This window comes from Hymenobacter jeollabukensis (genome assembly GCF_005771675.1).
Lineage (GTDB): Bacteria > Bacteroidota > Bacteroidia > Cytophagales > Hymenobacteraceae > Solirubrum > Solirubrum jeollabukense.
Genome location: NZ_VAJM01000002.1, coordinates 287215 through 343765, shown reverse-complemented (window position 1 = coordinate 343765; position 56551 = coordinate 287215). Strand labels below are relative to the sequence as shown.

The window sequence follows — 56551 nt, the reverse complement described above, 5'->3', positions numbered from 1 at the left end:
CGACCCAGCGGCGGCAGAGGCGGTAGGCGCCCACGCCCGAGAGGGTGAAGCTCAGCAATAGCGCCACGTTGACGGCCAGGATTTCGTGGCCGAGCGGCACGTTGAGCAGGCCGATGACGGGCGTGTAAGTGTGCATCACCAGCGAAGTGCCGCGCGGGTAGAGCAGCAGGTCGGTGAAGAACGGATTGTGGCCCGCCAGCACCTGCCGGTGGAAGTTGTAGGCGTTCCACACGTACTGGTTGGCGTCGTTGCCGGGACGGCCCAGGTAGGCGGTGCTGAAGTGCGCGGCCAGCGGCCAGCTGAACAGCACAAACAGAACGGCGTAGAATAGCAGACTCAGCAGCAGCTCGCGCCAGCGTAATGGCTTCATAGGTACGGTATCAGGCCCGGCCGGAGGTATTCCGACAAGTCCGGGGCTTAAAGATACTTCCGGATGCGGGCTGCCTCGGAAGCGGCCCGCGCCGATTCCGTAGTTTTGAGGTTCCGTAGGCGTTGCCGCGCCTGCGCTGGTCCCGGCCGCTCCCCCTGAAACGGCCGGATCAGACCAAGCCATTTTTCGCACCAACTACTTAGCGGGCAGCACCTGCCGGCTGATTTTGCCCCGCACGCCCCCTCCTGCCCGCCCATGCCCGCTGCGCTTGCCCTCGTTCTGCCCTGCTACAACCCGCCGGCCCAATGGGCAGAAAACGTGCTGCGCAGCCTGCAGCGTCTGCAGCAAACGCTGCCGCCGGACACTCCGGTGCATTTGTACCTGGTCAACGACGGCTCGACGCGGGGCGTGAGTGAGGCGGACCTGCAACTGCTGCGCGAGGTGCTGCCCGCCGAAGCGTTTACCTACCTCAGCTACGCCGTCAACCGTGGCAAAGGCCACGCCCTGCGCACCGGCGTGCAGCAGGTGCAGGAGGCGCTGTGCCTCTTCACCGACATCGACTTTCCCTACGAGGAAACCAGCATGGCCACGCTCTACCAGGCCCTGCACAGCCAGCGCTGCGACCTGGCCGTGGGCGTGCGCGACGATGCCTACTACGCCCAGGTGCCCGCCGCCCGCCGCCGGGTGTCGCGCCTGCTGCGCCGCCTCACCCGCACCCTGCTGCGCCTGCCCATCGACGACACCCAGTGCGGGCTGAAGGGCTTCAATGCCAAGGGCCGCGCGTTGTTTCTGCAAACCACCACCGACCGCTACCTCTTCGATCTGGAGCTGCTGCTGCTGGCCTCGCGCCAGCCCTCCGTGCGCACCGAGCCGGTGCCCGTCGCCTTGAAACCCGGTGTGGTCCTCTCCCCGCTCAACATGCGCGTGCTGCTCACCGAAAGTCGTAATCTGCTGCGCCTGCTGCGGCGCTAGGCAGCCCAGCTCGGTCCTGGTTGCCCGCCGAAAATGGGCGCTCCTCCCCTATTCCAACTCCCAGCGGTACAGCCGTAAGGTACCTGCCTGCGCCAGCAACGGCATGTGGTGCCGCGCGATGAAAGCGGCCCCGTCGCGCACGATGCGGCGCGGCTCCGGGCCGGGCTGATTGACGGCCAAGGTCGAGTCGCCGCGGTAAAAGGCGTCGTCGTAGAGCACCAGGATGGGCCGGCCCGCCAGCCGGGCCCGGAGCGCGGGCACCGGGCCGCCGGGCTGCAGCAAACTCAGCAGCTGCCGGGCGTGCTCGGGCGGGGTGCGCGACATCTTACTGGCCAGCAGCGGCAGCCCCGTGCGCAGCGACAGGTGAAACGCGTGCCGGCTCTGCGCGTCGGCGTCGTCGATGGTCAGTCCCTCGCCCTCGCTGCCCACATGGAAGTACGGAATCGGCAGGATGGCCTGGTACTCAGCGGGGTTCACCTGCCGGAGCATTTGCGTCAGTTCGGGCTGAAACTGCGGGTTGCTGATGGTGTTGGGCACGTAGGCGTGTCGGTAGTGCTTGAGTGCGTCGCGGGTATCGAGCCAGGCCAGTAGCACCAGCGCGGGCACCGCGGCCCAGCGCCAGGTACTGCGCCCGGTGCGCAGCCAGTAGTCGAGCCCGACGAGCAGCAGCAGGTGCAGGGCCCAGAAAAACGGCCAGCTGAAGCGCGCCACCGCCCGGAACTGCGTGGCCTTGGGCACCAGCCGGTCGAGGTGATAGAACACGCTCAGGTAGTTGTTCAGCACCAGCATACCGTCGGGGTTGAGGCTGATGCGGGTGCCCAGGGCCGCCAGCAGGCCCACCGTGGCGGCGGCCAGCAGCAGCAGGGCAAAGCGGGCCTCAGTGGTCAGCCGCCAGCCGCGCCACCAGGCCTGCCACTGCGGCCGACGCAGCAGGTACAGCCCCGCTACCAGCAGCAAGCCCCAGAGCGCGAACAAGCCCAGGTAGGCCGTCGATTCGTCGTAGGGCCGGGTGGATGATTCCAGCAGGAAATGCTGGCGGTTGTACTCATAGGGGTGTACCAGCGCGGCCGGCGCCAGCTTCAGCGGCGGCGCGTCGTAGCTATTCTGCTTGGGCAGGGCGGCGCGCTGGGCGTAGTAGCCATCGAGTCCGCGCAGCACCGCGAAGCTGAGGAGCAGCGGCAGCAGCGCCATGGCCGCGCCGGTCAGCACCAGCCGCGGCTGCCGCCACCGCCCGCTGCTCAGCAGCCAGAACGCCAGGAAGCTGCCCACGCACAGGCCCACGATGGGCAGGTAATACAGGTGCAGAAACGCCGCGGCTGTCTGGCCCGCCACCACCAGCGGCACCGTCGCGCCGAGCGGGCGACCTTTCTCGCCGTGCTCGTAGAGGCGCAGCAGGCCCCAGATGCCCAGCAACACCACCCAGCTCAGCGAGAGGTTCAGGTGGCCCACCGTCAGGCGCTCCAGCTGCGGGCTCAGCCAGGGCAGCAGCACGCTCAGCGTCAGCACCAGCACCCAGGAGTGCAGCAGCCGGCGCAGAATGCTCAGCAGCAGCACTGTGCTCAGCAGCAGCATGCTCACCAGCAGGCCGTTGTACACGTCGAGGCCGCGCGGGGTGAGGTCGTATACGTAGCGCGAAAACAGCTTCGTGCCGACGGCCAGCAAGGGCGAGTTGTCGGTGTAGAAGATATAGTCGCCGAAGGGGTAGTTCATCTGCCCGAACCACAGCAGGCCGCGCTCAAAGGGCTGCTGCAGGTAGGCCTGAAACGTGTAGTAGTTCTTGGCCCCGTCGTGCTGATCCGTGAACAGGTGCTGATTGGGCTCGGTGACCAGCGCGGCAAACGTGCGCCCCAGCAACAACCCCTGCCATATTACCGCCGCCACCAGCACCATCCAGGGTGCGGGCTTGCGGCGCAACCACTCGCGCATACAAACGAACTCAGGTAAGAAGCGCCAAAAATAGGCGCTGGGCAGCACTCCGGCTTAGTGCTGGATTAGCACCCGTTGCGAGCGAAGCTCCGCACCAGCCTGCAAGCGGCACAGGTACGTGCCGGTGGCCGGAAACTGGTTGACATCGAGCCATACCTCGTAGTGCCCTGCCCCCTGCTGCGCCTGCACCAGGGTTTTGATCAATCGGCCCTGCATGTCGTAGAGGCTCAGGTTGACGGTAGCATCGACCGGCAATTCGTACGACATCACGCTGGAAGCAATACAGGGGTTGGGTGCGGGCACGCCCAGAATTACCTGCGCGGGCGAAGTCAGCAGGCTGTCGGTGCGCAGCCGGGCAGCGTTAGCGGCGGAAGTATTGGGTGTGGAGCAGGAATGCACCAGCGTGCTGTACTGCCGCCCTAGCCAGCAAAGGTGGTCGGGCTGCCAGCCGCTGGGCTGCCCGCGCTCCGTCATGGCCTGGCAGTAGGCGGCAAACATGGCCGTTTGCTTGGCCTTCTGAGCTTCGTTTAGGTTAACAGCACGGTTGCGGATGTCGTAGCCGCAGTAGAGCAGCCGGCGGCAGTCCATGCCCTGGGTAGCGGTACCGGTAATCAGGCCAGCCGATATATGGTCGGCGTGGTCATTGCGGTTCGCGCGGGTATCGGGGTTGGGACTGTGCACCCACAGCGTCCATTCGGGCCGGATTTCGCGGCGAATAATGTCGCGCACGGTGGTGGTCAGGTCATTCCAGGAGTCGTACTGCGTGCTGCCATCCAGCGCTTTGAGGGGGCCGCCCTGCCCGTTGCGCAGCTTAGCCAGCGTCTGAAAGTTGCAGAAGTCAAAGCCCAGGCCGCGGCCACCGCCGTCGGGCAGACGCAGAAAATACACCACCGTGTTGCGGTAATACGAAGCCGCTATGGCGTGGCCGCGTACGGTCACGGTGGAATACACCGGCTGCGGCAACGTGGTTACGCTTGGGTCGCAGGCCGTGCGGGCCGAGTTCAGGCAGCCCTGCTCGCGGGCCTTCCAGTACGCGTCGGCGGGTTGGTCGCCCTGCCCGGCGGTGATGATGATGAACACCACTTTGCGGTGGCGCTGCACGTTATCGTAGGCGCGGCTGCCCATGAACAGCTGCCAGTCGTCTTGGTGCGCGGTAATAAACACCGAGGCGTTGTTGCCGGATGGCGCTGGAGCGCTTTGAGCCAGGGCCTTGCCTACCAGCAAGGCGCTCAATAGCCCCAGAAAGCAGAAACAGCGGAGTAACAGTTGGCCCATAGGCGCCGGAGAAGCGGATCGGAGGAACAAGAGGTGTGCGCGTTTCGGGGTGGTGGACCAAGGAAAAATATCCGGCGGAAGCTGAAGCCCGGAGGGAAGGGCCAGGCGCCCGTTCGTGGATTTTCCCGGAAGCTAGTCCATCAGCTCCAGAAGCGCCACTAATATAACTTAATTGTGGCAACTACTATCCGAATGGTTGGTTTTCCTCTCTTATCCGCCGAAAGTCAGCTGTTTGTCAGACCCTGACGCGGCTGGCAACGTTCCCGGAAAGTTGGATTTCTGGTACCGGGTTGGACGGCTGCCGCCCGGCCTAGTAGCTTTACATTCTACCACCCACCCGCCCGGGCAGCAGCTCATTGCCTGCTGACCACCTCCTGAGCCCTTTATGCTGCACCTGCAGAACTACATTGACGGCGCGCTGGCTGCCCCCATCAGCGGCCGCTACCTGCCCAACATCGAACCCGCTACCGGCCACGTATTCAGCCACATTCCCGATTCGGACGCCGCCGACGTGGCCCGGGCCGTGCAGGCCGCCGAAGCGGCCCTGCCTGCCTGGCGCCGGCTGCCGGCCGAGGAGCGGGGCCGCCTGCTGGTGCGCATCAGCGAGCTGATCGAGCGCGACCTGGAGCGGCTGGCCCAGGCCGAAAGCCAGGACAACGGCAAGCCGGTGAGCCTGGCGCGCGCGGTGGACATTCCGCGGGCAGCCAGCAACTTTTCCTTTTTCGGCACGGCCGCTCAGCACTTTGCCTCCGAAACGCACTTTCAGGAAGGGGTGGCGCTGAACTACACCGTGCGCCACCCGCTGGGCGTGGTGGGCTGCATTTCGCCCTGGAACCTGCCGCTGTACCTGTTTACCTGGAAAATCGCGCCGGCGCTGGCGGCGGGCTGCTGCGTGGTGGCCAAACCCTCGGAAATCACGCCCTACACGGCCTTTTTGCTCAGCGAGTTGTGCATCGAAGCGGGGCTGCCGGCAGGGGTGCTCAACATAGTGCACGGCACCGGGCCGGGCGCGGGCCAGCCCATCATCGAGCACCCGCTCGTCAAGGCCATCAGCTTCACGGGCGGCACCAAGACGGGCGAGCATATTGCCCGCACGGCCGCGCCGATGTTCAAGAAACTCTCGCTGGAGCTGGGCGGCAAGAACCCCAACCTCATCTTCGCCGACTGCGACCTGGCCGAGGCCGTGCGCACCAGCCTGCGCAGCTCCTTCGCCAACCAGGGCCAGATCTGCCTCTGCGGCTCGCGCATCTTCGTGGAGCGCCCGATTTACGAGCAGTTCCGGGAGCAGTTCCTGGCCGGCGTGGCCCGGCTCACCGTGGGCGACCCGCAGGAGGCGGGCAGCCGGCAGGGTGCGCTGGTGAGCGAGGCGCATTTGCAGAAAGTACTGAGCTACATCGCGCTGGCTCACGAGGAAGGCGGCCGGCTGCTGGCCGGCGGGCAGCGGGTGCAGCTACCGGGCCGCTGCGCCGAGGGCTACTTCCTGCAGCCCACGGTGTTTGAGGGCCTGGCCCCCGACTGCCGCGTGAACCGCGAGGAAATCTTCGGCCCGGTCGTCACGCTCACGCCCTTCGATACCGAAGAAGAGGTGCTGGCCTGGGCCAACGGCACCGAGTACGGCCTAGCCGCCACCATCTGGACGCGCGACCTGAACCGGGCGCACCGCGTGGCCCACGAGCTGCAATCGGGCATCGTGTGGGTGAATACCTGGCTGCACCGCGACCTGCGCACGCCCTTCGGTGGCATGAAAAGCTCGGGCGTGGGACGCGAAGGCGGCCTAGAGGCGCTGCGCTTCTTCACCGAGCCGCAGAGCATCACGGTGAAGCTGTGAGCGGGCAGTTAAGCGCCGTTAGCGCCGCAGCTCCAGCACCCGAAACTCCCCTACCTGCTTGATTTCGCGGCCCAGGTACGGCCGCACCCGTGCGTTGCCGAGGGCGGTGGAGTCGTTGGTGTAGAGGTAGCGGGCCCCGTGGCGCACGGCGCTGTCGAGTAGGGTGCTGCCGTCGGGCTTGGCGTTCCACAGGTCCTCAGGCGCGCCGAAGCCGAAGCCTTTCTTGTGCAGGAAGTAGAAGTACTTGCAGCCGGATATATCGGGGCCGACGAGGCAGAGCGCGTCGTTGGGCACGGCGGTTTCCAGGGCGGCGCGGGATTCGGGGTAGTACAGCTCGGCGGGTATTTCGCGCGGGCCGCCGCCCCAGCGGCTGGGAATCACGCGGATGGCGGCGGCTACGGGCTGCAGGCCCAGCAGCAGGGCCAGCCAGAGGGCGCCGCGCTTCTGTCGTTGCAGCCGGGCGGCGCCCAGGGTCACCGTCAGCATCAGCAGGGGCAGGTAGGGCAGCATGTAGTACTGGTGCACGTCCATCTGGCTCAACTCGATCAGGTGATAGGCCAGCAGCACCGCCGCCCAGGCCAGCAGCGGCAGAAACCAGAAGCGCCGCACGTAGCCGCCGCGCACCAGGGCCACCAGACCCAGCAGCAGCAGCACGAAGCCGGGGAAGCCGACGAGCAGCTCGGGCAAATCGGAGGTGAGGTTTTCGCGCAGGATGCGCAGGGCGGTGCTCAGGCTATCGGCCGGGCGCAGCTCCAGCCCGAAATCAGCCAGGCCCGATGCCTTGATCAGCCGCACGGCGCGGGCGTACCAGGCCAGCGGCACTCCTACGGCCACGGCGCCGAAAACGCCCAGCGCGGGCAGGCGCCCCCACGGCAGGCGGCGCAGCCACAGGTCGCGCAGGATGAGCACGGCAATGGGTGCCCCGATGGCCAGGTACTGCAGCTTGGTGAGGCCGGCCAGCGTGGTCAGCACCAGAGCCAGCGCGTAGCTACCTGGCTGAGCGTCTTCAGCCTGGTACCAGCGCAGGAAGTAGTACAGCCCGCCGATGGAAGCCGCAAGGGCCAGCACGTCGGGCAGGGCGTTGATGCTGTGGTAGAACAGCTCGGGGCTCCAGGCCAGGGCCCAGGTGCCCACGGCCGCCGCCCAGGCCGAGCCGCTCAGCAGCCGGGCCAGGGCGCAGAAGGCGGCCAGGCCGGCGGCGAAAATCAGCCAGTTGACCACCCGCGGAATGCTTTCGTGGAAGCCCAGCACCTGGTAGCCGGCGGCCACGGCCCACTCGTAGGCCGGGAATTGCATGCCCGTTACGCCGTCGGAGGCGCCGCGCCGGTCCACGCGGGGGCGCAGCGGGTTCATGCCCTCTTCGTAGAGGTTGCGGGCCACGGCCATGGTGTTGCACTGCCGCCAGGAGTGCGCGCCCTTGGGCGGCAGGCCGAAAAACGGCAGGTGCACCAGGAAATTAAGCCCCAGCAGCACGGGCCAGAACCAGCGCGGCACCGTGCGCGTGGCCAGAAAAGACAAGTTCATACCCGGAATAAGCAGGCGCCGCTGATGGCCGCGCCGCCGCAAAGGTAGCGCCGCCCCTCCCGAATCGGGCCGGCGGGTCCGTTCAGGCGGTTAGCGCAGCTCCTGCAGCCGCTGCTCGATGTCGGCGAGGCTGACTTCGCGGAATTCCAGCGGGGCGGCGGTGTCGCCGGGGGCCAGGGACTGCACGGCCAGGAAGGCGTTGCCGCCCTCGTAGCGCAGGCCCACCAGCACGGCCCGCTGCTGGGCGGGCAGCCCCTGGAAGGCGTAGCCCGCAGCCTGCGGCTGCCCGGCCAGGATGACGCCAGCCTCGGGGTACACCAGGCGCACGACGGTGTGGTCATCGGCCTCGGTGGGCACCAGCAGCTGGGCGGCGCCTTCGGGGTGCCAGCCGCGCAGGCAGCTCAGCCAGCCCAGCTCGGTACTGCGCAGCCAGTCGAGGCCGGGTTCAGCCAAGGCGGTCAGCGGCGCGGGGTTGTGGTTGGCGCTGCTTTCGGCGGGCGTATCGAGGATGCTGCTGCCGGCGGTGGAGGAAGCCTGGGCATACGCGGGGCCGCTTTCGGGGGCGGTGTCGGCGGGCAGGGCGGCCCAGTGCTGGCGGTCGGGGCTGTGGTAGAGCTGGCGGCCGGCGTGCAGCTCGGCGGGCAGGTTCAGCACGATGGCGGCGCCGGGCGCCAGGTGCAGGGCCTGGCCCTTGCTGGTCACGGCGCGCACCAGCAGCATGCCGCCGGCCTGCATGGGCGTGCCGTCGGGGCCGGTACTGACGTGGTCGGAGAGCAGCAGGTCGGCCAGGGCCAGACACTCCTTCAGCTCCAGCCACACCGGCCCTTGCGCGGGCTGCTGACGGGCGTCGAGCAGGGCCCCGGCGGGCAGGCGCACCACGGTGCCCTCACGGCCGCGCACTTCGGCGGGCTGGGTGGGGTCGATGCGAAAAAACTCGCTGGGCTTGAGCGTGAGGTCCAGCAGGCGGGCCTCGGTGGGCAGCGCGGGCGCGGGCAGGCTGGCCGGGCGGCGCACGGCGGCGTAGTGAATCAGCGGGGCGTGCGGGTTGGTGCGCCGGGCGAGGCGGTGCCAGTCGCGGCGCGTGGCCAAGGGGGCCTCAGCGGGCAGGGCAGTATCCGTAGCGGATACCTCGGTGGCCGGATTCGGCTTTTCGGTGCGGGCGGCGGTTTCGCGCTGGCAGGCGGCTGCGCCCAGCAGCAGTGCGCCCAGCAGCACAGGATTCAGTCGGGACGTGCGCATATCGACGAGGCTTTACGCAGAAACAGCGCCGCAGGAACGACGCGCCGCGCATTTTCTTACGTCACCATCCGGCCTCGCTCCCACCGGGAACAACGCTCCGCCGCCCGCCCTACTCCGCATTCGGCCCCGAGTTATTCACCCAATGACGCATTTTTTGGCTGAAAACCGCGCGTCCCGGCCCGGCAACCTGTCATTACTTAACGTCCGGCTTGCCGGCGGCGCCCTCGGCAACGGGCGCACGTAATGGCCCATACCGGCCGCCACAGGGCTGAAAAGCCCTGGCAAGCCAGCTGACGGCCCCGGGCTTTTGCGGATGACCGAAAAATACTTCCGCGGGCCGTCCGAAGTTTTCCGGTCGGCCCGCGGAAGGGTCCGTGGAGCGTCCGAAGTTTTCCGGTCGGCCCACGACAGGTTCCGCGGGCCGGCCGAAGTTTTCCGGTCGGCCCACGGAAGGTTCAGCGGGCCGACCGAAGTTTTCCGGTCGGTCCGCGGAAGGTTCAGTGGAGCGTTCGGAGTTTTCCGGTCGGTCCGCGGAAGGTTTAGCGGGCCATCTGAAGTTTTCAGGTCCTTCGGCCGGGCTGCGGCCCCCAACGGCGGCGCCCCCGGTCCGCAGCGCGCTGCGGACCGGGGGCGCCGGTAATTTTCAGCTACGGCTGAACCCTACAGGTTCTGCAGCAGGAAGTTGGTCATCTGCCGGAACAAGTGCAGGCGGGTGTTGCCCCCGTAGATGCCGTGGTTGCGGTTGGGGTAGTACAGCTGCTCGAAGTCCTTGTTGGCCTTCACCAGCGCGTCGGTAAAGGCCACCGAGTTCTGGAAGTGCACGTTGTCGTCGCCGGTGCCGTGCACCAGCAGGTACTTGCCCTTCAGCAGGTTGGCAAACTGCACCGGCGAGTTGTCGTCGTAGCCGGCGGCATTGTCCTGCGGGGTTTTCAGGTACCGCTCGCTGTAGATGGTGTCGTAGTAGCGCCAGTTCGTGACCGGGGCCACCGAAATGCCGGCTTTGTAGAGGTCGGCGTTTTTGGTCATGGCCAGGGCCGCCAGGTAGCCGCCGTAGCTCCAGCCGAAGATGCCGATGCGGCCTTTATCGGCCCAGGGCTGGGCGCCGAGGTACTTCACAGCCTCGCCCTGGTCGATGGTTTCGAGCTTGCCCATCTGCGCGTAGGTGCACTTCTTGAACTCCGCGCCGCGCCCACCGGTGCCGCGGTTGTCCACGATGGCCACCACGTAGCCCTGCTGGGCCAGCATCTGGAACCAGGTGTAGTAATCCACGCTGTTCCACTTGTCGAGCACTTTCTGCGAGCCGGGGCCGCCGTAGAGGAAGGTCAGCACCGGGTACTTCTTGCCGGCTTCCATGTTGGCCGGCTTGATGGTGCAGCCGTTGAGCGTGACGCCCTCCGAGGTCTTGAACGAGAAGGTTTCCTGGGGCACGAAGCCGTACTCCTGCATGCGCTGCTTGAGCTTGGCGTTGTCTTCGAGTACTTTCACCAGCTTGCCGTCCTGGCCGTTGCGCAGGCTCACCGTCTGCGGCTCGTTGGCGGCCGAGTGGTAGTTGAGGTAGTAGCGGAAGTCGGGGCTCATGTTCACCACGTCGGTGCCGTTGCCGGCTTCGCCCAGGCGGGTTTTGTTTTTGCCCTTCAGGTCGACGCGGTAGAGGTGGCGCTGCAGCGGCGAAGCTTCGGCCGAGAGGTAGTAGGCCTGGCCCTTGGCTTCGTCCACGCCCACAAACTCCGACACTTCCCACGCGCCCTGGGTGAGCTGCTTCACCAGCTTGCCCTTCATGTCGAAGAGGTAGATGTGGCGGTACCCGTCGCGCTCCGACGTCACCACGAACTGCTTGCCGTTCTTCAGGTAGCGCAAATCGTCGGTCACGTCCACGTAGGCCTTGTCGGTGTCGGTCCACACCACCTCGGTTTTGCCGGTGGCGGTGTTGCCGTGCAGCAGCTCCAGCTTGTTTTGCAGGCGGTTGGTGCGCTGAATGCTCAGCAGGCCGGGCGTCTTCGTCCACTCGATGCGCGGAATGTACTGGTCCGTCTCGCTACCAATGTCCATCTTGGTCGTGCGCTTGCCCTCCACGTCGTACACCGACACGGTCACGATGGAGTTCGGCTCGCCGGCCTTGGGGTACTTGTAGCGGTAGTCCTTGGGGTAGAGCGGGCCCCACTCCTGCAGGTTGTACTCGGGCACGCGGCTTTCGTCGAAGCTGATGTAAGCCAGCTGCTTGGAGTCGGGCGACCATTTGAAGGCCCGTGACACCTCGAATTCCTCTTCGTACACCCAGTCGCCGCCGCCGTGGATGAGCTTATTGATCTGCCCGTCGGTGGTGATGGGCGTTTCCTGCATGGTCTGCAGGTCCACCACGTACATGTTGTTCTGGCGCATGAATGCCACGCGGCGGCCGTCGGGCGAGAAGGTGGCGTAGCTCTGCTTGCCGCCGGTGCTCAGCGGCACCAGCTTCTGGGCGGCGCGGTCGTACACGAAGTAGTTGGCGCGCGTCGAGCGGCGGTAGATGGGCTCGGTGGCGGTGCTGAAGAGCATCTTCTGCTCGTCGGCGTTGAACTCGTAGCCATCCACGCTGATGGGCTGATCGGAGCCCACGGGCTTCAGCTGCTGGCTGGCTACCAGCGTCTGGGTGGCCTGGCCGGTCGTCACGTCGTGCTGCACCACCTCGCCTTTTTCCAGGGCGGAGTAGTAGCGGCCGTCGCGCATCCAGTTGAAGCCCTGCACCGAGCGAGCGGCGAAAGTGCCTTTCACCCACAGGTCTTCGAGGGTAATGGCCTGGCGCTGCTGGGCCACGGCGGGCGCGGCGGGCAGCAATACGGCCGCCGGGGCGGCGCTAAACAACAGGCCCGCAGCCAGGCCGAAGGTTTGAAACGTCTTGAACGGGTGGGTCATGTAAGAAAACTCAGGGACGGCGTTAAAGGTACTACACCGGCGGCAGCCGACGTTGGCTGCCCCGGGCGCGCCAACGTCGGCCGCGAGCGGGGTAGGGTTGCTTGCCCGCCGTATAGCCCGAAGCCCCGCACCGACAATCGGGCGGGGCTTCGGGGGTCAGAGGTGTAGAATCCGGGCAGCTTACTCGCGCACCAGACGGCCGCCCCAGACGCGCCCATCGGCGGCCTGCAGGCGCACTACGTACAGCCCCGCCGATAGCGCGGCCACCGGCAACACAAGCAACTGTTGCCCGGCCGGCACCGCTTGCCGCCGGGCCGTCTGCCCCCGCGCATCGATTATGACCAGGTTGGCACCCCGGCCCAGCCCGTCCGGTAACCGCACCTGCACGGCAGCGCCGCCGGCCGGATTGGGGTACACCTGTAGTACCTCGGCCAGCCGTTGGGCCGCCCGGGTGGGCAGGGGCTTGAAGCGCCGAAACTGGGCCGCAATCAGATCAGGCCCGCCGCTGGGGCCCACCGGGGTGTAGCCGCTGATGAAATAGTCCCCGTTGGGGGCCAGCAGCAGGCTTTTGGGATAGGTGTTGCCTGTGGGGCGCAAGAGCAGCGTGTCGTTGCGCACCTGCCCGCGCTGCGAATCGATGCGCAGCAGCTGAAACTGGTAGCTGTACGGTGAGCCGCCGCCCGCCTCGGCCAGCACCGCGTAGTCGCCCAGCGCGTCCGGCTGGACGGCACGGGCCACCCAGGCCCAGCCCGGCCGCGAGCGGGCAAACCTGCGCGTCCATACGGTGTCGCCCTGGGGCGTGAGCTTGGCCATTTCCTGGCTGCCGCTCACCACGATTTCGTTGTTGAGCGTGGCCACATGCGTGACCGGGTACTGAAACCGGGGCAACAGCCATTGTGCGGTTTCGGTGCCCGCCGCCCCCGTCAGCGCGTGCACCCGCGTTTCTAGGCGCTGCTGCTGGGCGTCGGGGCCGTTGGAAAACACCCAGCAGCCCCCGCCCCCCACGGCCAGCAGCGCGGTGTTGTTGCCCAGAAACGCGCTGCTGTGGTTGCTGGCCACGTTCCAGAGCACGGCCCCGGTCGGCGAAACCTTGAGCACCCGGTTCTGAAAGTTGATCCACCCGTACACGAAATAATTGCCATCCGTGCTGAGCGTGGGGCCGAGAAAGGAGTCGGTTCCGGTGGTCTGAAACGTGCGGACCCAGGCCGTATCGGCCTGGGTGTTCATTTTCAGCACGAACGCGTCGCCCATGGTGGCGCCCCAGCCCCGGCAACTACCCGATACTACCAAATTCCCAGCGCCATCTTGGATTATGCCCTGGGGTTCAAACCATTGCAGTCGTTGCGGCATTATATTTCGAGTCCAGAGCGTATCGCCTATGTCATTGAGGCGAACCACGTACAATGCGCTGCGCGTGCTGTTCGGGATGCCGTGCGTGCCCACCATCAGGTACCCCCCTTGTAGTCGCACAGCATATCCGCCACTCTCGTACTGCGCCGTGCCGTAGCCGTTCTGCCAAGCAAACGGGCTGCCCGGCCATTGCGCAAATGCAGCGGTGGCCCACCACAGCAGCGCAAATCCGGTAATCAGTGCTTTAGCTCTCATACCGATTAGCGTACGTCTATGCGTTTGTTTAGCCGCTGGCGGCCGTCGGGGGCGGTTGCCTCCAGCACGTATTGCCCGGGCGGTACGCCAGGCAGTACCATCTGCCCCTCGGGGTCATGTATCGACCCGCTCTGAATCGTTTTCCCATGCACGTTCAGCAGGCGGTACTGCCATCGGGCGCCATCGACGGCGCCGGCCACGGCAAACCGCACGGCCTGCGCCGCGGGATTGGGATACACCATCAGCTGCGGCGTGCCGCGTCCGGTAATGGTGACACCGGTACTGCGAATGATGAGCCGGCTGCCGGGCTCCATCACCAAGCTGTTGCCGCCATCGTCCAGATCGGCGCGGGTGTTCAGGCTCAACGTGGTACCAGCGCGTAAAATCAGCTTGGAATTGGCCGTGGCCCGGATGCTGGCCTGATCCTCTACGTAGAGTTGGGTGCCGGTGCCTTCCAGCACCAGCTGCGCCGTCAGCTCCAGGTTCAGGCGGGCCCCGGTGGCCACGCGCACGGTCGTAGGATTCACGAAGTCGCTTTGGGGGCCGGCCTGTGTCCGGTTAGGCGTGCCGCTACGGTCGAGGAGCAGCGTCGCGCCACCGCGCACGTTCACGTCGTGTCCATTGGCGGCACCCGGCACGTCCTGCACCACTAAGTTCCCCGTCCAGCGCGTATCCTGCCGAATGTAGGTGTCGTCGTAGCGTACCCGCAGGGTCAGGTCGGAGGTCCCCGGATCCACGCCCACGATTTCCACCGACAGCCCGTGCAACATCACGGGCCGCAGGGCATCGGCGGCGGCATCGTAGCGCTGGTGCGGCAGCAGCATGGGGTTGGTATCGAGGCCGATTTTGTAGCCCACGCGCTGTGCGCCCAGGTGCGGCCCCAGGAAGCCGTCGGTTATCTTGCCGTCGACCACAGCCAGAATAGCGCCTTCGTTGCCGCCGTTGAAACAGTCCCCGTTGGCCGAGCACGAATCGTAGCGGATGACGCGGCTGCGGTCCGCGTCGAGGCGGATCAGCGTGGCCTCGTTATGGCCCCCGGCCGGGTTGGGCCGCAGGTTTCGGTAGTCGTAGGTGTCCCGCCAGACGTGGTTATTGAATGGAAAGCGTGTTGCCGAGGGCGTATAGTCGAACTGCCCTTCCGCCGACAGCACCCGCAGCCCGTTGACGTCTTTTACGCGCGTCCAGCCCAGCGGGTAGCTCCGGCTGCCGCCCAGGTCCTCCACCACCGCCAGCAGGCCCCGCGGCGCGGGCTGAAACGGTATGCCGTCGCCGCCGTGTTGCCAACCCACGGGAATGCGTTGGTCGAATGGCCCCTCGCCAGCCCGGTTTTCCAGCCACAAATACTGGTTGGTACCCGGAATGTTCAATCGCATCACGTCGCCGGTGCTCATAAAATCCCGTAGCGTAAACAGGCCATTAGTTTCCACCAGCGAACTGGCCCCGGTGATGTTGCTATTGTCCTGATTGGGGCCGGTGCGCAGCTCCGTCCAGCCCAGGTACCACCGTTCCCAGGCGCTGGTCGAATACATCACGCGCGTCACTTCGCCCATCATGTTCCAGCCGTAAGTGGCGTACAGGTGGCGTCCGTGCGCCCCGTTGGCGCCCGAGTGGTGGGGGCTGTGGTATAGGTTGTGAGCAAACTCGTGGGTAAATACCTCATGGGTAATGCCCAGGGTGTTGTAGGATTCGGTGTGCCCGCCCCGGCCGTATCTAATTTTATATTCGCGGCGGTTGGCCGTAGCCGGAAAGACAAAATCACTGATGCTGGTAGCTCCTACCTGGCCACCGCCGCTGCTAATCTTTGTCCCGTTAGGCCCGGTACTATAAGGCGTCCCGTCGTTTCCCCGCCAGCAAATGACGACATAATCCAGCACACCGTCGGGTGCGGTCTGGCTATTGTCGAACTGGAATTTCGGGTAGTTGGTCCGCAAATCAAACCGGGACCAATCGAAGTCAGGGTAGTTGTCGCGGATATAGGCCAGTACCTTATCGTTGTAGCTTACATAGTCTATGGCTCCAGTAAACGGCACATTGACGCGCTCCGGAAATGCTTCGGCAATGACCCGGAAGGGCTGAGACGCGTTGTTGCCGCCCGAAGCCTGGTAGTAGAAGTTGGAAAGCGAGGCATCGGTGGAGGCGCCGTTGAACTGGCTGAACGAGGAATAGAACATGCCCTAAAAATTCCTGGGAAAAGCCGTGCCGGGCGTTTGGTTCGTTGCTTCATATTGCGGCCAGGGCGTGTCGGAATTCGGAGCGTAATCCATTGCACCGGCGGCAATATCATCAGAGATACCGGCGAAGATGACCAGAATGCGCAGGTCGCCGCGCGGCGTCAGGTCCCAGCCGAAGGGCGAGTATGCGGGCGGACCGCCCGGCGCGGCCGCCCGCGCTTCCACGTCTGGCTCCGTGTATTGAAAACAGTTTTGAAAGGCTGGCCGCCAATGATCGGCGCTACCATTGCCCGCAGGCTCCTGGCCCAGGGCCCGTAGCCCGGTGAGCAACCACAGCAAGATTCCCACAACACATACTCCTCCACGACGTTTGGTAAACGGTGTTTTCATTGAACAGAATGGATTATATTGATTATCAGCGGCCAATATATCAACAAGAACCTTATGCACCAGTCATTACAGCCAAAATGTTCTCCGCCAATCGGCCCGTCTTTTCCCGACCTTTGCCCCTACCTATGCGCCTGCTTCGCCTTCTTCTGCCGCTGCTGCCCCTCGCCCTGCTCACCGCCGGCTGCGGGCAGGATACCAGCGCCCCGCTGCTCGACTTTATTTCCGATGGCACCTCGCTGACGGCCGACCGCACCCTGACGGTGGCCGATACCTTCCAGGTACGGATATTCGCCGAAGCCCGCGAAGGCGGCCCCGGTCTGAAGCAGCTGACCATCACCGCCCAGGAACGATTCTACCGCAACCCCGCCCAGTCCCGGTTTGTGGACCCCGAGCCGCTGGTGTATTTCGACACGGTATTTACTCAGCCCACCCCGCCGAGCAAGTTTCTGTTTACGAACCGATTCAGCACCAGCACCAACGCCGGCCGCCAGGACTGGAAGTACACCGTCACCGACGTCGACGGCAACAAGGCCACCCGGGGCTACCGCATCACGGGGCAGCCCGCCGACTCTATCAACCCTGTCCACACGTACTCGGTGCGCCTGCAGGCCCCCCGCCGCAGTGGCAGCCGCGCCGTTCTGGCCGCGGAGCGGGGCTTCGCCCTGCCCGCCTATGCCACCAATCAGGCCGGCTACCAAGGCTGGGCCGATATTCTCTACGTGTCCTCTCCCACTGGACCGGTATTGGCGGCGCCTACCTCCCCCGCCGCCGCCACCGCGCCGGTGCTCCGCGTCAACCGCTGGCAGCAGCGCCGCGCCACTGAACTGGCCGCCAGCCCCCTCACCCTAGGCGAGTTCGACGCCATTACCACCTCTGCGGGCATTGCCAATGCCGTCGCGGGTGTCACTCTCACCGTTGGGGGCCAAGTGCCTGTCGGGCTGAACAAAGCCGTCGTCTTTCGCACGGCCGAGGGCAACGAAGGCGTACTTTTCATCACGGGCGTGGGCACTGCCGCCCCCGTCGATTTGGTGATGACGGTCAAGATCCTGCGCTGATCCAGCCGGTCCAGCCGCTCCAAACGCCACGGGCGGCCCCAAATCGGAGCCGCCCGTGGCGTTTGAATCCAGTAGATAGGGCCTAAAACTGGTAGCCCAGCGTGAACGTGGTGGTGAAGCGGCTGGCGTTCATCTGCACTTCCGGCTGGCTGCCGTCGACCAGCGTGTAGGGCGAGTAGATGCGGTTGTAAGTGGTGTACACGCCCGCCAGATCGGCCGAGATGTTGCCCTGCCGGAGCCCGAGGCCGCCGGTGTAAAATTCCTGGCTACGGTCGAAGCGGCTGTCCTGGAACGGGTCCCCGTAGTGGGCGTAGCCACCGCGCACCCGAAACGCGGCCAGCCGGGCTTCGGCGCCCACGCGCAGGTTCAGGGCCGAGCCGTAGAGCTGACTGATGCGGGCGTTTTCCGCGCTAAACGAGTAGTTGTCCCCGTTCTGTAGGTCCGGAGCGCTGCGGAAGCGGGCCTGGCTGTAGTCCACCAGCTCCGCATCGGCCGACACGAAGCCGTACTTGCCCAGGATGACCGAGGCGCCGCCGTTCAGGCGCCAGGGCGAGGTCATGCGGTAGGCGAGCTTCAACTCCTGGGTGTTGGCCTTGGCCGAGGAAATAGACTTTCCGTCGACGCTGATGGGCTGCCGGAACTGCGCGCTCAGCGACGAGTTGTAGGTATCATCGAACTGGTAGGCCGTGGGCGTCTGGGCCGACAGACCCACCCGCAGCCAATCCAGGGGCCGGTAAATCAGGCCCAGCCGGGCATTGAAGCCGGTGCCGCGGCTGCGCAGCTCGTCGCGCAAGGTCAGGCTGCCGAACGAGCTGGAGGTGTTGCTGGCGTCGTTGGTTTCGCGCAGCTCGCTGGTGGAGTTGAAGTGCGTGCCCACGATGCCAATAGCCCCCCCGATGTACAGCTGGTCGCGGTAGCTGGCCCCGTAACCGATGTCGAACTGCGTCTGCGAGCCGGTGGTCAGCACCGTTTCTTCCTGCGTGACGCGGGTGCGCTGCAGCGGCGTGGGCGTCGATACCACTTCATTGCCGCTGCCGGCCGGCACCTCGTCGTAGTTGGTGAGGTAGGTGCCGTAGGCCAGGCCATCGAGGCCCGAGTAGTTACCCGTCACAAATTCATCGTCCAGCTGCTTGCGCAGTCCCGCTACTGATTGTCCCGGCTCCAGCCGCGGCTCGCGCAGGCGCTGAAACAACGAACGGGCATCGGGCAGGGTACTGCGGTGCGAAAAGCTGTTGTTGAAGTCGCTGATGCGGGTGAAGCCGAAGGCCAGGGTACCGCTGCGCCAGTCGTCGTTGTCGCTGTCGGGGCGGCGCGAGGTGAAGGCGGCGGCCAGACTGCCGATGTGCAGGCTGTTGCGCGAGTCCTTCAGCGAGGTGGAGCCGTCCACGTTGGTCACGCGGGCGTCGGCGTTACCCAGCCCGAAGCCCGGCGAGAAGCTCACTTCCGAGCGTTGGAACAGGCCCAGCCCGGCGGGGTTGCTGCTGAGCGTGCCGAGGTCGGCGCCCAAGGAGGTGCTGGCCCCGCCGATGCCGAGCGTACGGGCCGTGCCGCCAAACTGCAGCCGCGAATAGCGCAGCGCGTCGTCTTCGTTTTGGGCAAAAAGGGGACCGGCCAAGCCCAGCAGGGCCAGCCCCAACGCATATCGTTTCATAGCCAGAGAGAAGGGGAAACGGCGAATCACCGTCAAAAATCATGAAATCAGCCGCTTAGCGCACCCGTCCCCGGCCGCTACCACCGCCACTGCTGCTGCCGCCGCTATTACTGCCGCCGCCGCCGAAGCCGCCACCGCTGCTGGAGCGCGTGGGCTGCTCGTAGGAGCGCGTCGGGGCCGATTCATAGCTCCGCTCCCGGCGGATCGGCTCGGCCTGCTGCTGGGGCTGGCTGCCGTAATCGACCTTCTCCCGACGCCGCTGCGGCTGGTACACCTGCCCAGCGTCACCCGATTGGGGCGCCGCCGGGCTCGGCTGGCTGACTTCGCCGAAGCGGCTGCGGCCACGCGGGTAGCGCGTCGGCTGTTCCGGCTGCTCACCGGTTCGCTGCGGCTTCACCCCATCAAGCTGGTTTGCTTCCGAAGCGGCATTGCCATTGGCCTCCTGAATGCGGTATAGGCGGCCACGACCGGGCTGAGCAGCCGCTTGTTCGGGCATTACCTGTCCGCCCGAAGGCTGGGCCGCGCTTTCTTCCACTCGGCCGCGGTAACGACCCGGGCTGGCCACAGCGCCATTGCCGGGCGCCATGCGGCCGCCGGTGGCCTCGGTTACCCGGGAGCGGCCGCCGCCGTTGGAGCTGGCCCCTACCACTTCCACCGCGCGGCCGTTGCGGTGCCCCACGCGGTAGTTCACCGCGCGGCTCCCGCCGCGGTACCCATCCCAGTACCCGTAATTGCCATAATACCCGCCGCCGTAAGCGCCGGAGTAGTAGCCGTCCCAGTAGCCCCGGTTGTAGCCACCCCAGCCGTAGCCGCCGTAGCCCCAGGGACGGCCGTAGTAGCCACCATATGGTCCCCAGGGCCCCCAGCCGCCCAGCCCCCAGCCAACGTTGATGCTAACACTCACGCCGCCGTAGCCCGGCCCCCAGAAGGGGTCGTACCAGGGCGAGTAGCTGTAGCCGTAGCCATAAGGGCTGTAGAAGAAGGGGTCGTTGTAAATGAAGGTGGGGCGGTACCAGTAGGGGTCGACGTAGCTCAGGCTGTAGCCCATGCCCAGGCCGTTGTAGCGGCGGTTGCGGGCGTAGTAGCTATAGTCGAAATCATCATCGTAATATTCATCCGACGCCGTGCCGCGCGACTTGCCGCCGTCCTGGTAGTCGGGGTTGGCTACGGCGTTGGGGTCGTCGGTGGCGGCGTAATCAGCTGACTGGGCGGCCGATGATACCGGCGCCACCTGGGTAGTGCGGTCCTTAGAGGAATAATAAACGCCGTCGGGCTCGGTGGTGGTGAGGCCGCCGGTGGTGGCGCAGCCGCCCAGCGCGAGCAGGGCCAGGGCGGGCAACAGGTGGGTGGGAATATGTTTCATGGCTGGGTGCGCGAAGAAGGTACGGCCGCTGCTGATAAGAACGAGTATTGGCCAGAGCTTGTTCAGCCTCACTTGGTTGGCTGCGGGCGGAATGCTCCGGTTTAATAACGTACTTTGGGGCCCGATCAGTGCCCGGGCAAGGCTACGCAAATCCTGTACCAAGCTCGGGAACTTTTTCCTTTTTCCAAGAGACCCTCCCATGAGCAAACAGTTGCCGAAGCGCAGCGAGGATTATTCCCTGTGGTACAACGAGTTAGTTAAGCGCGCCGGCCTGGCCGAAAATTCGGCCGTGCGCGGCTGCATGGTCATCAAGCCCTACGGCTACGCCATCTGGGAAAAGATGCAGCGGACGCTGGACGACATGTTCAAGCGCACCGGCCATCAGAATGCCTACTTCCCGCTCTTCGTGCCCAAAAGCCTGTTTGAAGCCGAAGAGAAAAACGCCGAAGGCTTCGCCAAGGAATGCGCCGTGGTGACGCACTACCGCCTGCAAACCGACCCCGACAAGCCGGGCAAGCTGCGCGTGGACCCCAACGCCAAGCTGGAAGAAGAGCTGGTAGTGCGCCCCACCTCGGAGGCCATCATCTGGAGCACCTATAAAGGCTGGATTCAGAGCTACCGCGACCTGCCGCTGCTCATCAACCAGTGGGCCAACGTGGTGCGCTGGGAAATGCGCACCCGCCTGTTTTTGCGCACCGCCGAGTTCCTCTGGCAGGAAGGCCACACCGCCCACGCCACCGAAACCGAAGCCCTGGCCGAAACCCGCCAGATGCTGGACGTGTACGCCGAGTTTGCCGAGGAGCACCTCGCGCTGCCGGTGGTGAAGGGCGTCAAGACCGAGAACGAGCGGTTTGCCGGCGCCGTGGAGACGTACTGCATCGAAGGCATGATGCAGGACGGCAAGGCGCTGCAGGCCGGCACCTCGCACTTCCTGGGGCAGAACTTCGCCAAGGCCTTCGACGTGCAGTTCGCCAACAAAGCCGGGCAGCTGGAGCACGTGTGGGGCACCTCCTGGGGCGTGAGCACCCGCCTGATGGGCGCCCTCGTCATGGCCCACTCCGACGACGAAGGCCTGGTGCTGCCGCCCAAGCTGGCCCCGATTCAGGTGGTCATCGTGCCGATTTACAAGACTGGCCAGCTCGACGAGCTGCTGGAGCGCATCCGTCCCATTCAGATGGGCCTGATTGCGCGCGGCATTTCGGTGAAAATCGATGACCGCGACACCGAGCGCCCCGGCTTTAAATTCGCCGAGTGGGAGCTGAAGGGCGTGCCCGTGCGCCTCGCCATCGGCGCCCGCGACCTGGACAACGGCACCATCGAAGTGGCCCGCCGCGACACCAAGGAGAAGCTGAACCTGCCGCTGGCCGACATCGTGCAGAGCATCGACGAGCTGCTGCAGGACATCCAGAAGAACATCTACCGCAAGGCCCTGAACTTCCGCGAGTCGCACACCACGCGCGTCGATTCGTTCGAGGAGTTCAAGCAGGTGCTCGACGAGAAGGGCGGCTTCGTGGTGGCCCACTGGGACGGCACCGGCGAAACGGAGGAGCGCATCAAGGAGGAAACCAAGGCCACCATCCGCTGCATGGCCCTGAACGAGCCCGACGAGGACGGCGTCTGCATCCTGACGGGTAAGCCCTCGAAGCGCCGCGTGTACTTCGCCCGGGCCTACTAAGACTACGGATTACGCCGGATTTTTCGGATTCCCCGAATTTTGGGGACGATTGTCCATCTACTGCAAACGCCCCGCTACCGTGCTGGTAGCGGGGCGTTTGTCTTGTTATCAACCCAGTTACTGAGCCGCTTGAATGGCTTGGGCCAACTCTTCGTCCGGCAGGTTGTCGAACCAGTCTTTGGGTAGCTCCAGGCGCACCGTCTGGGCGCCGCCGCTGGGCGTGCACACGACGGGCACGTTGCCTTCGTCGGTTTCGCTTTTGGCTACGGCTTCTTCGGTGGCGGCGCTTTCGATGGCGGCGTAGGCCTGGGCGCAGGTCCAGGTGGTGTTGTGCTTATCGGTTACTTCGCGTTGCTTCATCATGGCGGCTGATACGTAACCGGGGCCCGAAAGTCAGCCGCGGCGCGCCACTTATACGGCCAGTGCCGGCGCGCTGGCCTGCGCTACCCGCGCCACCCGCTGGGCCTGCTGTAGGTGCCGTTCCTCGTGGCGCACCACGAACTCCAGCGTTTCGCCCACCCGCAGCTTGAGCAGGCGAAAAAACTCGACCGGCACGGCGCGGCGGTTCAGGTCGGTGGCGCGGGCGGCGGTGAGCAGGTGCAGCAGCTCGGTTTGGTGCCCGAGGAACTCCGTGAGCACGGCGCGAGTGAGCTGGCTGCCCGCCGGGTTCATGTGTTTCACGGTCTTGTGCTGCTGGCCGTTGTCGGGGCGCACGATGTCCAGGGACTTGCGGCCCAGCCAGCTGTAGCGCACCTCGTCGGCCGAGGTGCCGGGTCGGGCCAGGGCCTTGGTCAGGGCCGGTTGGTAGTAGCGGCTGTAGCGGTTCAGGTGCTCCAGGCATTCAAACACGCTCCAGCTGTCGGGCCGGGGCTTGAAGTTCAGCACCGCGTCGGGCAGCGGGCTTAGCTCGGTTTCGACGGTGGCCAGCAGCTGACGGACGCTGGCGTGCAGGGTTTGGAGGAAGGTGGCGGGTTGCATAAGCTGTTTTCAGAAGTAGTTGACGAACAGCTCAAAGGTCGGCGCCGGCCGGCCCTGGCGCCCTTGATTCAGATCAAGATTTTACGGCGCCCAGGCGGCTGAGCGTCTCGGGCGTCATGCGTAGGTAGGCGGCAATGTGGCGCCTGGGAATCAGCTGAAACAGGTGGGGGCTGCGCTTGAGCACCCGCTCCAGGCGCTGCTGCGGCTCGGGCAGCAACAGGTCAATCTGCCGCTCGATCAAACCCAGCACCGCACGCTCCATCTCCTGGCGCCAGAACCGGCCGAAATTCGGGTTCTGCTCCACCAGCCCCAGCCAGTCGGTGCGGCTGATGGCCAGCAACTCGCACTGCTGTAGCGCCTGCACGCAGAACTCCGACGGCTTACCCGAAAGAAAAGAGGGCACGCTAGTTACCATGGTGCCGGGGTAGGCAAAGCCGGTGTAAGCATCTTCCTCGGGCAGCGGCATGTAGATGCGCATGGTGCCCTTCAGCATGAAGTACAGGTGCGTTTCCACCTGCCCGACCTGGCTGAGAAACTCACCGCGGCGCAGGCTACCCCGGCGCTTCCACAGCGGCAGCAGCTCGTCAATGTCGGCCTCGGTGAGCTGCGGAATCTTGCGCATCAGCTCGGCCAGCATCCGGATATCGGGATGCGCTGCCGGCTGGTCGATGTCTTGGAGAGTGGGCATGGCCTTCTGAATGGCTGAGGGCTGAAATGTAGCGCGAATCGTAGATCAGCGAAGCTAACTTTCAGTTCGCGTAGCCTGGAGTAACAACTGCGCCATTTTTCGCCCGACACGTTGTTCTGCGATACGCGAACTGAAAATTCGCGCTGCAACGCAAACGGCCGGCTCCTTTCGGGGCCGGCCGTTTGCGTTGTCGTGTATCTGAACGGCCAGCCATTTAGCCATTCGACCATTTAGCCCTTTACTTCTTGGTAATCACGAATTCCACCCGGCGGTTGAGCTTGCGGGTTTCTTCCTGGTCGTTCGGGGCAATGGGCTTGGTGTCGCCGAAGCCCTGGGCGCGGATGCGGGTGCCGGCAATGCCCTTGCTCACCAGGTACTTCTTCACCTCGTTCACGCGGTCGTTGCTCAGCTTCAGGTTCAGGGCCGGGTCGCCCTGGTTATCGGTGTGGCCCTGCAGCTCGATTTCCACCTGCGGGTAGTTCTTGAGGATGTTCACCAGGCGCTGCAGTTCCGGGTAGGAGTTTTCGCGCAGGAAGTACTTACTCTGGGCAAAGAAGATGTTGTTCAGCTTGATCTTCTGGCCCACTTCGAAGGGAATCAGGTACAGGTCCTGGGTTTCTTCGGAGTACTTGTTGCGGTCGGTCACGTCCAGGTTCTGGTCCTCGGAGAGGTAGCCGGTGGCGTCGGCGCGGTAGCCGTAGTGGGCGCCGGTGGGCAGCACGATGGTGTAGGTGCCGTCGGTGGCGTTGGTTTCCACCACCCCGATTTCCTCGCCGGTAATCAGGTTTTCGTAGCGCACGGTGGCGGCTACCGGCTTCTTGGTGGCCGCGTCGAGCACCCGGCCGCGCACCAGGGCCACAGCTTCGGGCTTGTTGTTGGAGGAGAGGCTGATGCGGAAAATGTCGCGCGAGCCGTCGGTGCCGTTGCGGTCCGACACCAAATAGGCATCCTCACCCGAGGCCGACAGCGAGAAGTAGGCGTCCATGGCCGGCGAGTTGATGGCGGGACCGAGGTTGCGCGGCTTGGTCCAGTTGGTCCAGGTGTCGTCGAGGCGCTTGGCGTAGAAAATGTCGCCCTTGCCGTAGCCGGCCAGCCCCTCGGAGGCGAAGTACAGGGTCTTGCCGTCGGGCGCCAGGAAGGGGGCAAACTCGGCGGCCTTGGTGTTGATGTTGGCCCCGAGGTTGACGGGCCGCGAGAACGAGCCGTCGGTCTGGCGGAAGCTCACGTAGAGGTCCTGCTGGCCTTTACTGTCGCGGCGGTCCACGGCCATCAGCAGCTGCTTGCCCGAGGTGCTCAGGAAGAAGTCGACGTTGTCCGGGTCGTCGTTGTAGAAGTCCTGGATGTTAATTTTTTCCGGCTGCGTCCAGCCCGTAGCCTTGCGCCGGGTGATGCTGGCGCCCTTGGGGTCGAGCGAGCCGTCGGGGTTATACACGTTGATGAGCACCGCCGACGATCCGTCGGCCGATACCGAGGCCAGGCCGTTGGGGCCGGGCGAGTTAATGGGCGAGCCGGCGTTTTTGGCCTGCCCCCAGGTTTTGGCCTTGGGGTTGGTCAGCGTCGAGTACCACACGTCCTGGCCGTCCTTGGCGCCGCCCACGTTCTGCGGCGAGCCTTGCCGGGCAAAGAACAGCGTGCGGCCGTCGGGCGCCACGATGGGGCGCACCTCCGTGAACTTGGTATTCACGTTCGGCCCCAGGTTCACCATGGCCGAGTCGAAGGAAATGGCGTTTTCCGTCGGCATGGCCTTGAAATCCTTTTTCACCATCACGTCAGTCACGTCGGCCACGCCGATGGCGTCGATCTGGTTGACGCCGTTGACCTTGGCCGTGTTCATCGTCACCACCACCCCGATGGTGCGGTAGGTGGCGGCTCCGAAGGTGACCTGCAGGGTACGAAACAGCTCGGGCAGCGGGCCGGGGCTGGGGTTTTCGTACACCTGGTGCCGCTCGCCGCGGGTGTCCACCAGCTCGATACGGATGATGGAGCCGGGGTTGAAGTTTTCGACCACCGTCACCTGCCGGGCTACCACCGACTTGGTAAACTTCACTTCGATGAATTCCTTGGGGCCTTCCTTTTTCGGAATCCAGGCCTCGTTGCTGATCTGGCCCAGGGGCAGGGCGTTGGGCTCACCCAACACCTTTTCGGGCGAAAATGCCTCCTTGCCCTCGGCTTTCTGCGAGGATACTTCCACGACCTTGGCCGCCCACACCGCGTGCTGGGCCCGGGCCGCCACGCTATATCCCACAACCAACCCCAATGACAAAACGAGAGAACGTACGCTCATACTAAAGACGGGCAAAAAACGGTGGACTGTGCCCCGGCAGTGGTAAGCCGCCCCCACGGGCGGCGGCATGGTTGAGTTCAGGAAAGACGGCTACCGACGGTGTATAGTTACGGCCAACGGCAAATGCGGCCTTAAAAGTACGCATCCGGCGCAGGGCGCGCCACCACACGATAATGTGTCGACCGCAGCCGGACCGGGTACGGCCGGTTGCGGGCCGCTGTTGAAAGTAGTAGTTTACGACGTATTTGCCACCCGCTCCGCCGCCTGCTATGCGCCGTTTTGTCTGCCGCCTCGGACTAGCCGCCGGCGTGGGCGGGGCCAGCTTGGCCGCCGCACCGGCCGCCCGCGCCCAGCTGGTACCCGACGGCGTGACCGACCCCACGCTGGTGACCATGACGCCGCCCGACACCCTGGTGGGCGTGCGCCTGCACGCGCGGCGCATCGGCGTGAGCACCTACACCCAGCAGAGCGAGGCCTACGGCCGCTGGCACCTGGGCAAGCGCCAGACCCTGCTCTACCGCGCCCGCACCGACTGGGTGCTCGACTCGCGCGGCCGCCCGCCCTTCGTGCGCGAGGACTACCGCGCCGACGCCCTGCACCTCATCGGGCTGGGCCGGCACTGGCAGGTGGGCCAGCAGGTGGTCTACGACTACAGCCACGCCAACCACATCCGCACCGTGACCTGGCTGGGCCGGGCCGGCGGGCAGTGGCGCCTGCGCCCCCGCTCCGCCCCCGATTCCCTCTCGCAGCTGCGCGTGGCCCTGCTCGGGGGCCTCACCCACGACATGCGCAACGGCCGCCAGGACCTCGGCCCCACCTACGGCGCCGAGCTGACGGCCGTGGTGCGCCCCCTGGCCGCCTGGCCCGAGCCGGTGGCCCTGCGCCTGGTGGCGCTGCAGACGCAGCTGGGGCCGCGCCGCTGGCAGCGCGCCCTGGCCGACGCGGTGTACCAGCGCGCCGTCGACGACAACAGCCTGGCCCTGCTGCGCCTGGGCTACCGCAACACCCGCACCGAGGACTACCTGCCCGCCAACGTGCAGCGCATCCAGAGCGACACCCTGACGGCCCAGGTGCAGTGGACCTACCAGCTGCCCGGCCAGGCTTCGTTTCATTCCGACAACTCCGTGCTGCTACCGGCCCGCGCCTTCCGCTACCGCCGCCTCGGCCCCCTGGCCGACACGGTGCAGAACCTGGGCTACCGCCAGCACGAGTACGACACCCGCCAGGAGCTGCTGCTCACCCGCCGCAAGCTGCAGGCCCGGGTGCAGTTTGGCTACCACGAGCGGGTGCGCGGCTACTACCTCGACAACAACCGCCTGCTGGCGGCCGGCCGGTTCTTCGCCGCCGAGCAGCGCGAGAAAATCAAGGACATCAGCGAGAAAACCACCCAGTGGCAGGCCGAGCTGACCTGGCTGCTGCGCCCGCGCCACGCCCTCACGGCCGGCGGCAACGCCCAGCTGCTGCGCGTGGACACGCCCAGCCCCGAAAACTACCAGGACCGCGACGAGGCCAGCCACCAGCTGCGCCTGCGCCTGACCTCGCGTTGGCACCCCACCTTCCGCACCTCCCTGGGCCTCTGGGGCGAGTACCGCCAGCTCATCTTCATCAAGGCCCAGCAGAGCGCCGAAAACTACTCCGACCGCCTGCTGCACTGGGAGCCGGGCTTTGCCTGGGCGCCGGGCACCTTCAGCTGGCGCGGCAGCTACCACCTCTGGGTGAGCTACCAAGTGCGCGACCGGGCCGCCGAGCAGGCCCGCAACCGCGCCAGCCGGGTGCTGGAGCTGGAGCAGCACCTGCAGTGGGAGGTGCGCCCCCAGTGGCTGCTCACGCTCGATTACCAGCGCCGCGAAAACCGCATCGGCCAGCTGAACTGGCAGACCTTCCGGGAAAGCCCGCTCGACACCACCATCCTGCACGACCTGAGCCTGGGTTTGCGCCGGGGCTGGCGCGGCGTGCGCGGCCAGAGCAGCCTGCGCGCCGGCTACCGCTTCCTGGAGCAGCGCAGCCACCAGCGCGCCGCCCTGCTGCCCGAGGGCGCCGGCGCCGCCGGCCTCATCTACCTGCGCACCCTCACCCGCCAGCACGGCCCCGAGCTGAGCTTCGAGCGCCGCTCCGGCCCGCTGGTGCTGACGACCTCGCTGTGGCTGCAGCAACTGCAGAACCTTTACCGCTACTTGCCCGGCCAGGGCACCTATATCGGCGGCAGCAGCTACACGGCCGAGGAGCTAGGCCGGCGCAGTTCCCGCCTGCTGCCCTACTTCGAGCTACTGCTGGAATACCAGCTGCGGGGCCGGGCCCGCTGGGGACGATAGCGCCGGTCCGGCCGGAAAACGACAACGCCCGCTGGTGGGCGGGCGCTGGCTTGGCCGTTTCGACCCGAAGCCTTACGGCTGCAGCGTGAACGTGCGCGTGACGGTGTTGAACGGGCCGGGCACCGGCTTGCCGTCCATGTCAATCAGCTCCAGCTTCACGGTGTTTTCGCCCATGGGCAGGCCTTCCATCATGTAGGGAGCCCACTGATCCAGCAGAAACTCGGTGCCGTTGATGGTGGCGCGCACCTTGTTGCCCTCCGGCGCCAGCGTGGTATTGACGAGGTAAAAGTCCAGCATCACGCTCTTGGCGTCGTTGCCGGTGTACACGTCCTTGGGCCGGCTGTAGAAGAGGTGCGGCGCCTTCACGTCAAACGTCATCGGCGCGGCGGCCTTGCCCACGGTCACGACGCGCAAATCGTAGGCCCCGCGGTGCTTCAGGCTCTCGTGGTAGGAGCGCGAGAGAAACGAGAGGACCACGTGCTGCCCGTCCGGTATGTCCTTGGTGAATTCGGTGGTGTAGTGCGCCGTGTAGGGCTGGTTGTCCACGATGTTGTGGATGTGCTGGCCCTTGGCCGAGTTGGCCATGTGCTCGGCGTGCATGCCCTCCGTCATCTTGGTGAGCTGGAAGTTGGTCAGGTCGTAGTCGAAGGCTACGGCGCCGCTGGGCACGGTGGCGCCGTTGGCGGGCGTATTCAGGCGCAGGCCGGCGGCGGCAAACTTGGGCGAGTCAGTAAACGGCGTGAGCTTGATGCCGTTCTTTTCCTGGGTGGCGGCCGTATTGGTTACGGTTTCGCTGGTAGCCACCGCGGCCGATGACTGTTGCTTGGAAGCGTCGCAGGCCGCCAGGCCGAGGGCGGCGAGGCCGAGCAGGTATATGGATTTGGTCATTGCGAAAAGGTGGATGTGAACAGACGTAGAACCCGCGTACGTGAACAGCGCCAAAGCGGTTGATTTCGAAAATGGCAACGATAAATTGAGTAACTTGCCGAACTGTAAAAAGACGTTCCCCAAACGAAATTCCCACTCGCTATGAGCGAAAAACTGTTGGAGGAAATCCCCTCGCTGGACCTGGCGGATTTCCGTTCCGGTGACCCGGAGCGCAAAGCTAAATTTGTGCAGCAGCTCGGCGAAGCCTACCAGAACATCGGCTTCATCGCCCTGAAAAACCACGGCCTCAACGACGAGCAGACCCAAAAGCTGTACTCGGACGTGAAAGCCTTCTTCTCGCTGCCCGACGACGTGAAGCAGCAGTACGAAAAGCCGGAGCTGGCGGGCCAGCGCGGCTACGTGAGCAAGGGCAAGGAGCACGCCAAGGGCCGCAACACCGGCGACCTGAAGGAGTTCTACCACGTGGGCCAGGAGGTCGACGACCCCAACGACCCCATCGGCAAGGAGTACCCGGACAACATCTGGCCCAAGGAGGTAGAAAGCTTCGCCAACACCTCGCTGACCACCTACAAGACCCTGGAAGCCGCTGGCAAAGACGTGCTGCGCGCCATTGCCCTGTACCTGAAGCTGCCGGAGAACTACTTCGACGACAAGGTGCGCAACGGCAACAGCATCCTGCGCCCGATCCACTACTACCCCATCGAAAACCCCGAGGAGGTGCCGGCCGACGCCGTGCGTGCCGCCGAACACGGCGACATCAACCTCATCACCCTGCTGATGGGCGCCTCGGCCGACGGCCTGCAGGTGAAGCGCCGCGACGGGAAGTGGATTCCCATCACCGCCCTGCCCGACCAGATTGTGGTGAACGTAGGCGACATGCTGCAGCGCCTGACCAACGGCGTGCTCAAGAGCACCATTCACCGCGTGGTGAACCCACCCCGCGAGAAAATGAACTCCTCGCGCTACAGCATCCCCTTCTTCATGCACCCGCGCTCCGAAATGAGCCTGGCCGCCCTGGACAGCTGCGTGACGCCCGACAACCCCAAGCAGCAGGAGGACATTACCGCCGGTGAATTCCTCAACGAGCGGCTCATCGAGCTGGGACTGAAGAAGAAGTCGACGATGTAAGGACCACGGATTCGACGGATTTTTCGGATTCCGCGGATTTTGTGGACGATTGAACGTGTGGTGCCACGACTTTGCGAGTCGTGGCACTACTGTTTTTAAGGCCCAGGCTGTAGAGACGCATACTTGCGTCTCGTCGTTGAACGACACCTCGCACGCGCCAGGCCAAGCGGATAATCCGCCGGACGACGAGACGCAAATATGCGTCTCTACACTTTTCTGTCGTCTGCAGCCGCAGGGTCGGGCGTAAAGTAAACACGGCCTTGCCCCGACTTCAGATTCGGGCCCCGCGCCTGCACAGTTGGCCGTTCGGGCCGGATTGTGCTTCTTTACCCATACGACCCACCCGCTTCCACCCGTGCAGCCCTCCGACCCGGCCGATGTAAAGCTGGCGCCGCCGCCCCGGCGTCTGCGCACCAAACGCGTGCGCGGCATCATTTTCCTGAAGGACGTGGCCCTGCTCGGCTGCACGGCCTTCGGCGGCCCGCAGGCGCACACGGCCATGATGTTTCGCCTGCTGGTCGACAAGCGGCGCTACCTCAGCTCGGCCGAGCTGCTGGAGCTGATGGCCCTGTGCCAGGTGCTGCCCGGTCCCGGCTCCACCCAGACGATTACGGCCATCGGTTTCCGCCTGGGCGGGCCCAACCTGGCCTACCTCACCCTGCTCGTCTGGATTCTGCCCTCGGTGCTGCTGATGACGGCCGCCGCCCTGAGCCTCAACTACCTCGACAAAGAACAGGTGGCCCGGCTGGTACGCTACGTGCAGCCGGTGGCTGTGGGCTTCGTGGCGTATTCGGCCTACAAGATTGCCGAGAAGGTCATCCATACCAAGACCTCGGTGGCCCTGCTGGTGGCCGCCGCGCTGGTGGCCTACTTCTTCCAGCTGCCCTGGGTGCTACCGCTGCTGCTCATCGGCGGCGGGCTGGTGACGACGTTCCGCTACCGCAAAATGCCGCAGATCAAGCAGAAGGAGCCCCTACGGGTGGAGTGGGCCAACTTTCTGCTGTGGCTGGGCGTGTTTCTGCTGGCGGCGTTGCTGGGCCACTACACCCGCGAGCTGCCGGTGCGCCTGTTCGAGAACTTCTACCGCAACGGCTCTTTGGTATTCGGCGGCGGGCAGGTGCTGGCCCCGCTGCTCTACGCCGAGTTCGTGGAGTTCAAGGAGTACCTCAGCGGCCCCGAATTCCTCTCCGGCTACGGCCTGACGCAGGCGCTGCCGGGCCCCAACTTCTCCATTGCCGCCTACATCGGGGCCCTGGCCATGCGCGACTATGGCACCAGCGGGCAGCTCATCGGGGCGCTGGTGGGCGCGGTGGGCATCTTCATGCCCGGCACGCTGCTCATCTTCTTCCTGATTCGTTTCTGGGACCAGCTCAAGCAGTACCGCGTAGTCAAAGCCTCGCTGGAAGGCATCAACGCCGTGTCGGCCGGCCTGGTGGTGGCGGCCACCTTCCTGCTTTACCACCCCCTGCCCGACGGCCCCACCTGGCACATGCCCGGCCGCTACGGCGTGGATTTGCCGCTGAATCCCATCCTGGTCGGCGTCACCTTCCTGATCCTGCTCTGGGACCGACTACCCTCCTACGTGCTGGTGCTCAGCGCCTTGCTACTGGGCGCGCTCCTGCCCTGATGGAATTGAATCATCAATGAGCAACGCCAGCTGCCTGGCTATCCGGCGCAGAAACGGCTACGCGCCACATAAAAAATGCCCGGCGCCATGCGGGCACCGGGCATTTTTAATTCTCAATTTTTAATTACCCTCCTACCCTTCCAGCAGCTGCTGTTGGGGCAGGTTCAGCAGGTAGTCGCCGTAGCCGCTCTTGCGCAGGGGCTCGGCAATCTGGCGCAGCTGATCGGCCGTGATGAAGCCCTGACGGTAAGCCACTTCCTCGATAGAACCCACCTTCAGGCCCTGGCGCTGCTCGATGACGCGCACGAACTCGCCGGCCTGCATCAGGCTCTCGAAGGTGCCGGTATCCAGCCAGGCTGTGCCGCGGCCCAGGATGCCCACTTTCAGCTTGCCGCGGCGCAGGTACTCCTGGTTCACGTCGGTAATTTCGTACTCGCCGCGGGCCGAGGGCTTCAGGTCCTTGGCAATCTGCACCACCTCGTTGTCGTAGAAGTACAGGCCGGGCACGGCGTAGTTGCTCTTGGGCTTGGCGGGCTTTTCCTCGATGCTCAGGGCCTGGCGGTTATCATCAAACTCCACCACGCCGTAGCGCTCCGGGTCGTGCACGTGGTAGGCGTACACCACGCCGCCGTCGGGGTCGTTGTTGCTCTTGAGCAGCTCCTCCATGCCGGCGCCGTAGAAGATATTGTCGCCGAGCACCAGGGCCACTTTGTCGTCGCCGATGAAGTCGGCACCGAGCACGAAGGCCTGGGCCAGGCCGTTGGGCACTTCCTGCACCACGTACTCGAAGCGGCAGCCGAGGCTTTTCCCGTCGCCGAGCAGCTTCTGAAACTGGGCCTGATCGTGGGGCGTGGTGATGATGAGAATTTCGCGGATGCCCGCCATCATCAGAATCGACAGCGGATAGTAAATCATCGGCTTGTCGTACACCGGCATGAGCTGCTTGCTGACAGCCAGCGTGAGCGGGTGCAGACGGGTGCCGGAACCGCCGGCGAGGATGATGCCTTTCATGGGGAAAGAGTTATGAATTGCTGCTACAAAAGAACGTCATGTCGAGCGAAGTCGAGACATCTCGCGTGTTAAGTCAGATAGTTATTCCCGGCTTGAGGCTACTACCTGGCGTCAGCACGCGAGATGTCTCGACAAGCTCGACATGACGGTCTGATTTTCTTACTACTAGTTCCGTTCCTCAATAAACTCCTGGTTGGCTTTAAACCACTCCAGCGTCTTCTTCAGCCCCTCGCGGATGCGCACCTGCGGGTCGTAGCCCAGCAGGTTTTTGGCCTTCGAGATGTCGGCCAGGGAGTCGCGGATGTCGCCGGCGCGGTTCGGGCCGTATTCGGGCGTGATATCGACGCCGGCTTCCTCCTTGAGGATGTTGAACAGATCGTTGAGCGAGGTGCGGTCGGCCACGGCAATGTTGTACACCTGGTTCACCGCCTCCGGATTCTGCACCAGCGCGGCGCGGATGTTGGCCTGCACGCAGTTTTCCACGAAGGTGAAGTCGCGCGTCTGGCCCCCGTCGCCGTTGATGCGCGGGGCCTTGCCCTGCAGCACCGCGTCGATAAACAGCGGGATGACGGCGGCGTAGGCGCCGTTCGGGTCCTGGCGCGGGCCGAAGATGTTGAAGTAGCGCAGCCCGATGATTTCCATGCCGTAGGTCTTGCCAAACACGTCGGCGTACAGCTCGTTGGCGTACTTGGTCACGGCGTAGGGCGACAGCGGCTTGCCGATGCGGTCCTCAACCTTGGGCAGGTGGGGCGAGTCGCCGTAGGTGCTGCTCGAAGCGGCGTACACGAAGCGCTTCACCCCGGCGTCCTTGGCGGCCACCAGCATGTTCACGAAACCGCCCACGTTCACGTCGTTGGAGGTAATCGGGTCGTTGATGGAGCGCGGCACCGAGCCCAGCGCCGCCTGGTGCAGCACCACGTCGACGCCTTCGCAGGCGCGGCGGCAGGCTTCCACGTCGCGGATGTCGCCGTCGAGGATTTCCAGGTTGGGGTGGCCTTCAAACAGCCGCAGGTTTTTGCGGAAGCCGTTAGAGTAGTTGTCGAAGGTGCGCACCTTCTTCACCCCATACTTCAGCAGGTACTCCACGATGTTGGAGCCGATGAAGCCGGCGCCGCCGGTCACGAGGAAAGTCAGGTTATCGAGCGGCTGCTCGTGAAAGGGGGAGTCGTACATCTGGTGTAATTCTGAATTATGAATTATGAATTCTGAATTATGGCTTGATCCTCACCATTGTTCAGAGCAATTCATAATTCAGAATTCATAATTCAGAATTGCCAGCAATATTCAACGCGCCTTAGCGCGCTGAATATTGCTGGCGGTAGTAGTCCTGGTAGTGGCCGCTGGTCACGTTCTGCAGCCATTCCTGGTTGTCGAAGTACCAGTCCACGGTCTGGCGCAGGCCCTGCTCGAAGGTCACGGAGGGCTTCCAGCCCAGCTCGTTCATGATTTTCGAGGAGTCGATGGCGTAGCGCAGGTCGTGGCCGGCGCGGTCCGTTACGAACTTGATGAGCTGGCGCGAGGTGCCCTGGGGCTTGCCGGTCTTCTCGTCCATCACGTCGCAGAGCAGGTGAATCAGGTCGATGTTCTTCCACTCGTTCACCCCGCCGATGTTGTATGTCTCGCCCAATTTACCGTTGTGGAACACCGCGTCGATGGCCGTGGCGTGGTCTTTCACGAACAGCCAGTCGCGCACGTTTTCGCCCTTGCCGTACACCGGAATCGGCTCCCCGTTCTGGATGCGGTGCAGGGCCAGCGGGATGAGCTTCTCGGGAAAGTGGTTGGGGCCGTAGTTGTTGGAGCAGTTCGACACCTTCACCGGCATGTGGTAGGTGTGGTACCAGGCCCGCACGAAGTGGTCCGACGACGCTTTGGAGGCCGAATAGGGCGAACGGGGGTCGTAGGGCGTGGTTTCGGTGAACATGTCGGTGCCCATGTCCAGGGAGCCGTACACCTCGTCGGTGCTCACGTGGTAGAACACGTGGCCCTCGTAGCCCTTGGGCTGCCACAGGTTGCGAGCCGCGTTCAGCAGGTGCACCGTGCCCAGCACGTTGGTCTTCACGAAAGCCAGCGGATCGGTAATCGAGCGGTCCACGTGCGACTCGGCCGCGAGGTGAATCACCGCGTCGGGCTCCTCGGTGGCGAACAGCTGGTCGACGAAAGCCTGATCGGTCAGGTCGCCCTTTATGAAGCGGTAGTTCGGGGCCGCTTCGATGTCGCGCAAGTTTTCCAGGTTGCCCGCGTAGGTCAGCGCGTCCAGGTTCAGGATCTGGTACTCGGGGTACTTGGTCACGAACAGGCGCACCACGTGCGACCCGATGAAGCCGGCACCGCCGGTGATAAGGATTTTTTTCATGAGGGTAGATGAGTAGATGGGTAGATGAGTACATGCGCGAAGGCAGGGGGAAGCTGCTCCTTCGCTCCGCTTCTCATTTACTCATTTTTCAAATTCTGCTGCCAGCGCCAGGCGGTGGCCAAGGCTTCTTCCAGGCCAACTTCGGTGCGGAAGCCCAGCACCTCGGCGGCGCGGGTAGCGTCGGCGTAGATGGCGGGCACGTCGCCGGCGCGGCGCGGACCGGTGCGGTAGCGCAGCGGCTGCCCGGTCACTTTCTCGAAGGTCTTCACCACTTCCAGCACAGTGTTGCCCTGGCCGGTGCCCACGTTGAAAGTTTCCACGTCGGCGGCTTTGCCGTCGAGCTGGCGCTGCACCGCTACCACGTGCGCGCGGGCTAGGTCGCCCACGTAGATGTAGTCGCGGACGCAGGAGCCGTCGGGGGTGTCGTAGTCGGTGCCGTACACGGTCAGCTCCTCGCGCCAGCCGGCGGCGGTCTGCGTCACGAAGGGCACCAGGTTGTTGGGTACGCCCAGCGGCAGCTCTCCGATCTTGCCCGAAGGATGGGCCCCGATGGGGTTGAAGTAGCGCAGCAGGATGCTCTTGATGTCGTTGCCCGGCGCCTGCGACAGGTCGCGCAGGATGTCTTCGCACATCTGCTTGGTGCGGCCGTAGGGCGAGCTGGCGGGCTTGGTGGGCGTTTCTTCGGTCACCGGCAGCGCATCGGGCACGCCGTACACGGTGCACGACGACGAAAACACCAGGTTTTTCACCCCGAATTCCTGCATCAGCTCCAGCAGCACCAGCAGCGAGCCGACGTTGTTCTGAAAGTAGGCCAGCGGCTTCTGCACCGATTCGCCCACCGCCTTGAAGGCCGCGAAGTGAATCACGCCGGCCACTTCGCCTTCCGCCTCAAATACGCCGCGGAACGCCGCCTTGTCGTTGCAGTCGACGCGGTGCACCGGCACGTCGAGGCCCAGGATGGCGCGCAGCCCCTCCAGCACCGACTCGCGGGAGTTGGAGAAGTCGTCGACGATAACCGGCTGAAAACCGGCCTCCTGCAGGGCCACCACCGTGTGCGAGCCGATGTAGCCCGCCCCACCCGTAACGAGAATCTTTTTCATTAATGTGCGTAATGTGATGAATGTGAGAAATATGAGAAATGAGTTGCTGCGTGACCGTCGGAACGGCCTTTACACATCATTCACACTTCCCACATTCTGCACATTAAAAAAGATTACAGGCTCCAGTAGTGCAGCGCGTCGTCGCTGATTTTCTCGCGGAACAGGCCCTTGATGTCGACCAGCACGGCCTGCTCGGCGGTGATGGACTTGAAGTAGGCCTCATCCTTTTCGGTGTAGGGCTTGTGGCTCACGGCCACGATGACCGCGTCGTAGTCCGAGCCGATGTTTTCCTGCGGGGTCAGGCGGAAGCCGTACTCGTGGTGCAGCTCGTCGCTGTCGGCGTGCGGATCCACGATGTCGATGTTGACCGAGAAGTTCTTCAGCTCGTTGATGACGTCGGCCACTTTGGAGTTGCGGATGTCCTCCACGTTTTCCTTGAACGTGGCGCCCATCACCAGCACCTTCGACTTCGACACGTCCTTGCCCTGCTTGATCATCATCTGCACGGTTTTGCGCGCGATGTAGGCGCCCATACCGTCGTTGGTGGTGCGGCCCGAGAGGATAACCTTCGCGTCGTAGCCCAGCTCTTTGGCCTTGTAGGTGAGATAGTACGGGTCCACGCCGATGCAGTGGCCGCCCACCAGGCCGGGGCTGAATTTCAGGAAGTTCCACTTGGTACCGGCGGCTTCCAGCACCTCGTAGGTGTTGATGCGCATGCGGTCGAAAATCATCGACAGCTCGTTCATCAGGGCAATGTTGACGTCGCGCTGGGTGTTTTCGATGATCTTGGCGGCCTCGGCCACTTTGATCGACGAGGCGCGGTGCACGCCGGCCGTTACCACCAGCTCGTAGGTTTTGGCAATGACGTCGAGCGACTCGGCGTCGCAGCCCGCTACCACCTTCACGATGGTGGCCAGCGTGTGCTCTTTATCACCGGGGTTGATGCGCTCGGGCGAGTAGCCTACTTTGAAGTCGGCCGGGAATTTCAGGCCCGACTCGCGCTCCAGAATCGGAATGCAGTCTTCCTCGGTGCAGCCCGGGTACACGGTCGATTCGTAGACCACGTAGTCGCCGGCCTTCAGCACCTTGCCCACCGTGGTGGAGGCGCCGATGAGCGGCTTCAGGTCGGGCATGGCGTGCTCGTCAATGGGCGTGGGCACGGCCACGATGAAGAAACGGGCCTCGCGCAGCACGTCGAGCGAGTCGGTGAACGTGATGTCGCAGCCCTCGAAGTCGGCGGCCTCCAGCTCGCCGCTGGGGTCCACGTTATTGCGCATCATCTCCACGCGCTGGGCGTTGATGTCGAAGCCAATAACGCTGATTTTGCGGGCAAACTCGAGGGCAATGGGCAGGCCTACGTAGCCGAGGCCGATGACGGCCAGCTTGGCCTCTTTGTTCAGTAACTGCTCGTACACTGGTGGTTGCGTTTGGTTACGCGTTGGAGTCAGGAGTAATACAGGTAAGGGTGCCGCTGCGCCCGAGGCTGTACACCTCGCCGCTTTCGGGGCAGCTGGCGTAGCCGTGGGCGTCGAACTGCAGGGTGTGGCCGAGGCGGCTCATCCAGCCGCGGCGCTTGGCCGGGTTGCCGAAGACGAGGGCGTAGGCCGGCACGTCCTTGGTCACCACCGCGCCGGCGCCCACGAAGGCGTACTCGCCCAGGGTCAGGCCGCAGACGATGGTGGCGTTGGCCCCGATGCTCACGCCCCGGCCCAGCCGGGTAGGCTGGTACTCGTGGCGGCGCACCACGGCGGCGCGGGGGTTGACGACGTTGGTAAACACGGCCGAGGGACCGATGAACACGTCATCGGCGCACTCGACGCCGGTGTAGAGGCTCACGTTGTTCTGCACTTTCACGTTGCGGCCCAAGCGTACGTCATCGGCCACGAATACGTTCTGGCCGAGCGTGCAGTCTTCCCCGATTTCGGCCCCGGCGCTGATGTGGCAAAAGTGCCAGATGCGCGTACCAGCACCGATGCGGCACCCCTCGTCGAGGACGGCGGTGGGATGCGCAAAGTACTCAGGGGCTTTCTTGGGCATAAGAAGGGGAAAACGGGCGAACCTTTTCGGCGGGCAAAGGTAGGCCTTTTCACTTAGACGTCATCGGCTTGCACCGCAGCACTACGCCCGGGCCAGGTGGCGCGCACCATGCGCGGCCGGCCGCTCAGGTCGGGCAGCCAGCGGGTCTGCCGGTAGCCGCGCCCGGTGAGCAGCAGCAGGGTTTCGGCGGGCAGCGCCTCGTTGATTTCGAAATAGATAGCCCCGCCGGGCGCCAGCAGCTCAGTTCCCAGCGCGGCCAGGCGGCGGTAGAAGACGAGCGGATCGGTATCGGGCACGAACAGGGCCGAGTGGGGCTCGAAGTCGAGCACGTTGGCGCGCATCTGCTCCTGCTCCGACTCGCGCACGTAGGGCGGGTTGCTCACCAGCACGTCGAGCGAAGCGGCGGCAATGCCCGGCGGCTGATCGATCAGAATATCGGCCTGCAGCCACTGCACCTGCGGGGCATACTGCTGCCCATTTTGCCGGGCCACGGCCAGGGCCTCGGCGGAGAAATCAAGCCCCCAGACCTGGCTGACGGGCAGCGCCCGGGCCAGCGCCAGCGGAATGCAGCCCGAGCCGGTGCCCACGTCGAGGATGCGCAGGTTGCGGCGGCCGCGCTGCTCCTGGGTTATCAGCTGCACCAGCTCCTCGGTTTCGGGGCGCGGAATGAGCGTGGCGGGCGTCACCAGCAGGTCCATATCCAGAAACGGCGCCGAGCCCAGCACGTACTGCAGCGGCTCGTGGCGCAGCAGCCGCGGCAGCCAGGCGGCGGCTTGCTGCTGCGCGGTTTCGGGCACGGACTCGGCGGCGCGCAGGCGGCGCTGCAGCGGATCGAGTTCGAGCAGGTGCTCCACGAGCCGGAAGGCCATGCTGGCGGCTTCGGGCGCGGGGTACGCGGCCTGCAGGTCCTGGGTGAGCTGGTCGGTGAGCTGGCGGATGGTCATGAGGGGCAAAGGTACGCGGGCATGTGCGCCCCTCTCTATATTTGGCCATGCCCGACCTCACCCCCGAACCCGAAGACTTCACCGCCCACGATGCGCTGCTGATGCGCCGCGCCCTCGACCTGGCCCTGCTCGGCGCCCACACCGCCCGGCCCAACCCCATGGTTGGCTGCGTGGTGGCCGACGCCGACGGCCGCGTGGTGGCCGAAGGCTGGCACGAGCGGTACGGCGGCCCTCATGCCGAAGTCAACGCGCTGAATAACGTGCCGCCGGGCATCGACCTGGCGCAGTGCCGGGTGTACGTGACGCTGGAGCCCTGCTCGCACTTCGGCAAAACTCCGCCCTGCGCCGACCTGCTCATTGCCCGCGGTGCCCGCGACGTGGTGGTGTGCAACGACGACCCCAACCCGCTGGTGGCCGGCCGGGGCTACGCCAAGCTGCGCGAGGCGGGCATCCGGGTACGCACCGGGCTGCTGGCCGACGAAGGCCGGCGCCTGAACCGCCGCTTTTTCACCGTGCAGGAGCGCAACCGCCCCTACCTCATCCTGAAGTGGGCCGAGTCGCGCGACGGGTTCGTGGCCGGGCCGGGCGGGCAGCCGGTGGCAATCAGCGGGCCGGCGGCCAAGATGCTGGTGCACCGCTGGCGCACCGAGGAGCAGGCCATTATGGTGGGCACCCGCACGGCCCTCAACGACAACCCCCAGCTGAACGTGCGCGAGTGGCCCGGGCCCAACCCGCTGCGCCTCGTCATCGACCGCACGCTCACGCTGCCCACCACCCACCATTTGCTCGATGGCTCGCAGCCCACGGTGGTGTATACCAACAAGGAGCAGCCCGACCGCGACAACCTGAGCTTCGTCACCGTGCCAGCCCAGCAGGACCTGCTGCCCGCCATCCTCGACGACCTCAATGCCCGCCGGGTGCAGTCGGTGCTGGTGGAGGGCGGGCCGGCGCTGCACACCATGCTGCTGGAAGCGGGCCTCTGGGACGAAATCCGGGTGCTGCGCAGCCGCACGGTGCGCATCGGGGCGGGCGGCGTGGTAGCCCCGCCCCTCAGCCTCACCGGCCTGCGCGAGCAGCACGACCTGGGCCCGGACGAGCTGTTCGTGTTTGGGTGAGCGGTGAGGTGGTGAGGTGGTGAGGTGGTGAGTTTTCGAACTGAATGCCAGTGTCGTCGCGGCGCCCTTCTTCACCTTTCGCACCATCTCGCTCTAATTTTGTTGTCCGAACGTCAACTCACCATTTCACCACCTCACCATTTCACCAAATGGCCGAAGACCTGCTCATTGACCGCTCGCTTTCCAAAGCCCAGCAATACCAAACTCTGCTCCCGCAAATCGAGGCGCTGACCACCGGCGAGCCGGACCAGGTGGCCAACCTGGCCAACGCCATGGCCGCGCTCCGGGAAGCTTTCGGGTTTTTCTGGGTGGGCGTGTACGTGGTGAAGGGCGAGGAGCTGGTGCTCGGGCCGTTTCAGGGGCCGGTGGCCTGCACCCGCATCCGGCGCGGCAAGGGCGTGTGCGGCGCGGCCTGGGCCGAGGCCCGCACCCTGCTGGTGCCCGACGTGGAGCAGTTTCCCGGCCACATTGCCTGCAGCTCGCTGTCGAAATCGGAAATCGTGGTGCCCATTCTCAAGGACGGCGCCGTGGTGGCCGTGCTCGACGTGGACAGCGACCAACTCAACGACTTCGACGAGACGGACCAGCAGTACTTGGAGCAGCTGTGCCAGCGCATGGCCGCCTGGTTTTAGGCCCGCGAAGCAGCTGTGCTGAGCAGCCGCTGCTTTAGCTGCGCGGCCCTTCGTTTCGTATTTGACGGATTTTGTGGACGTTTACGGCCACTGCCGTCTGTTTTAGCCACCCGTAGTCCGCTCCCACTGCTATGAACCGTCCTTTCTACCGTCTCGGCGAATGGCGCCGCAACCTGCTGCTGCTCACCGCCGCGGCCAGCCTGGGCCTGGCCGCGCTGCCCGCCTGCAATACCGACCGCCGCAATGATGAGGGCGACTGGAGCGGCGAAACCAGCGGGGAGTCGTACAGCCAGGGCGTCATCACCGAAATGACGGAGGTGCAGCCCGGCCAGTGGAAAATCACGGCCGAGCGCCCGGCCGGCAAGGAGCAGGTGGCCGCCATCATGCGCCACTTCGACGGCAAGGTGGACACCCTGCAGGGCCGCGCCCTGCAGCAGCAGATGCAGGACTACAGCCGCCGCTACCCCGAAAACCGCGTGGGCCACTCGGGTATGATGGACGTGCTCATGTGGAGCAGCATCGGCTACATGGCCGGGCGCTGGCTAACGCCCAACCCCGGCTACTACGCCAACCCCGGCATCTTCCAGCGCAACAACGGCTGGCGCCAGAACATCTACCGCGAGCGGGAAAACGAGGGCCGCGGCTTCTACGGCCGGGGCTTCGCGGGCAGCCGCACCGCCGCCAACGCCGGCATCCGCACCAGCCCCACGGTTACGCGCACCAGCTCGCGCACCAGCTCGCGCAGCACCTTTCGCAGCTCCGCCCCGCGCGGCAGCCGCAGCAGCGGCTTCGGCAGCCGCGGCGGCTTCCGCGGGTTTGGGGGGTAGTTTGTCGGCGGCCTCAAGAACGTCATCCTGAGCAGAGCGAAGGACCTTCCTCGCACCCCGCACCGCCGTCGCAGTCCAAGCCGCAAAAGTTTTGCTATAAGAGAGTCGGAGGCTGCGCTTTTCGGCTGCTACTTATTGGCGTCTGCACTTCGTAGGCCTCTGCGGTGCAGGGTTCGAGCAAGGTCCTTCGCTGCGCTCAGGATGACGTTCTTGAGTGTCCAGTTCAGCATCCATGTTTAATTTTTCATTCTCAATTTTTAATTGACCGAATGATCCGCTTACTCCCCCTCTCGGGTGACATCGAACCGGCTATCCGCCGCCTGGGCTGGGACTGGGCCGTGGAAGATGCCTGCGCCGCCTACCTCGCCCCCGAAGCCGTGGAGCTGACGGAGCCCGAGGCCGAGGTCCTGCTTCAGGCCGCCGACACGCTCTACGAAATGCTGGTGCAGGCCGTACCCGACGACCTGCCCGACCATTTCCTGCAGCAGCTCGGCATCCCGCCGAACCTTTGGCCGGCCGTGCGCCACAGCTGGCACGACGAGCGGCACTGGCACCTCTACGGCCGCTTCGACTTGGCCCACACCGCCGACGGCCCCAAGCTGGTGGAGTTCAACGCCGACACGGCCACCAGCATCCCCGAAACGGCCGTGGTGCAGTGGGCCAGCCTGATGGCCGCCGGCCGCCCCGAGGACCAGCAGCAGGCCAACGGCCTCTTCGAAGGCTTGGAGTTGCAGCTGCGCGAGTGGCGGGAGTTGAATCAGGACCTGGCCCCGCACCTGCTACTCGTGCACCTACCCGACAGCGCCGAAGACGAAGCCAACTGCACCGTACTGGCCGAAGCGGCCCGCGGCGCCGGCTTCAGCACCGCCCACGTCTGCCCGGTCGACGCCATGCAGGTGTCGGTGCTGGGCGAGGACCGCGGCGCCTGGGCTGAGGTGCGCCCCGGCCAGTGGCAGCGCTTCGACTTCGTGTTCAAGTTGGTGCCCTGGGAGCTATTGGCCGAGGAAGAGCCCGAGCTGACCGACGACCTGACCCAGCTGCTGCTCAGCCGCGACGTGATGATTGCCAATCCGCCCTACGCGCTGCTGTTCCAGAGCAAGGCCATGCTGGCGCGGCTGTGGGAGGTGTTTCCGCACCACCCGCTGCTGGTGGAAGCCCGCCTAGACGACCTCGTGGGCCACTACGTGCGCAAGCCGCTGTTTGGCCGCGAGGGCCAGAACCTAACCGAAATGGAGTACGGCCTGGAAAAGCACGCCGAAGCCGGCGACTTCGCCGAGCAGCCCCAGGTGCGCCAGCAGTGGATTGACTTCCCCGTCGACGCGCAGGGCCGCCGCTACCAGGCCGGCGTCTTCTGGGCCGGCGAGGCCTGCGCCATCAGTTTCCGCCGCGCCGAGGGCATCATCACCAACCTCTCGGAGTTCGTGCCGCACATTATTACGGGGTAAAAGCGGATTCGAACAGCTTTTACGGAGTGTCGGGCCGCAGGTCCGTATAACCGACGCGGTCTTCCCCGGACGGGTATGGTTCGTTGTCGAATCGGATGAGTCCGGCTGTCAGCCAGCCGATGACTTGCTCAGCTTCGTACTGAGCGGCCGGAAAGTAGGAACTTAAGTATTGCTGCTTGGCGGCCTCAGTCAAGTTCTGCCACTTACCCATTGACCCGCCCCAGCCATATTCATCATCGACCCGTAGTCCGAAGTCCAGGCCTAAAACTTCCAGGAAAAGGCAGCCCCGGCAGTACCAGTCGTAGCAACTTACGAATGCGGCAAACAAGGTATCGGGGGCAGAGTGCAGGGTGATGCTGCGGAGCGTACACAACAGCTCGTCGCGCCGCAAATCACTCCAGTCGATGTGCCGGCTCAACAGGATTTCGACTTCCTGCGTGGCATCCCGGCCCTTGTAATTCAGGCTGATCAGCTCCAGGTAGTCGTCGGGCGGCAGGGCAGTTTCCAGCTCGGGCGTGGCGTATAGCCACTGCTCGAATTCGGCTAGGGGCAGGTAGCCAGCTAGCACGGCGGTGAATTTCGCGCGGATGAAATCGGGTAGCATAGGCATAAAAAAGGCCCGGCAACTGGGGAGCTGCCGGGCCGTTAACGTTGCGCGCCACAACGGTTTAGAACAGCGTGGGCGGCGGGGTTTTCAGCTGGGCAATGACGGTCTGGCCGCCCTTTACTTTCTCGCCGATCTGCACTTTCACGTCGGTATCGACGGGCACAAACACATCGACGCGGGAGCCGAACTTGATGAAGCCGAACTCCTCGCCCTGGCTTACTTCGTCGCCCTCGTTGACGTACCACACGATGCGGCGGGCCATGGCGCCGGCAATCTGCCGGAACAGCACCTGCGGGCCGGCTTCGGTTTCCACCACCACCGTGGTGCGCTCATTCTTGGTGCTGCTCTTGGGGTGCCAGGCCACCAGGTACTTGCCGGGGTGGTACTTGAAGTATTTCACCGTGCCCGACACCGGGTTGCGGGTGATGTGCACGTTGATGGGCGACATGAAGATGCTGATCTGCTTGCGCACGCCGTCGAAAAACTCCGGCTCGTGCACGTCCTCGATGACCACCACCTTGCCGTCGGCGGGCGCGATGACGATGTCCTCGTGGGTGAGCAGGTTGCGGTAGGGGCTGCGGAAAAACTGCAGCAGCAGCAGGAACGCCACCACCGACACGCCCGAGAATACGCGGTTGAAGCCCACGCCCTGCTCATTAAATTGGTAAAGGAGCAGGTTGATGGCCAGCAGCGCCAGCAGGGTGAAGAACAGGATGCGGCGACCTTCTTTGTGGATCTTCATAAAGCGCAGGTTAACGCTGATGTACTTGATTTCACCGGTTTAGGATTCAGCCGGCGGGCCAGGCAACAGCGAGCAGCGGGGCGTTAGGGGTGAGCGGGAGGCGGAATTCGGGGTACAAATATAGCCCGGACCTTGCGGCCCGGGCTATACGCAATAGTACGTCTGAGCCGGCGAATTTCGCTACCACGGCCGATAAAATCGGGGCGGGTAGCGAAACGGGCGCTGGTCAGCGGGTTAGAAGCTGCCGCGGAACTTGTAGGTCTGGGCGACTTTGTCGATGGCTACCACGTAGGCGGCGATGCGCATCGGAATGTTGTATTTCTGGCTGGTGGCGTACACTTTCTCGAAGGCATCGGACATGATGCGGTCGGCGCGCTCGGTCACCATTTCCTCGGTCCACTTGAAGCCCTGGCGGTTCTGCACCCATTCGAAGTAGGACACCGTCACGCCGCCGGAGTTGGCCAGGATGTCGGGCACCACCATGATGCCCTTCTCGTTGATGATGGGGTCGGCCGACGCGGAGGTCGGGCCGTTGGCGCCTTCCACGATGAGCTTGGCCTTGATGTTGTGCGCGTTGTGCTCGGTGATGACGTCCTCCACGGCGGCGGGCACCAGCACGTCGACGGGCAGGGTGAGCAGGTCGTCGGCGTTGTCCATCAGCACGGCGCCGGTGTAGCCGTCGAGGCGGCCCTTGTGGGCGTTCTTGTAGGCAATGGCTTCGTCGATGTTAATGCCGTTCTCGTTCCAGTAGGCACCCGACACGTCGCTGACGGCCTTGATTTTCACGCCCTGCTCGCAGAGCAGCTTGGCGGCCCAGGAGCCCACGTTGCCGAAGCCCTGCACGGCAGCCGACGAGGTGGCGGGGTCCATGCCCAGCTTCTTCATGGCGGCCAGGGCCGATACCATCACGCCGCGGCCGGTGGCCTCGGTGCGGCCCAGCGAGCCGCCCATTACCAGGGGCTTGCCGGTCACGACGGCCGGGGTGGTGGCGCCCACGGTCTTGCTGAATTCGTCCATCAGCCAGGCCATTTCGCGGGGGCCGGTGCCCATGTCGGGGGCCGGAATGTCGCGGTCGGGGCCGAAGACGTCTTTCAGGGCCAGGGTGTAGGCGCGGGTCAGGCGCTCAATCTCGCCGGCCGACATGGTCGTGGGGTCGCAGATGATGCCGCCTTTGGCCCCGCCGTAGGGCAGGTCGACCACGGCGCACTTCCAGGTCATCCAGGCGGCGAGGGCCTTCACCTCGTCGAGGTGCACGTTTTTATCGTAGCGGATGCCGCCTTTCGAGGGGCCGAGCACGGTGTTGTGCACCACGCGGTAGCCCTCGAACACGCGCACCTGGCCGTTGTCCATGGTCACCGGGATGTGCACGATAACCTGCTTGTCGGCCGCTTTGAGCACGTTGTAGGTCGCGTCGTCGAGGCCGAGGATGTCGGCGGCGACGTTGAAGCGCGACATCATCGATTCGAGCGGATTCTCGCGGTCCACCTTGGGGGCCGGCTCCTTGTAAACCGTGTTAGAGGCCATGCTGTTGGTCGGGTAAAAGGGGTTGGGAAATGAGGGGGAATGCAGAAACAGCGCCGCCCCAGACCAACCGAGCAGCGGGCCTGCGGGCAGAAATAGCGCGCCAAAGGTAGTAGGATTCCCCGACTACCAGGGTGTACGAGGCTTACAGTCGTTAGGTAAGCGAAAAGTTGGGGTTTCCGGCCAAATGGCGCGAGCCGGAGGCCCTCCGCAGAGACGGTGGCGACACGCTGCGAGGCGGTGGGGAGTGACGCCGAGGCTGTAAATGATGACTACGAGGCGGTGGATGACAACTGCGCGTTGATTTTCACAACGCCATCAACCATTCCTAGCCCCTCCTCAGCTGAGAAAGGGAGCTAGCCTTCGTCGTAGCTCTCGCTTCTGGTGGTGTGCGTTTTAGGCGCCGAAGAGCAGCTGCAGCACCACTAGCACGGGCACTACGAAGAGGAAGGCGTCGAACCGGTCGAGCAGGCCGCCGTGGCCGGGCATGATGCGGCCGGAATCTTTCACGCCCACGCTGCGCTTGAGCATGGATTCGGCCAGGTCGCCGAGCACGCCGAAGACGGCCACGACCAGGGCCGCGACGAGGCGGGTGACGAGGGGCATTTCAGGGATGAGGTAGCCCAGGGCCCAGCCCACGGCCAGGGTGAGCAGGGTGCCGCCGACCCAGCCTTCCCAGGTTTTGCCGGGCGAGATGCTCAGGGCCAGCTTGTGCTTGCCGAAGGTTTTGCCGGCGGCGTAGGCGCCGGTGTCGGCGGCCCAGACCATGAACAGCAGGCCGAAGATGCGGCGGTAGTCGTAGCCGCCGGCGGTGAAGGCCAGCACGTTGAGCCCGCTCATGGGCAGCGTGACGTAGAACAGGCCGAGCAGGGCCACGCCCACGTTGGGGAAGGGCGAGAAGGGCTGCTTTTCGCGCGGCCACCAGAACATTTCGCGGATAATCAGGATGATGGGCAGGAGGAGGATGATTGCGGCGGCCAGCTTTACCAGTACTGGTACCAGCCCCATTATTCGCAGCGTTTCTGTCGTAGCTAACGAACCGCTCTCAAACCCGCCGGTGATAGGTGCTGCGACGAGCGGGGGATAAATGGTATACCCGTTTGTGTATTGTCCAGCAGCATTAACAATAAAAGCAACAGCGAAAATCAGCAGGCTCACGGCCCCGCCGATAATAGCGGCCGGCTTGTAGTTCAGCTCCTTCATCATGCGGTAGAACTCCCAGAGCATGCGGGCCTGCACCAGGCCGAAGAACAGGCCGAACGTCCAGCCGCTGTACCAGATGCTGCCCAGCAGCAGCACCGCGCCGATGACGCCGGAAATGATGCGCTGCCACATGTTGGACAGCTGGGGCTTTTGTTGGGCGTCGGCGGATTCGGGGGTGGCGGGCGTAGTCAAAGCAGGGTGGCGGGGCTAGCGGAAAGGAATAGGCTGGGGGCGTTGCGCCTCACCCCCCGGCCCCCTCTCCGAAAAGGAGAGGGGGTGCCAGACGAGTTTGGCGCGTATGGGTAAGCAGCGGGTTAGGCGCGGGGCTGGTCGGGCGTGGGCGTTTCGATGCCGTGGCTGGTGAGCGTATGTCCGGCGACGGGCGGGGCCGCTTCGGCATCGGCGCGGCGCACTTCCACGCCGTGGCTGGTGAGGGTGTGGGCTTCGAGCGGGGCCGCTGCGGGCTGGAAGCGCTGCTGGTAGAGCCAGTAGAGCAGGCCGGCGGTGATGAGCAGGGAGACGGAGGCCCAGGTCCAGGGCAGGGCCTCGTTGCCGTCGGCGTCGAAGGCGATGGTGCCGCGCTGCTGGAGGTAGAGCAGCAGCAACTGGAAGCCGTTTTGGGCGAAGTGGGCGGCCATCGACACGCGGATGTTGCCGCTCCAGGCGAAGAGGTAGCCGAGCACCACGCCCAGCAGCAGGCGCGGGAAGAAGCCGAAGAACTGCACGTGAATGGCGCTGAACACGGCCGCCGACAGCCACACGCCCCAGTGCACGGAGCCCGTCCAGCGGGCAAACTGGCGCAGCACCACGCCGCGGAAGGTCAGCTCCTCGGCAATGGCCGGAATGACGGCTACCACCAGCAGCGCCACCAGGAAGCGGCTGAAGGAGTTGAACTTGGTGAGGAAGGTGGTGAGCACCTGGGCCTGGTCTTCGTAGAGGCGGGCGGATTTTTCCAGCCCGTAGAGGGCGGGCGGCAGGTGCAGGTTGGCGTTCCAGGCAATGAGCACCGACATGGCCGGGATGCTCACGATGATGAGGACCATGGCGGCCACCAGCCAGAAGGCGGGCACCGGCTGCCGGGGCTGGAAGTAGGGGCCGGGCCTCAGGCCGCGCACCACCGGCACCAGCAAAGCGCCGCCGCCGAAGCCGAAGAGCAGCGGCACGCCCTGCATCAGCATCAGGATGCCCCAACCTTCGGGCGAGTTTTGCGGGGCGCCAACGATGGTCTGGATGCGCATCAGCGCATCGAGGCCGTAAACGGCGCCGATCAGCAGCATGGCCACGAAGAAGCCCACGCACATGCCGCCCACCACCAGCAGCACCAGCAGCATCAGGACGAGAGCGGGGTGCAGGTTTTCGTCGGTGGGGCGGGCGGGGCGGCTGAGGCGCATGGGCGGGAGGAATGAGGGCGCCGGGCGGCGCTGCGGGAACCAGGGAGGGGGCAAGCCGGTTATGGCTGGCCGGCAGTCAGGGCCTGAGGCACTTGGAGGCATGGGCCATAGCGGCCCGGCAGCGCCCGAGGCCCGCGGACCCTGACATAGTCGTAAATTTGCGCAAAATACGCTAACCCGTTCCGCTGTGGTTTACATCCGCGACATTGCCCTGCCCGACTTTCCCTTGCTGCTCGCCCCGATGGAGGACGTGTCGGACCCGCCCTTCCGCGCCGTGTGCAAGCAGGGCGGGGCCGATCTGATGTACACCGAGTTCGTCTCGTCGGAAGGGCTGATCCGGGCGGCGGCCAAGAGCCGGCAGAAGCTCGATGTGTTCGACTACGAGCGGCCCATCGGCATTCAGCTGTTCGGCTCCGACGTGGACACGATGGGCGAGTGCGCCCGCATCAGCACCGTGGCCGGCCCCGACCTCATCGACATCAACTACGGCTGCCCGGTGAAGCAGGTAGCCTGCAAGGGTGCCGGCGCGGCCCTGCTGCGCGACATTCCGAAGATGGTGGCCATGACCGAGGCCGTGGTGAAAGCCACTCACCTGCCCGTGACGGTGAAAACCCGCCTGGGCTGGGACGAAACCACCAAGAACGTGGAGGAAGTGGCCGAGCGCCTGCAGGACATCGGCATCGAGGCGCTGACGGTGCACGGCCGCACCCGCGTGCAGATGTACAAGGGCGACGCCGACTGGCGCCTGATTGCGGCCATCAAAAACAACCCGCGCATCAAGATTCCCATCTTCGGCAACGGCGACATCGACTCGCCCGAAAAAGCCGTGGAGTACAAGAACCGCTACGGCGTCGACGGCATCATGATCGGGCGCGCCAGCATCGGCTACCCCTGGATTTTCCGCGAAATCAAGCACTTCGTGGCTACCGGTGAGCGGCTGGCCCCGCCCACGCTGGAGGAGCGCGTGGCCGCCTGCGTGATGCACTTCGAGAAAAGCATCGAGTGGAAAGGCCCGAAGCTGGGCGTATTCGAGATGCGCCGACACTACGCGCACTACTTCAAGGGCCTGGTGGGCGCCAAACAGTGGCGCACCCAGCTGGTGGAAGCCGGCACGCCGGATGAGGTGCGCGCTATTCTGGCGGATATTGCGCAGAGCGAGGCCGTGTACGCTTGACATCCTCTGGTCCCCTCTGCTTAGATTCCGCGAATCAAGCGGCGAAAAGGGGCAGCCTGATGGCATCAACGACTCACCCTGCTGTCATTGCGAGGAGGCACGACGAAGCAATCTTTCCTCTCGCGGCACAACGGTACAAGCAGCCCCGCCCGAAGCCAGGGTCTGTGGTTTCGGGCGGTGCTGTTTTTGGTTTGTAGGGATTGTAGCGGCGGTGCTACTGGAGGAAAGATTGCCGCGCTTCGCTCGCAATGACTGCCACCCGCGCTGTTGGCCAGTGCTACCGCCGCCACACGTTGTCCTTCTCGGTGGCATCCAGGTACAGGCCGCCCTGCAGAGCTACCGACTTGGCTTCCTTGGGCAGGGTGATGGTGGCCTGGCGCTGGTTGGCCTGCCAGATGGCGGGCGACTGGTGCAGGGTGGCTTTTGAGCCGTCGGTGTACTCCACTTCCACGTCAAAGGGAATGGCGAAGCCGCCCACGTTCTGCACGGTGAGGGTGGTGCCCGTCACGCCGCCCACGGCCAGGTCGATGTAGTTGTTGGTGAAAAACCAGTTCTGGAAAAACCAGCTCAGGTCCTGGCCCGAGGCGTTGCTCATCGAGTTGAAGAAGTCCCAGGGAATGGGGTGCTTGCCGTGCCAGCGGTCCATGTACTCGTGCAGGCACTTCTTGAACAGCTCGTCGCCGAGCATGTCCTTCAGGGCCAGGTAGCTGAGCGAGGGTTTGCCGTAGGCGTTGTTGCCATAGCCGGCCTTCAGTTCGCTGCTGGGCGTGATGATGGGCAGGTCTTCGGCCGTGGCGGGGTCCTTGATGTAGCGCTCCACCCGGAACTTGCGGTACAGCTCGTCGGCGGCGGCGCCGCGCTCGGCCCGGCCGATGAGTAGCTCGAAGGTGGTGGCCCAGCCCTCGTCCATGTAGGCGTAGCGGCTTTCGTTGATGCCCATGTAGAACGGGAAGTAGGTGTGCACGATTTCGTGGTCCTGCACGAACTGGGCAAACGCGGGGTCGTCCTGGGGGCTGTCGTTGACCATCATCGGGTACTCCATGTCGGCGAAGCCCTGGAAGGCGGTCATCGTGGGGTACGGGTAGGCCACGCCGGGCCAGTTCTTGGGGTCCGAAAACCAGCCCAGGGCGTACTGCCCGTTTTTCACCGACTCGCGGAAGTCGACGGTCTTTTCGGCGTAGGCGGCCTGCATCAGCGCGCGGCGCTTGGCCTTGGCATCGACGACGACGCTGCCGGCGTCCCACACGTAATGGTCGCTCAGGCCGAAGGTCACGTCGGGCACCTCGCGGGCGGTGAACAACCAGGTGTTGAACGGGTTCTGGGCCGTCACGTTTTTCTGGGCCAACTCGGCGGCCGTGGCCACGTGGATGACTTCGTCGCTTTTCAGGGCTTTTTTCAGGCGCCTGGCGTAGGCGGGCTGTAGCACCTTATCGGCGTTCTGCAGCACGCCGGTGGCCCACACGAGGTAGTTGGCTGGCACCCGCACGCGCAGGGTGTAGTCGTTGAAGTCGTTGTAGAACTCCTTGCTGTCGACGAAGGGCAGCCGGTCCCAGCCGTTGTAGTCGTCGTACACGGCCACGCGCGGGTAGCAGTAGGCCAGGAAGTAGGTGGTCTGATCGATCATGCCCTCGCGCCCGCTCACCGTGGAGGCGTTGTAGTGCCACACCACCGAGAAGCGCACCGAGTCGTGGGGCAGCAGGGGCTTGGGCAGCTTCACGGCCTTGGCCGTGGCGGGGCCGCGCCAGGTTTTGGGGTCCTGGGCTTGGCCGGCTACGGCGAACGAGTCGATTTGCACGCCCTCGGTGAGGTAGGCGGGGGCCACATCACCGTCGCGGGCGGCGCCGGGCTGGTGGATGTTGGCAATAATGCGGAACACCACCTGCTTGAGCGTATCAGGGCTGTTGTTGGTGTACACGATTTGCTCCCGGCCGCGCACGTCGCGGGCGGGCGGGGCGGCCTGCACGGTGATGTCGTAGCGGGCGCGGTTTTGCCAGTAGCGCGGGCCGGGGCGGCCGTCGAGGGCGCGGGTGCCGCGGGCGTAGGCGGCTTTGATGTCGCGCGGCATGTAGAGCGACGACTGCGCGGCGGCGGGCGGCGCCAGGCCGGCCAGCAGCAGGAGAGCGAGTAGAATGCGGGGCATAGTCGAGTGGTGTAGCGTGACAGACAGCGCCGGGGCGGCGGGCGTTGCACCCCGGCCGCGCACAGGCTGACGGCGCCCAAGGTACAGCGCCGCCGCTTCGGGCCGGAGCGCGGGGCCGCCGAACCGGACCGGTGCAAATCGGGCAACCGGCCAGGCCCCGGCTCCCGGGTTCTTCCGACCTTTGCCCCGCATGAACTCCTCTCCCGCCCCCGCTGCTGCCGTTGCTCCCTCCTCTCCCACCGTGGCCGGCCCGCCGCCGCACCAGCCCACGCCGCTCATGGCCTGGGTGCTGCTCATCGTGCTGGCCTCCATCTGGGGCACCTCGTTTATCCTGATGAAGAAGGGGCTGGTGGTGTTTTCGGCCCTGGAGCTGGGCGCCACCCGCGTCACGGTGGCCGCGCTGCTGCTGCTGCCTTTCGCCCTGCGCCACGTGCGCCGCGTGGAGCGCAGCCGCTTTAAGTGGCTGCTGCTGAGCGGCGTCGTGGGCACCCTGATTCCGGCTTTCCTCTTTGCCTACGCCGAAACCAAGCTGGCCTCGGGCTTGGCCGGCGTGCTCAACGCGCTGACGGTGGTCTTCACCCTGCTGGTCGGGGCCGTGTTCTTCGGGCAGCGCATCACCTGGCTGCGGGCGCTGGGCATTGCGGCGGGGCTGCTGGGCACCGTGGTGCTGATGGGCCTGGGCGGCAGCGGCGGCGACGCCACCCCCAGCGGGCAGGGCAACGCCTGGTACGGGCTCTACATCGTGCTGGCCACGCTCGGCTACGGCTTCAGCGTCAACATCATCAAGCACCATTTCCACGGCATTCCGTCGGTGGCCGTGACGGGGCTGCTGCTCCTGCTCATCGGCGGACCGGCGGCGGCCTATTTGCTGCTCGGCACCGATTTCATCCACAAGCTGCAGCACGTGCCCGGCGCCTGGACGGCCTTCGGCTACATCGCCTTGCTGGCCACCATGAGCACGGCCGTGGCCATGGTGCTCTTCAACCAGCTTATCCAGCAGTCGACGGCGCTGTTTGCCGCCTCCAATACCTATCTGGTACCTATCATGGCCCTGGCCTGGGGCCTGCTCGACGGCGAGGTTATCAACGGCTGGCACCTGCTGGGCATGGGCATTATCCTGCTGAGCGTATTCATCATCAACCGGGCGAAGTAACTTGCCGGCGCAACGCCCGGGCTCTTCGGCGGCTCTTCTACCCGACCACCGGCGGCTATCAGCCAAGGTTTAGCCCTATCTCCCTTCCCGCTTTATGTCTGTTTCGAATACCGTTTCCCGGCTGCTGCTGCCGGCCCTGTTGCTCAGTGCGTCGGCTGCTTCGGCCCAAACCCCGACCACCTACCGCCTCGGCCTGCGCGCCGGCCTGAACCGTGCCAACGTCACGCTGCAGGGCCCCGAGCGAAGCGTCTACCCCACGTACACCACCGAGCAGCACAAGTCGGCACTGTTGGGCGGGCAGCTGGGCGTGGTGCTGGAAGCGGCGCGGGGGCCGCTGGCGCTGCAAACCGGCCTGCTGTTTTCGCAGAAGGGCACCGTCATCCACGGCTTCCTGTCCACACCTTCGCCCGACCGGCCGCAGTACAACCTGTACCGCGACGGGCGCACGCAGGCCCGCTACCACTGGCTGGAGCTGCCGCTGAACGTAGTCTATAGCCCCGGCCGCTCGGGTCTGCAGCTATTTGCCGGCCCCTACGTGGCCGTGGGCGTGGGCGGTAAGGCGGCCACCGTCATCCACAACAGCTCCGACGACCCCAATCAGCTGGTAGTGCCCACCACCCGCTTTACCGACAAAATCGAGTACGGCCCGGGGGAGCCCGACAACGGCACGATTTCCATCCGCGGCTACTACTCGCGGCGCTTCGATGCGGGCTTTAACGCCGGTATCGGCTACCGGCGCGGCCCGGTGCAGGTGCAGCTGGGCTACGGCCTGGGCCTGGTAAACCTCTACCAGCTTGAGGGCACGGAGCAGCCCAGCATTCAGGGTGGCTACAACCGCGGGGCTCAGCTCACGGGAACGTATTTCTTCGGTCAATAGCGGCTCAAAAGGCCACCTGCAGCCCCAGCTGCGCCCAGCGGTGCTGCCGCGCCCCGCGAAACTCCGGCGAAATCTGCACGGCGGAGGCGGTCAGGCGCAGGCCGGCGTAGCCCAGGCCCAGGGTGCCGGTGGCCCGCAGCACGCCCCGTTTCAGGTCGCGGGCGGGTAGCTCGTAGGGGTTGTCGCGGCGCAGCAGGCCGCCCTGCAGGGTCGCGTCGTAGCCGACGAGGCGGCCGTCGAGCCAAGCTTCGGCGTAGAGCTGCACGCGCCGCCCGGCCCGGTTGGCGCGCGAGGCCACGCCGAGGTCGGCGAAGTATGGGTTCAGCAGCCCCACGCGCAGGCGGGCCTCGGCCCCGGCGTAGGTGCGCAGGGTGCTCAGGGCCGCCGTGCCCCCGCCAATCAGCTCCAGTCCCCGCCCGACGCCCAGCAGCCGCTGCTCCCAGCGGGCGGCGTAGCCCAGCACTAGGTCGTTGCGAATCTGGTAGCCCCAGCCGCGCGGTGTGGGCGCGCCGAGTAGCGCGTGCAGGTTGGTTTGGAAGCCCCGGGCCCCGGCCGCCGGCCCAATGAGGCCCAGGCTCAACGCGGTAGTCAGGCGGCGGTGCCGGGCGGCATCGGTGGCCGCGCGAAAGAAATCGAGGTACAGGTAAGCCGCGTAGGGCCGGTCGCCGACGCGGATGAACGGGTCCTGAATGCGCAGCGGGGTGAAGCCGTCATAAGTCAGGCGCAGGCCGAAATGCTGGACACCAACCACCGGCAGGCGCAGTAGCCGGGCACCGGGCAGGCGGCGCAGCGCGGGCAGCACCGCAATGCCGCTCATGCCCTGCGTGAAGTAGTAATCGGTCTTGAAGTAAGCGTCGTTGGCAAAGGTGTAAGCCGCGAAACGGTCAGTGCTGACGGAATCGGCGGCGGAGCACTGGGCCACGGCATGATGGGCCAGCAGCAGGCAAAGCCCTAGAACAAGAAGGTAGCGCATGAGGGCTTCGGATGAGGGCTTCGGATGAGGAGCCTTACATACGACCAGACCGGCACCTTGGCTTGCAGCACCCACGGTCGGGGCCGCTTCAGAGGGCTCAGCCGTCGAGCGGGGCGCAGTGCTGGTAGGGCCAGGCGTGGTAGCGGGCCGGCAGCTTCAGGCGGGCGGCGTGGCCCAGCAGGTAAGCCTGCACCCGGGCCAGCTCAGCCGCGTCGAGAATGGACAGCTCGTGGCAGCCGGGGTGCCAGAAGTCGGCTTCCTTGGGCAGTTGGCCGCGCAGGATGCGCCGGGCCTGCTGGGCGGTGCGCTGGTGCAGCAGCTCCACGGCTTTGTACAGCGCGAGACGGTGGCCGGCGGGCTGGTGCAGCACGGCGTGCAGATGATTAAAAGTCAGCGCGAAGCAGGGCACACGCAGGCCCTGTTCCTCCAGCATCAGCAGCTCCCCGGCCACGGCTTCGGCTATTTTTTCCTTTTCCAGGTAGTGGCCCCCAACCAGGGCCGAGTCGAGCACGGCGTCGAAGTCGGCGAAGAAGCGCTTTTCGGCCCGGCGGTGGGCGGCCTGGGCTTCGGCGGGCGTGGCAGCCGTGCGAGCTGCCTGCTGCGCGGTTATGCGTTGCTGCTGCAATTCGCGGCCGGCGCGGGCAGGGATGCTGCCGGCCAGGCGCAGGGTGATGAGCAGAGTTTCGCCCGAGGGTAATTCACTCATACAGATAATCTTTAAAACGCGGGTTGAATAGCCTTTGACCCTTAAGCGGCGCTAGTTCTTCTATCGGTACTGTTTGCCCTGGATAAGCGTCCAGCAGTTTCTCAAAGCTGGCGTAGCTGAGCAAATCGTTCCGAATGAACTTCTCTGCAGTCATGTCCGCTTCCCGTATTTCCGATATGTAAAGCTTATAGGTGCCCTCCCACTTCTGAATGCCAACCGATAGCCAAGCAGGTTGCTCGCCTCGCTCGCAGCGGACGGCTTTCCCGATTTGCTTACCCATCTCCACCCAACTGCGGACCTTATCCAGACTGTTCATGTTATTGGCTTAAGCACGCCACCCACTTCCTCCAACTCCCGGCCCTCTAACAAACCAGCAAGCACACCGTCGAGCAATTCGCGCATGTCGTCGGAGAGGCGGCCGAAGCCGAGCAGGCGCACGGTGGCCAGGTAGGCCGCGTCGCGGGGGAGGCTGAAGCTCTGCGCTACCACCGTGCGTAGGGCCCGGGCCAGCTCCTCGGGCGCCACCAGCGGCAGCTTGCGCGAAATGGCGGGCAGCAGGCTTCGGTCGCGCAGCGGGGGCTCCTGCATGGTGTTTTCCCAGAGGAAGTCGCCCTGGCGGCGCAGGTGGCGCAGGTTGGCCGCCAGCAGGGCGGCGTCGCGGCCTACCTGGCGCATGCGGGCCCCTACCTGGGCGGCCCCGCTGGCCTGGGCGAGGCGCCGGATGGCCTCGTCCACGTGAATGGGGCTTTCGACGCGCAC

The 56551-nt window shown here is 65.1% G+C and carries 47 protein-coding genes (2 of these 47 running past the window's edge); 14 read left to right on the top strand and 33 right to left on the bottom strand.

Annotated features, from left to right (window positions below):
* Positions 1 to 370: the start of a hypothetical protein gene (locus FDY95_RS05555; protein ID WP_138075756.1), read on the bottom strand. 1376 nt of this gene lie to the left of the window's left edge; 370 of the gene's 1746 nt are visible here — the first part of the coding sequence; it begins with the start codon at positions 368 to 370; its stop codon lies beyond the left edge, outside the window.
* A 255-nt stretch (positions 371 to 625) separates the two neighbouring features.
* On the opposite strand from FDY95_RS05555, the gene FDY95_RS05550 reads away from it, so the two are divergent.
* A complete protein-coding gene (locus FDY95_RS05550) occupies positions 626 to 1342 on the top strand; it encodes a glycosyltransferase (protein WP_138075755.1) in 717 nt (238 codons plus the stop codon).
* Between the two features lie 48 nt (positions 1343 to 1390).
* Here the strand turns inward: FDY95_RS05550 and FDY95_RS05545 are convergent, their stop codons facing one another.
* Together FDY95_RS05545 and FDY95_RS05540 are read right to left on the bottom strand one after the other, a co-directional pair.
* Entirely contained in the window at positions 1391 to 3268 is a 1878-nt protein-coding gene (locus tag FDY95_RS05545; protein ID WP_138075753.1) for a hypothetical protein, read from the bottom strand.
* Between the two features lie 54 nt (positions 3269 to 3322).
* Positions 3323 to 4543: a PIG-L family deacetylase gene (locus tag FDY95_RS05540; protein WP_138075751.1), complete on the bottom strand. Its 1221-nt coding sequence runs from the start codon at positions 4541 to 4543 to the stop codon at positions 3323 to 3325.
* Between the two features lie 385 nt (positions 4544 to 4928).
* Here FDY95_RS05540 and FDY95_RS05535 point away from each other — a divergent pair, with 385 nt between their 5' ends.
* On the top strand, positions 4929 to 6371 hold the full coding sequence (locus FDY95_RS05535) for an aldehyde dehydrogenase (RefSeq protein ID WP_138075749.1): 1443 nt from the start codon (positions 4929 to 4931) through the stop codon (positions 6369 to 6371).
* A gap of 18 nt (positions 6372 to 6389) precedes the next feature.
* On the opposite strand, the gene FDY95_RS05530 is transcribed toward FDY95_RS05535, so the two are convergent.
* The 6 genes from FDY95_RS05530 to FDY95_RS05505 all read right to left on the bottom strand — a co-directional run bounded on the left by FDY95_RS05530 (position 6390) and on the right by FDY95_RS05505 (position 16192).
* Positions 6390 to 7895, bottom strand: coding sequence for an ArnT family glycosyltransferase (locus tag FDY95_RS05530; RefSeq protein ID WP_138075747.1), 1506 nt, complete (start codon positions 7893 to 7895; stop codon positions 6390 to 6392).
* Between the two features lie 90 nt (positions 7896 to 7985).
* Positions 7986 to 9134: a hypothetical protein gene (locus FDY95_RS05525; protein WP_138075745.1), complete on the bottom strand. Its 1149-nt coding sequence runs from the start codon at positions 9132 to 9134 to the stop codon at positions 7986 to 7988.
* Between the two features lie 660 nt (positions 9135 to 9794).
* Positions 9795 to 12026, bottom strand: coding sequence for a S9 family peptidase (locus FDY95_RS05520; RefSeq protein WP_138075743.1), 2232 nt, complete (start codon positions 12024 to 12026; stop codon positions 9795 to 9797).
* 180 nt (positions 12027 to 12206) lie between these two features.
* Complete coding sequence (locus FDY95_RS05515) at positions 12207 to 13277, bottom strand: T9SS type A sorting domain-containing protein (RefSeq protein ID WP_171025539.1); 1071 nt, start codon at positions 13275 to 13277, stop codon at positions 12207 to 12209.
* 359 nt (positions 13278 to 13636) lie between these two features.
* Entirely contained in the window at positions 13637 to 15802 is a 2166-nt protein-coding gene (locus FDY95_RS05510) for a metallopeptidase domain-containing protein (RefSeq protein WP_138075738.1), read from the bottom strand.
* Positions 15803 to 15805: 3 nt separating this feature from the next.
* The gene (locus FDY95_RS05505; protein WP_138075736.1) at positions 15806 to 16192 is read right to left on the bottom strand and encodes a hypothetical protein; all 387 of its coding nucleotides are present in this window, start codon (positions 16190 to 16192) and stop codon (positions 15806 to 15808) included.
* A gap of 125 nt (positions 16193 to 16317) precedes the next feature.
* Between FDY95_RS05505 and FDY95_RS05500 the strand changes: the two genes are divergently transcribed.
* Positions 16318 to 17247, top strand: a complete 930-nt coding sequence (locus tag FDY95_RS05500; RefSeq protein ID WP_138075734.1) for a hypothetical protein — start codon at positions 16318 to 16320, stop codon at positions 17245 to 17247.
* Positions 17248 to 17329: 82 nt separating this feature from the next.
* Here the strand turns inward: FDY95_RS05500 and FDY95_RS05495 are convergent, their stop codons facing one another.
* Together FDY95_RS05495 and FDY95_RS05490 are read right to left on the bottom strand one after the other, a co-directional pair.
* Positions 17330 to 18898 (bottom strand): OmpP1/FadL family transporter, encoded by a 1569-nt coding sequence (locus FDY95_RS05495; RefSeq protein WP_138075732.1) that lies wholly within the window; start codon positions 18896 to 18898, stop codon positions 17330 to 17332.
* Between the two features lie 55 nt (positions 18899 to 18953).
* Entirely contained in the window at positions 18954 to 20261 is a 1308-nt protein-coding gene (locus FDY95_RS05490) for a hypothetical protein (protein ID WP_138075730.1), read from the bottom strand.
* 199 nt (positions 20262 to 20460) lie between these two features.
* Here FDY95_RS05490 and proS point away from each other — a divergent pair, with 199 nt between their 5' ends.
* Positions 20461 to 21936, top strand: a complete 1476-nt coding sequence (gene proS, locus FDY95_RS05485) for a proline--tRNA ligase (protein WP_138075728.1) — start codon at positions 20461 to 20463, stop codon at positions 21934 to 21936.
* A gap of 117 nt (positions 21937 to 22053) precedes the next feature.
* Here proS and FDY95_RS05480 read toward each other — a convergent pair whose 3' ends face one another.
* From FDY95_RS05480 to FDY95_RS05465, 4 genes are all read right to left on the bottom strand, one after another.
* On the bottom strand, positions 22054 to 22299 hold the full coding sequence (locus tag FDY95_RS05480; RefSeq protein ID WP_246073935.1) for a hypothetical protein: 246 nt from the start codon (positions 22297 to 22299) through the stop codon (positions 22054 to 22056).
* A 48-nt stretch (positions 22300 to 22347) separates the two neighbouring features.
* Positions 22348 to 22914 carry a DinB family protein gene (locus tag FDY95_RS05475; RefSeq protein ID WP_138075727.1) on the bottom strand — a complete coding sequence of 189 codons (567 nt, stop codon included), beginning with the start codon at positions 22912 to 22914 and terminating at the stop codon, positions 22348 to 22350.
* A 73-nt stretch (positions 22915 to 22987) separates the two neighbouring features.
* Positions 22988 to 23602 (bottom strand): Crp/Fnr family transcriptional regulator, encoded by a 615-nt coding sequence (locus tag FDY95_RS05470; protein ID WP_138075725.1) that lies wholly within the window; start codon positions 23600 to 23602, stop codon positions 22988 to 22990.
* Positions 23603 to 23840: 238 nt separating this feature from the next.
* A complete protein-coding gene (locus FDY95_RS05465; RefSeq protein WP_171025538.1) occupies positions 23841 to 25886 on the bottom strand; it encodes an OmpA family protein in 2046 nt (681 codons plus the stop codon).
* Between the two features lie 269 nt (positions 25887 to 26155).
* On the opposite strand from FDY95_RS05465, the gene FDY95_RS05460 reads away from it, so the two are divergent.
* On the top strand, positions 26156 to 28198 hold the full coding sequence (locus FDY95_RS05460; protein ID WP_138075721.1) for a TonB-dependent receptor: 2043 nt from the start codon (positions 26156 to 26158) through the stop codon (positions 28196 to 28198).
* 72 nt (positions 28199 to 28270) lie between these two features.
* Here FDY95_RS05460 and FDY95_RS05455 read toward each other — a convergent pair whose 3' ends face one another.
* Positions 28271 to 29086 carry a hypothetical protein gene (locus FDY95_RS05455; RefSeq protein ID WP_138075719.1) on the bottom strand — a complete coding sequence of 272 codons (816 nt, stop codon included), beginning with the start codon at positions 29084 to 29086 and terminating at the stop codon, positions 28271 to 28273.
* Between the two features lie 141 nt (positions 29087 to 29227).
* Here FDY95_RS05455 and FDY95_RS05450 point away from each other — a divergent pair, with 141 nt between their 5' ends.
* Entirely contained in the window at positions 29228 to 30214 is a 987-nt protein-coding gene (locus tag FDY95_RS05450; RefSeq protein ID WP_138075717.1) for an isopenicillin N synthase family dioxygenase, read from the top strand.
* 355 nt (positions 30215 to 30569) lie between these two features.
* Positions 30570 to 31841, top strand: coding sequence for a chromate efflux transporter (gene chrA, locus FDY95_RS05445; RefSeq protein ID WP_138075715.1), 1272 nt, complete (start codon positions 30570 to 30572; stop codon positions 31839 to 31841).
* 132 nt (positions 31842 to 31973) lie between these two features.
* On the opposite strand, the gene rfbA is transcribed toward chrA, so the two are convergent.
* From rfbA to prmC, 7 genes are all read right to left on the bottom strand, one after another.
* Entirely contained in the window at positions 31974 to 32852 is an 879-nt protein-coding gene (gene rfbA, locus FDY95_RS05440) for a glucose-1-phosphate thymidylyltransferase RfbA (RefSeq protein ID WP_138075713.1), read from the bottom strand.
* A 165-nt stretch (positions 32853 to 33017) separates the two neighbouring features.
* Positions 33018 to 34025 carry an SDR family oxidoreductase gene (locus FDY95_RS05435; RefSeq protein WP_138075711.1) on the bottom strand — a complete coding sequence of 336 codons (1008 nt, stop codon included), beginning with the start codon at positions 34023 to 34025 and terminating at the stop codon, positions 33018 to 33020.
* 121 nt (positions 34026 to 34146) lie between these two features.
* Positions 34147 to 35205, bottom strand: a complete 1059-nt coding sequence (gene rfbB / locus FDY95_RS05430; RefSeq protein ID WP_138075709.1) for a dTDP-glucose 4,6-dehydratase — start codon at positions 35203 to 35205, stop codon at positions 34147 to 34149.
* A 77-nt stretch (positions 35206 to 35282) separates the two neighbouring features.
* Entirely contained in the window at positions 35283 to 36305 is a 1023-nt protein-coding gene (gene galE / locus FDY95_RS05425) for a UDP-glucose 4-epimerase GalE (RefSeq protein WP_138075707.1), read from the bottom strand.
* Between the two features lie 113 nt (positions 36306 to 36418).
* The gene (locus tag FDY95_RS05420) at positions 36419 to 37720 is read right to left on the bottom strand and encodes a nucleotide sugar dehydrogenase (RefSeq protein ID WP_138075706.1); all 1302 of its coding nucleotides are present in this window, start codon (positions 37718 to 37720) and stop codon (positions 36419 to 36421) included.
* 16 nt (positions 37721 to 37736) lie between these two features.
* A complete protein-coding gene (locus FDY95_RS05415) occupies positions 37737 to 38342 on the bottom strand; it encodes an acyltransferase (RefSeq protein WP_138075704.1) in 606 nt (201 codons plus the stop codon).
* Positions 38343 to 38395: 53 nt separating this feature from the next.
* The gene (gene prmC, locus FDY95_RS05410) at positions 38396 to 39286 is read right to left on the bottom strand and encodes a peptide chain release factor N(5)-glutamine methyltransferase (RefSeq protein ID WP_138075702.1); all 891 of its coding nucleotides are present in this window, start codon (positions 39284 to 39286) and stop codon (positions 38396 to 38398) included.
* Between the two features lie 47 nt (positions 39287 to 39333).
* On the opposite strand from prmC, the gene ribD reads away from it, so the two are divergent.
* From ribD to FDY95_RS05390, 4 genes are all read left to right on the top strand, one after another.
* A complete protein-coding gene (gene ribD / locus FDY95_RS05405; protein ID WP_138075700.1) occupies positions 39334 to 40401 on the top strand; it encodes a bifunctional diaminohydroxyphosphoribosylaminopyrimidine deaminase/5-amino-6-(5-phosphoribosylamino)uracil reductase RibD in 1068 nt (355 codons plus the stop codon).
* 149 nt (positions 40402 to 40550) lie between these two features.
* Entirely contained in the window at positions 40551 to 41033 is a 483-nt protein-coding gene (locus FDY95_RS05400) for a GAF domain-containing protein (RefSeq protein ID WP_138075698.1), read from the top strand.
* A gap of 131 nt (positions 41034 to 41164) precedes the next feature.
* Complete coding sequence (locus tag FDY95_RS05395; protein WP_138075697.1) at positions 41165 to 41860, top strand: hypothetical protein; 696 nt, start codon at positions 41165 to 41167, stop codon at positions 41858 to 41860.
* A 269-nt stretch (positions 41861 to 42129) separates the two neighbouring features.
* On the top strand, positions 42130 to 43305 hold the full coding sequence (locus tag FDY95_RS05390; RefSeq protein WP_138075696.1) for a glutathionylspermidine synthase family protein: 1176 nt from the start codon (positions 42130 to 42132) through the stop codon (positions 43303 to 43305).
* A 19-nt stretch (positions 43306 to 43324) separates the two neighbouring features.
* Here FDY95_RS05390 and FDY95_RS05385 read toward each other — a convergent pair whose 3' ends face one another.
* From FDY95_RS05385 to FDY95_RS05365, 5 genes are all read right to left on the bottom strand, one after another.
* Positions 43325 to 43909, bottom strand: a complete 585-nt coding sequence (locus tag FDY95_RS05385; RefSeq protein ID WP_138075695.1) for a hypothetical protein — start codon at positions 43907 to 43909, stop codon at positions 43325 to 43327.
* A gap of 64 nt (positions 43910 to 43973) precedes the next feature.
* Positions 43974 to 44654, bottom strand: coding sequence for a phosphatidylserine decarboxylase family protein (locus FDY95_RS05380; protein ID WP_111479567.1), 681 nt, complete (start codon positions 44652 to 44654; stop codon positions 43974 to 43976).
* A gap of 234 nt (positions 44655 to 44888) precedes the next feature.
* Positions 44889 to 46178, bottom strand: coding sequence for a Glu/Leu/Phe/Val family dehydrogenase (locus tag FDY95_RS05375; RefSeq protein WP_138075694.1), 1290 nt, complete (start codon positions 46176 to 46178; stop codon positions 44889 to 44891).
* A 393-nt stretch (positions 46179 to 46571) separates the two neighbouring features.
* Positions 46572 to 47570, bottom strand: a complete 999-nt coding sequence (locus FDY95_RS05370) for a phosphatidate cytidylyltransferase (RefSeq protein ID WP_138075693.1) — start codon at positions 47568 to 47570, stop codon at positions 46572 to 46574.
* Between the two features lie 122 nt (positions 47571 to 47692).
* On the bottom strand, positions 47693 to 48769 hold the full coding sequence (locus FDY95_RS05365; protein ID WP_138075692.1) for a CPBP family intramembrane glutamic endopeptidase: 1077 nt from the start codon (positions 48767 to 48769) through the stop codon (positions 47693 to 47695).
* A gap of 187 nt (positions 48770 to 48956) precedes the next feature.
* On the opposite strand from FDY95_RS05365, the gene dusB reads away from it, so the two are divergent.
* Entirely contained in the window at positions 48957 to 49943 is a 987-nt protein-coding gene (gene dusB, locus FDY95_RS05360; RefSeq protein ID WP_138075691.1) for a tRNA dihydrouridine synthase DusB, read from the top strand.
* 277 nt (positions 49944 to 50220) lie between these two features.
* On the opposite strand, the gene FDY95_RS05355 is transcribed toward dusB, so the two are convergent.
* A complete protein-coding gene (locus FDY95_RS05355) occupies positions 50221 to 52083 on the bottom strand; it encodes a M1 family metallopeptidase (protein WP_138075690.1) in 1863 nt (620 codons plus the stop codon).
* A gap of 190 nt (positions 52084 to 52273) precedes the next feature.
* Here FDY95_RS05355 and FDY95_RS05350 point away from each other — a divergent pair, with 190 nt between their 5' ends.
* Both FDY95_RS05350 and FDY95_RS05345 read left to right on the top strand, forming a co-directional pair.
* Positions 52274 to 53236, top strand: coding sequence for a DMT family transporter (locus FDY95_RS05350; protein WP_246073934.1), 963 nt, complete (start codon positions 52274 to 52276; stop codon positions 53234 to 53236).
* A 94-nt stretch (positions 53237 to 53330) separates the two neighbouring features.
* The gene (locus FDY95_RS05345) at positions 53331 to 54113 is read left to right on the top strand and encodes an outer membrane beta-barrel protein (RefSeq protein ID WP_138075689.1); all 783 of its coding nucleotides are present in this window, start codon (positions 53331 to 53333) and stop codon (positions 54111 to 54113) included.
* Positions 54114 to 54117: 4 nt separating this feature from the next.
* Here FDY95_RS05345 and FDY95_RS05340 read toward each other — a convergent pair whose 3' ends face one another.
* From FDY95_RS05340 to FDY95_RS05325, 4 genes are all read right to left on the bottom strand, one after another.
* Positions 54118 to 55086 carry a lipid A deacylase LpxR family protein gene (locus FDY95_RS05340; RefSeq protein ID WP_138075688.1) on the bottom strand — a complete coding sequence of 323 codons (969 nt, stop codon included), beginning with the start codon at positions 55084 to 55086 and terminating at the stop codon, positions 54118 to 54120.
* A 97-nt stretch (positions 55087 to 55183) separates the two neighbouring features.
* Positions 55184 to 55792, bottom strand: a complete 609-nt coding sequence (locus FDY95_RS05335; RefSeq protein ID WP_138075687.1) for a hypothetical protein — start codon at positions 55790 to 55792, stop codon at positions 55184 to 55186.
* The gene (locus FDY95_RS05330; protein ID WP_138075686.1) at positions 55785 to 56108 is read right to left on the bottom strand and encodes a hypothetical protein; all 324 of its coding nucleotides are present in this window, start codon (positions 56106 to 56108) and stop codon (positions 55785 to 55787) included. Before FDY95_RS05330 ends, FDY95_RS05335 begins: the two co-directional genes overlap by 8 nt.
* Positions 56105 to 56551, bottom strand: the final stretch of a protein-coding gene (locus FDY95_RS05325) for a DUF3320 domain-containing protein (RefSeq protein WP_138075685.1). 4389 nt of this gene lie beyond the right edge of the window; 447 of the gene's 4836 nt are visible here — the last part of the coding sequence; the start codon falls outside the window, past its right edge; it ends in the stop codon at positions 56105 to 56107. Before FDY95_RS05325 ends, FDY95_RS05330 begins: the two co-directional genes overlap by 4 nt.

What these genes read in the sequence shown, in the direction of transcription:
- FDY95_RS05550 (WP_138075755.1), top strand. Translation starts at nt 626, where the DNA reads ATGCCCGCTGCGCTTGCCCTCGTTCTGCCCTGCTACAACCCGCCGGCC.
- FDY95_RS05545 (WP_138075753.1), bottom strand. Translation starts at nt 3,268, where the DNA reads ATGCGCGAGTGGTTGCGCCGCAAGCCCGCACCCTGGATGGTGCTGGTG.
- FDY95_RS05540 (WP_138075751.1), bottom strand. Translation starts at nt 4,543, where the DNA reads ATGGGCCAACTGTTACTCCGCTGTTTCTGCTTTCTGGGGCTATTGAGC.
- FDY95_RS05535 (WP_138075749.1), top strand. Translation starts at nt 4,929, where the DNA reads ATGCTGCACCTGCAGAACTACATTGACGGCGCGCTGGCTGCCCCCATC.
- FDY95_RS05530 (WP_138075747.1), bottom strand. Translation starts at nt 7,895, where the DNA reads ATGAACTTGTCTTTTCTGGCCACGCGCACGGTGCCGCGCTGGTTCTGG.
- FDY95_RS05525 (WP_138075745.1), bottom strand. Translation starts at nt 9,134, where the DNA reads ATGCGCACGTCCCGACTGAATCCTGTGCTGCTGGGCGCACTGCTGCTG.
- FDY95_RS05520 (WP_138075743.1), bottom strand. Translation starts at nt 12,026, where the DNA reads ATGACCCACCCGTTCAAGACGTTTCAAACCTTCGGCCTGGCTGCGGGC.
- FDY95_RS05515 (WP_171025539.1), bottom strand. Translation starts at nt 13,277, where the DNA reads ATGGGCGACGCGTTCGTGCTGAAAATGAACACCCAGGCCGATACGGCC.
- FDY95_RS05510 (WP_138075738.1), bottom strand. Translation starts at nt 15,802, where the DNA reads ATGTTCTATTCCTCGTTCAGCCAGTTCAACGGCGCCTCCACCGATGCC.
- FDY95_RS05505 (WP_138075736.1), bottom strand. Translation starts at nt 16,192, where the DNA reads ATGAAAACACCGTTTACCAAACGTCGTGGAGGAGTATGTGTTGTGGGA.
- FDY95_RS05500 (WP_138075734.1), top strand. Translation starts at nt 16,318, where the DNA reads ATGCGCCTGCTTCGCCTTCTTCTGCCGCTGCTGCCCCTCGCCCTGCTC.
- FDY95_RS05495 (WP_138075732.1), bottom strand. Translation starts at nt 18,898, where the DNA reads ATGAAACGATATGCGTTGGGGCTGGCCCTGCTGGGCTTGGCCGGTCCC.
- FDY95_RS05490 (WP_138075730.1), bottom strand. Translation starts at nt 20,261, where the DNA reads ATGAAACATATTCCCACCCACCTGTTGCCCGCCCTGGCCCTGCTCGCG.
- proS (WP_138075728.1), top strand. Translation starts at nt 20,461, where the DNA reads ATGAGCAAACAGTTGCCGAAGCGCAGCGAGGATTATTCCCTGTGGTAC.
- FDY95_RS05480 (WP_246073935.1), bottom strand. Translation starts at nt 22,299, where the DNA reads ATGATGAAGCAACGCGAAGTAACCGATAAGCACAACACCACCTGGACC.
- FDY95_RS05475 (WP_138075727.1), bottom strand. Translation starts at nt 22,914, where the DNA reads ATGCAACCCGCCACCTTCCTCCAAACCCTGCACGCCAGCGTCCGTCAG.
- FDY95_RS05470 (WP_138075725.1), bottom strand. Translation starts at nt 23,602, where the DNA reads ATGCCCACTCTCCAAGACATCGACCAGCCGGCAGCGCATCCCGATATC.
- FDY95_RS05465 (WP_171025538.1), bottom strand. Translation starts at nt 25,886, where the DNA reads ATGAGCGTACGTTCTCTCGTTTTGTCATTGGGGTTGGTTGTGGGATAT.
- FDY95_RS05460 (WP_138075721.1), top strand. Translation starts at nt 26,156, where the DNA reads ATGCGCCGTTTTGTCTGCCGCCTCGGACTAGCCGCCGGCGTGGGCGGG.
- FDY95_RS05455 (WP_138075719.1), bottom strand. Translation starts at nt 29,086, where the DNA reads ATGACCAAATCCATATACCTGCTCGGCCTCGCCGCCCTCGGCCTGGCG.
- FDY95_RS05450 (WP_138075717.1), top strand. Translation starts at nt 29,228, where the DNA reads ATGAGCGAAAAACTGTTGGAGGAAATCCCCTCGCTGGACCTGGCGGAT.
- rfbA (WP_138075713.1), bottom strand. Translation starts at nt 32,852, where the DNA reads ATGAAAGGCATCATCCTCGCCGGCGGTTCCGGCACCCGTCTGCACCCG.
- FDY95_RS05435 (WP_138075711.1), bottom strand. Translation starts at nt 34,025, where the DNA reads ATGTACGACTCCCCCTTTCACGAGCAGCCGCTCGATAACCTGACTTTC.
- rfbB (WP_138075709.1), bottom strand. Translation starts at nt 35,205, where the DNA reads ATGAAAAAAATCCTTATCACCGGCGGTGCCGGCTTCATCGGGTCGCAC.
- galE (WP_138075707.1), bottom strand. Translation starts at nt 36,305, where the DNA reads ATGAAAAAGATTCTCGTTACGGGTGGGGCGGGCTACATCGGCTCGCAC.
- FDY95_RS05415 (WP_138075704.1), bottom strand. Translation starts at nt 38,342, where the DNA reads ATGCCCAAGAAAGCCCCTGAGTACTTTGCGCATCCCACCGCCGTCCTC.
- prmC (WP_138075702.1), bottom strand. Translation starts at nt 39,286, where the DNA reads ATGACCATCCGCCAGCTCACCGACCAGCTCACCCAGGACCTGCAGGCC.
- ribD (WP_138075700.1), top strand. Translation starts at nt 39,334, where the DNA reads ATGCCCGACCTCACCCCCGAACCCGAAGACTTCACCGCCCACGATGCG.
- FDY95_RS05400 (WP_138075698.1), top strand. Translation starts at nt 40,551, where the DNA reads ATGGCCGAAGACCTGCTCATTGACCGCTCGCTTTCCAAAGCCCAGCAA.
- FDY95_RS05395 (WP_138075697.1), top strand. Translation starts at nt 41,165, where the DNA reads ATGAACCGTCCTTTCTACCGTCTCGGCGAATGGCGCCGCAACCTGCTG.
- FDY95_RS05390 (WP_138075696.1), top strand. Translation starts at nt 42,130, where the DNA reads ATGATCCGCTTACTCCCCCTCTCGGGTGACATCGAACCGGCTATCCGC.
- FDY95_RS05385 (WP_138075695.1), bottom strand. Translation starts at nt 43,909, where the DNA reads ATGCTACCCGATTTCATCCGCGCGAAATTCACCGCCGTGCTAGCTGGC.
- FDY95_RS05380 (WP_111479567.1), bottom strand. Translation starts at nt 44,654, where the DNA reads ATGAAGATCCACAAAGAAGGTCGCCGCATCCTGTTCTTCACCCTGCTG.
- FDY95_RS05375 (WP_138075694.1), bottom strand. Translation starts at nt 46,178, where the DNA reads ATGGCCTCTAACACGGTTTACAAGGAGCCGGCCCCCAAGGTGGACCGC.
- FDY95_RS05365 (WP_138075692.1), bottom strand. Translation starts at nt 48,769, where the DNA reads ATGCGCCTCAGCCGCCCCGCCCGCCCCACCGACGAAAACCTGCACCCC.
- FDY95_RS05355 (WP_138075690.1), bottom strand. Translation starts at nt 52,083, where the DNA reads ATGCCCCGCATTCTACTCGCTCTCCTGCTGCTGGCCGGCCTGGCGCCG.
- FDY95_RS05350 (WP_246073934.1), top strand. Translation starts at nt 52,274, where the DNA reads ATGAACTCCTCTCCCGCCCCCGCTGCTGCCGTTGCTCCCTCCTCTCCC.
- FDY95_RS05345 (WP_138075689.1), top strand. Translation starts at nt 53,331, where the DNA reads ATGTCTGTTTCGAATACCGTTTCCCGGCTGCTGCTGCCGGCCCTGTTG.
- FDY95_RS05340 (WP_138075688.1), bottom strand. Translation starts at nt 55,086, where the DNA reads ATGCGCTACCTTCTTGTTCTAGGGCTTTGCCTGCTGCTGGCCCATCAT.
- FDY95_RS05335 (WP_138075687.1), bottom strand. Translation starts at nt 55,792, where the DNA reads ATGAGTGAATTACCCTCGGGCGAAACTCTGCTCATCACCCTGCGCCTG.
- FDY95_RS05330 (WP_138075686.1), bottom strand. Translation starts at nt 56,108, where the DNA reads ATGAACAGTCTGGATAAGGTCCGCAGTTGGGTGGAGATGGGTAAGCAA.